The organism is Thermoanaerobaculum aquaticum, assembly GCF_000687145.1.
Lineage (GTDB): Bacteria > Acidobacteriota > Thermoanaerobaculia > Thermoanaerobaculales > Thermoanaerobaculaceae > Thermoanaerobaculum > Thermoanaerobaculum aquaticum.
In genome coordinates this window covers 113,744-169,937 of sequence record NZ_JMFG01000002.1, presented here as the reverse complement: position 1 = coordinate 169,937, position 56,194 = coordinate 113,744, and the positions used below count along the sequence as shown (strand labels likewise).

Here is a 56,194-nt window from a genome sequence, read left to right as displayed (position 1 = left end):
GTCGAAGAACACCACCACCCGGGTTTGTGCTCCAGAAGCTTGCACCTGCAGCACCACGCCGCGGCCAAAGGTGGGGTGCTCCACCTTCATCCCCGGGCGAAAGCCGTTCCTCGCCTCTGGGGCGGGGGCTTCCTGGCGGGGCCGCACCAGAGGTTTGGGCTCCCAGTGCGGTAAGGGCGAGGGCGAGGTTAACCCTTCCCGACGCACCTCGGGCGGCAGCTCGGCGAGGAAACGGGAAGGTCGGGTGGTGCGGGTTTCCCCGTGAAGACGGCGGCTGCGGGCCCAGGTGAGCACCAGCTTCTTGCGGGCCCGGGTCATCCCCACGTACAAAAGGCGGCGTTCTTCCTCCTCGTCGGCAAGCTCCGGCTCCTCCCCCCGCATGAGCGGCAACAGCCCCTCCTCCAAGCCCACCAGGTACACCACGTCAAACTCCAGGCCCTTGGCGGCATGGAGCGTGGAAAGCAGCACCGACTGGGGGGCGGTTTCGGCATCGGCTTCGGAAAGCAGCGCCACCTCGTCCAAAAACGAAGGCAGCGTAAGACCGCGCTGCTCAGCTTCGGCGGCGGCGTTAACCAGCTGGTCGAGGTTGGCAAGGCGCGCCCGATCCTCCTCTTCGCGGGTGTCGTACTGGGCGGCCAGCCCCGATTGCTCCAAAAGCGCCGCCACCAGCTCCCGCAACGAGCCACCGGCCTGCTGGCGGAGGGAGTCCAGCAGCTCCCAAAACCGCGCTAAGGCTTCCCGGGCTCGGGGGGTCAAGGTTTCCGGAAGGCGCCGGGAGGCTTCACAAAGGGAGCACCCCCAGATCTGAGCGGCTTGCCGCAAGCGCTCCAGGGTCACCGCCCCCAGGCCCCGGGCGGGGACGTTCACCACCCGCAGGAAAGCCAGTTCGTCGTCGGGGTTGGCCAAAAGCCGCAGGTACGCCAGGGCGTCCCGCACCTCCGCCCGGTCCCAAAAGCGCACGCCCCCTACCACGCGGTAGGGAACCCCCCAGCGCACCAGCTCCGCTTCCAGCGGCCGGGATAGCGCGTTGATGCGGAAAAGGACGGCAATGGACGTGCGTCCCGCCGCCCTTTCCCGGCGGATATCCGCCACCACCAGACCCGCCTCGTCGCTTTCATCGGCAGCAGCCAGGACCCGCACCGGCTCCCCGTCGCCGGAGCAGGAACGCAGCAGCTTGGGCCGGCGGCGGGTGTTGTGGGCAATGACCGCCGCCGCCGCTTTGAGGATGGGCTCCGCCGAGCGGTAGTTGTTGCCCAAGGTGAGCACCTTGGCCCCGGGGTAGGTGTGCTCAAAGCGCAAGATGTGCTCTAACTCCGCGCCGCGGAAGCGGTAAATGCTCTGGTCCTCGTCGCCCACGGCGGTGAGGTTGGGCCTGGGCCCGGCCAGGTGCCATAAAAGCTCCATTTGCACGGGGTTGGTGTCCTGAAACTCGTCCACCAGGAGGTAGGTGAAGCGCTGGCGCAGAATCTGTCGCAAGCCCGCATCCTCGGCCAGGAGCTTCACCGCCAGCACCAGCATGTCGTCAAAGTCCACCGCTCCTGCGGCCTGCAGCCGCTCTTGGTAGCGCTCCACCACCGCGGACACCAGCTCCGAGGCGGAAACCGCCGAGGACGACCCGTTCTTCCAGCGAGAAATGGCCGCCCGGGCCGCCCGGGGGGAAAGCTGAGTGGAGGGGATCCCCAGCTCCTTGAGCACCTGCTCCACCAGGCGCCGCTGCTCGTCCTCATCGGCAATGGCAAAACGCGGGGGAAGCCCCACCTTTTCCGGGTACTGGCGCAAAAGCGTCAAGGCAAAGCGGTGGAAGGTGCCCACAAACCCACCGCGCAGGGGACCGTGCAGCAGCTTTTCCACCCGCTCGGCCATTTCCCTGGCTGCTTTGTTGGTGAAGGTCACGGCCAAAACGTTGTGGGGTTGGGCTCGCCCCGAGGCCAAAAGCCAGGCAATACGGTACGTCAGCACCCGGGTTTTGCCGGAGCCGGCCCCCGCCACCACCAAAAGCGGCCCTTCCCCATAGGTGACGGCTTCCCTCTGCTCGGGATCCAAGTCCTCCAAGAAACGCACGCCTTCCTCCCGTAGGCGGGCATTGTACCCGGGGAGGGGCTACTCCACGGTGACGCTCTTGGCCAGGTTGCGCGGCTGGTCCACGTCGCAACCCCGCAGCACCGCCACCCGGTAAGCCAAAAGCTGCAGCGGCACCACCGCCACGATGGGCAAGAGCGGCCAGGGGAGGCGGGGCAGGGGGACAAGCCTCTGGGCGATCTCCCGCAGCCGCGGGTGCTCACCATCCCCCACCACGTAGACGGGAGCCTTGCGGGCCCGCACTTCCTCAAGGTTGGAGAGGGTCTTTTCCGTAAGCTCAAAGGCTGGGCACAGGCCAATAACGGGGAAGTCTTCGTCCAAAAGGGCAATGGGCCCGTGTTTCATTTCCCCCGCCGGGTAGCCCTCGGCGTGCACGTAGGAGATTTCCTTGAGCTTCAAGGCCCCTTCCAGGGCGATGGGGTAAAGCACCCCCCGCCCCAGGTAAAGGGCGTTGCGGGCATGCTGGAGCTCTCCCGCCACGCCCTCCACGCTGGAGTCGGTGTGCAGCGCTTGCTGGAGGTCGTAGGGGAGGTGGAAAAGCCGCCGCTCCAGGGCTTCGTCGGCTTCCCCCCGGGCCCGCCGCCACGCCAGGGCCAAAACCAGAAGCGCCACCAGCTGCGAGGTAAAGGCCTTGGTGGAAGCCACGCCAATTTCCGGTCCGGCGCTGGTGGGGAGCTTCACCTCCGAAAGCCTTTCGGCCATGGCCCCCCGCACGTTGCAAATGCTTCCCACCAGCGCTTGCTTGTCCTTGGCCAGGCGCATGGCAGCCAGGGTGTCGGCGGTTTCCCCCGACTGGGTGATCCCCACCACCAGCGAAGAGGGGGGAACAAGCGGCTCTCGATAGCGAAACTCGCTGGCGTAGTCCACCCGGCACGGAACCCCCGCCAGGGTTTCCAGGTAAAACTTGCCCACCAGCGCCGCATGCCAGGAGGTCCCGCAGGCCACCAGGTGCACAGAGGAAAGGCTGCGCAGGAGTTCCGGGGGCAACCCCCAGGGCGTAAGGTCAAACCCCCTTTCACCCACCAGCACCTGCAGGGTTTGCGCGCAGGCCCCCGGCTGCTCGTGGATTTCCTTGAGCATGAAGTGCTTGTAGCCGCCCCGCTCCACCTGCCCGGGGTCCCAATCCAGCACCACTTCGGGCCGGCTTACCGGCCGGTCGGTAGCGTCAAAGATCTGCACCCCTTGCGGGGAAAGGAGCGCCACGTCCCCATCCTCCAGGTGCAGGCAGCGGCGGGTGAGGGAAACCACCGCCGCCGGATCGGAAGCCACCAGCGTTTCCCCCTCACCGAAGCCCACCACCAGCGGCGGGCCCTGACGGAAGGCCACCAGCACCCCGTTCTCCCGCCGGTCCATGGCCACCACCGCAAACTGCCCGGAAAGCCGGCGACGCACGGAAAGGGCCCGCTCCAGGAGGCTTCCCCGCTCCCGGGCCAAAAGGTGGGCGATCACCTCGCTGTCGGTATCGGAGGAAAATTGGGCCCCTTCCCGCTTGAGCTCCTCCTTGAGCTCTACGTAGTTTTCGATGATGCCGTTGTGCACCACCGCGCAGAGCTTTTGGTCGTCGGTGTGCGGGTGGGCGTTGCGCTCCACCGGTGGGCCATGGGTGGCCCACCGCGTGTGGCCAATGGCCACCTGCCCGGAAACCGGGGCGGCATAGGCCTTTTCCAGCAGGTTCACGAGCTTGCCCTCGGCCCGCAAAACCGCCAAGCCCGAGTCCGTGTGCACCGCAATCCCTGCTGAATCGTAACCGCGGTACTCCAAGCGGCGCAGGGCTTCCAGCACCAGGGGCACCGCTTGGCGAAAGCCCACGTAGCCCACGATCCCGCACATGCCTAGCTCCCCCTCATATACGTCAAGGGCGCCACCTGCGTGCCCGGAGCCAGCTGCACATCCTCCAGAACGCTATGGGCACCCACCCGGCACCGTTCGCCCAGCCGGCACTGTCCGCGCAGGTGCACCCCGGGTTCCAGAACGGTGTCCCGACCGATTTCGCAACCCACCTCGATCCAGGTGGTCTCGGGGTCAAAGACGGTCACCCCGTTTTCCTGCCAAAAGCGCACCACCCGGGCGTTGAGCTTTTTGCCCACTTCGGCAAGCTCCCCCCGGGTGTTGACCCCCAGCATTTCTTCGGGGTCCTGCAAGCTCATGGCCACCACCTTTTCACCCCGGGCCACCAGCCCCGCCACCACATCGGTGAGGTAGTACTCCCCCTGGCTGTTGGTGGGTGTGAGCTCCAAAAGCAAGGGGCGGATTTTGGCCACATTAAACACGTAAACCCCGGCGTTCACCTCGCGGATGGCTAGCTGCTCCGGAGTGGCGTCCCGCGCCTCTACGATGGCCATTACCTCTCCATCCCGGCGCACAATGCGGCCGTATGGCCCGCCCTCGTCCAGCACCGCCGAAAGCAAGGCGCAAGCTGCTTTTTCATGCTGGAACGCGGCCACCAGCCGGCGCAAGCTCTCGCTCTGCAAAAGCGGGGCATCCCCGGGGAGGACCAAGGCCAGCTCGCACCCTGCCAGGGCCGGCAGCGCTACCCGCACGGCATCGCCGGTGCCGGCCGGAGGATCCTGCACCACTATCTCCACCTTTTGCCCGGAAAGGAACGCCTCCACCTGCTCCCTACGGTGCCCCACCACCACCACGGTCTTGGCCGGGGCAAGCGGGGCCACCGCTTCCAGCACCCACTGCAAAAGGGGCCGGCCGTGGGCGGGGTGGAGCACCTTGGCCAGCCCGGTTTTGAGGCGCTTGCCCTGCCCCGCCGCCAGAACCACCGCGCCCAGCTTCAAGCCCGTGCCTCCCACAGCTCCCAGAGGGCTTGCGCCAGACGCTTCGGGTCGTGGCGCACCGTGCCCTCGGGCGTGACCTTCAAAAGCTTCCGCGCCTCCACTCTAACCCCGGAAACCCCTTCCAAAGCCACCGGCTCAGCCCCCGCCGCCCGGTAGCGGGCAGCCACCTCCGGAGGCAAAGGCTCGCTGTTGGCCAGCACCACATCCACCTGGAGGGAGGGTGCGTAGGTTTTCAAAGCCTGGAGGTGATCGCCCAGGGAAAACCCCGTGGTTTCGCCGGGTTGGGTCACGAGGTTGGCCACGTACACCTTGAGCGCCCGGCTTTCGGCCAGCGCCTGCACCACCCCCCGCACCAAGAGGTTGGGGATGATGCTGGTAAAAAGCGAACCCGGTCCCAAAACCACCAGCTGGGCCTGCCGCAGGGCTGCCAACACCTCGGGAAGGGCGGGAGCATCCGCGGGCGAAAGCGCCACCCGGCGGGGAGGGCCGGAGGTGGAAATGGCGGTTTCCCCCACCACCATGCGGCCATCGGCGGATTCCCCCACCAGGTGAACGTTGGCGTGCGTGGTGGGAAGCACCATGCCCCGCACCCGCAGCACCTCCCCGGCCAGCCGCACCGCTTGCGAAAAATCCCCGGTGAGGTGGGTGAGGGCAATCATGAACAGGTTGCCCAGGGAATGGCCTCCGGTGGGGCCTTCCCCCGGAAAGCGAAAGGCAAAAAGCCGGGTTAAAAGCTCCTCGTCTTCGGCCAGCGCCACCAGGCAGTTGCGCACGTCCCCCGGGGCCGGCACCCCAAACTCCTGGCGCAGGCGACCGGAAGAGCCGCCATCGTCGGTGACCGTCACCACCGCCGTGAGCGAAGCGAGGGGCAAGGTCTTGGCACCCTTAAGGAGGGTTGCCAGACCCGTACCACCCCCCAGGGCCACCATGCTCACCTCTCCAGCCGTCACGGGGGGAGTATACAAAAAGGACAGCTCTTACTTCTTGGAAAGCTCCTGAAGCACCAGCTTGGCCACCGCTTTCAGGGTCTCGAAGACGCCGGTCCCTTGGGTGGCCACCGCCTCAAAGGTGGGTTCGCCCTTGACGTTCAACAGGCGGTACATCTCGTCGTAAGGCACCGCTGAAGGCAAATCGCGCTTGTTGAACTGCAAAACGTAAGGGATGGTCATGAGGTCGAAGCCGTTCTCCCGCAAATTCACCTTGAGGTTTTCCAGGGATTCCAGGTTGGCGTCCATGCGGGCCTCTTGCGAGTCGGCCACGAACACCACCCCGTCCACACCCTTGAGGATGAGCTTCCGGGAGGCATCGTAAAACACCTGACCGGGCACCGTGTACAGGTGAAAGCGCGTACGGAAGCCCCGTACCGTCCCCAAATCCAAGGGGAGAAAATCAAAAAACAACGTACGATCGGTTTCGGTGGCCAGGGAAATGAGCTGCCCTTTGGCCTGGGGGTTGGTCTTTTCGTAAATGTACTGCAAGTTGGTGGTCTTGCCGCCCAGACCTGGCCCGTAGTACACGATCTTGCAGTTAATTTCCCGGGAAGCGTAGTTGATGAAGCTCATTCGGAGAACAGGTTGTCAATGTCTTCGTCGGTAATTTCGGCAAAGGGAGAAACCGGCGCCTGCCCTTGCTGCGCCGCTTTGTTAGCCATGGCGTTGAGCACTTCCTCCAGCTCTTGCGCCGCTTTCCGCACCCGCAGCCGCACCAAACCCAGCGACGACCGCTCGTCAAAGATCACCACCAGGATCAAGCGCTGCGCCACGATGGAGATGTGGATGTTGTCCCGCTCCCCCTCGTGAAACAGGATGGAAAACTCCTTCTCGCCAATGAGCCTCGCCAAGCCATCGGTAGCCGCCACGTTGCCGGCGGTGAGCGAAGCCAACGACGTGGTGTCCACCTTTTCCAGATCGCCCTTAGCGGCAATTTGCTGGCCGTTCTTGTCAACCAAGAAAACGATCTTGGCGTTAGCGTCTACCCATAGCCGCGAGAGGATGCTGTTAATCCGCTCGAACTCCTCCTCGTACATCACCAAATTGGGCCCCAGCATGCTCATTACCTCTGCCCTCCGCGCCGCCAGTTGCAGTATACCCCGACACCAAGCCTCATTCCATCCCCCGGCGCGCCACCAGGGCACGAGCCAAGGTGACGGTATCAGCGTACGAGATTTCCCCTCCCGCTGGCAAGCCAAAGGCAATGCGGGAGGTTTTCACGCCTTTGGGCCGCAAAAGCTGCACCAAAAAATGAGCGGTGGCTTCCCCTTCCACCGTGAGGTTGGTGGCCAGGATGACCTCCTGCACACCCCCGGCAGCCACCCGGTCCACAAGCTTTGCCACCGTGAGCTCTTCGGGGCCAATGCCCCGCAGAGGGTCAAGGGTTCCCAGAAGCACGTGGTACAACCCTTTAAACTCGCCGGTGGCTTCGATGGCCCAGGCGTTCACCGGTTCTTCCACCACGCAAATCACCGTGCGATCCCGCCCGGGATCGTCGCACACCGGGCAGCTGCCCTCGGCCAAAAGGAAGCAGGTGGAGCAAAAGCCCACGCGCTCATGGGCTTGCACCAGCGTTTGGGAAAGCCTTAAGGCTTCCTCCCGCTCTTTGAGCAGGTACTGGGCCATGCGCACCGCCGAGCGCGGACCTACCCCGGGGAGCTTTTGCAGTTCCTCCATCAAGGCCCGCACGCTGGGTGGACGCAAATCCACCTAAAAAAGCCCTCCCGGCAAACCCATGCTGGCCAGCAAGCCCTTGGCCTTAGCGTCGGCCTCCCGTGCCGCTTCCTCCCAGGCCACCTTCACCATTTCCGCCAAGAGCTCGGCGTCGGCCTCGGTCAAAGCGCTGGGCTCAAAGCTCACGCCTTTGAGCTCTTTGAGGCCGTTGAGCCTCACCACCACCAAACCGCCTCCCGCCCGCCCCTCCACTTCCAGCTGGGAGAGCTGCTGCTGCAGGGATTCCTGGGCCTTTTGCGCTTGCCTTAAGAGCTCTTGAATCTTCACGACTGTTCCTCCACCTTGGTGATCTTGCCGCCAAAAACCTCAAGCACCGCCTGCACCCGGGGATCGGCAGCCACCTTTTGCTCCAGCGACGGCTCGGCCTCGGTGACCACCAACCGCACCTTCTGGGCCAGGTCCAGCTCCCGGGCCAGGCTTTCCAGGCTGGCAAGCGCCTCCTGCAGCGCCTTGGCGGTGGCGTTGGGCCCCCCCGAGCGCAGGCGAATCAACAGCTCCCCCTCCCCCAGCGAAAGCTCGCAGAAGCTCCGCAACCTGGCAGCCAGCGCCACCCCCAGCTTGTGACCCACCTGGTCCAAAAACCCCTCCAGAGGTGAAGCCCCCAGGGGCAACGACCCTTCGGAAAAACCGGCCGGACTTGCACTTGGGGCCACCGCTTGGTTTCCGGCCAAGAGCGCCTCCACGCGCACCAGCCGCGGCCAAAGCGCCAGCTTGCCCACGGCCACCATCACCCCTAACCCGGGGCTTGGAGCCGCGCTCACCAGCTCCCGCCCGGAAATGGCCAGGCTCAGGATCCGCAGCAGGGAGGCAAGCCCCACCTGAGCGGCGGAATCAGCCAAAGCCTCACGAAAAGGCGGCGGGTAGGGCAGCGGGGCTTCGCGGTTGGCCGCCACCAGCACCAAGCTGCGCAACAGCTCCAAAAGCTCCTGGTACAGCAAAAGGGGGTCGCCCCCCTGGGCCTCCCGCTGGGCCACCAGCTCCAGCGCTCGCCCCGGGTTGCCGGAAGCCAGCGCCTGCCAGAGCTCCACCAGGAACTCCAGGGGGGGCAAACCCAGGACCTGACTCACCGCCGCAGCATCCACGGCGGCTTCGCCCACAAAGGAACGCACTTGGTCCAGGATCGAAAGGCCATCCCGCAGGCTGCCCTGGGCGGCGCGGGCAATGAGGTGCGCGGCGGCGTCCTCGAGGGCGAACTTCTCCCGCGCGGCCACTTCCTTCAGCCTTTGGGCGATGGTTTCCGTGGGCAACGGGCGGAAGTCCAACTGCTGGCAGCGGGAAAGGATCGTGGGGGGGAACTTGTGCTTTTCTGTGGAGGCCAAAATGAACACCACGTGGGGCGGCGGCTCCTCCAGGATCTTGAGCAAGGCGTTAAAGGCCTCACCGGTGAGCTGGTGGGCCTCGTCCAAGATAAAAACCCGGTAGCGATCGCGCACCGGCAGGATTCGCGCCACCTCCCGCAGCTCCCGCACGTTATCAATGCCGCGGTTGGAAGCGGCATCAATTTCCAGCACGTCCATGGAGGTGCCTTCGGCAATTTCCCGGCACGGCACGCACTGGCCACAGGGGTCCGGGGTGGGACCGCGCTCGCAGTTAAGGGCCTTGGCGAGAATCCTGGCCGCCGTGGTCTTCCCCACACCCCGCAGGCCCGAAAACACGTAGGCATGGGAAACCTTGCCGGTGGCCAGGGCGTTGCGCAGGGTGCGCACCACCGTTTCCTGACCCACCAAATCCTCAAAGGTTTGCGGTCGGTAGCGACGGGCCAGAACCTGATAGGCGCTCACCAGCGGCCCCTCTGGCTCTTTTCGGCAATCGCGAGCACGGAGGAACCCGGGGGGACCGCGGCGCCCGGTGGCCTTCCCTTATCGCTGCTCCCTTCCGGGCCTGACGAGGTTCGGGAAACACCGTCGCGCGGGACCCGAGTTCCTCCCTGCCCACGACACCCTTTTTGTTTCAACCGTGAAACGTCCCACCCACTCTGGCGGAACCCTCTGGCAGCACCGCGGGTCTCACCCGCCCCCTCCGCCAGAAGGCTCAAGCAAAAACTCGAGGCAAAGAAAAAACTGGCGGAGAGGGCGGGATGGCGGGAACGCCGCTCTGCCACGCCCCCCTTCGCCTGCACTCTCAAACCACGCTCCGCTGCCCTGCAGCCCGCGTCGCGCCCCACACCCCAACCACCCGCGCGGTCGAACCCTCTGGCAGCACCGCGGGTCTCACCCGCCCCCTCCGCCAGAAGGCTCAAGCAAAAACTCGAGGCAAAGAAAAAACTGGCGGAGAGGGCGGGATTCGAACCCGCGGTACGGTTGCCCGTACACACGCTTTCCAAGCGTGCTCCTTCAGCCACTCGGACACCTCTCCGCACGTTGCCTTCAACCACACACGGTCCTTTCAAACACCATCCCTGGCGGAGAGGGTGGGATTCGAACCCACGGTCCCCCGGCAGGGGGACAACGGTTTTCGAGACCGTCCCGTTCGACCGCTCCGGCACCTCTCCCGCCGTCGCCCCATGGGCGAGGGTAAAGTCTAGCGCCTACTCCGCTGGTTTGCAAAGAACCGGGAGAGCAAAGCCGAGGCCTCATCGGCCAAAAGCCCCGCCCGCCAGGCAACCTTGTGGTTGAGACGGGGGTCCTCCAAAAGGTTGGCCAGTGAACCCACAAAGCCTAGCTTGGGGTCGGGAGCTCCGTAAACCACCTGCGCCAGGCGCGCCAGCACGCACGCCGCCGCGCACATGGGGCAGGGCTCCACCGTGACGTACAAACGGCAACCCAAAAGCCGCCAGGAGCCAAGCCGTCGCGCCGCCTCCCGCAGGGCCAAAAGCTCCGCGTGGGCGGTGGGGTCCTGGTCCCGCTCCCGGCGGTTCCCCGCCGCGGCTACAACGTTCCCCGTGGCATCCACCACCACCGCCCCAATGGGCACATCGCCGCCCGCCGCCGCTTCCTCCGCTTGGGCTAATGCCTGGCGCATAAAAGAGCGGTCATCTTCGCTGAACACCCACTGGGGCGTCGTTTCCGCCGGCACCGCTCCATTGTAGGGCCTGCTAGCATGAGACATGCTTGGGCGGCCGCGACCCGCACTGTGGGGCATGGGTTTCGGGGCTCTGTACCTCCTGACCGCAGCCCGCACCCCGCAATGGGCTGACGCCAGCAAGCTCACGCTTTACGCCCTTCATGGCTACTTCCCCTCCTTGAACCCCGGCGACCACCCGGGCTGGACGGTTTTGGCCTGGCTCTGGCTGCAGCTGGTGCCACAAGACCCCATCCTCGCCTGCCACTGGTTTTCGGCCCTGGCCGGAGCGCTGTCGGTGGCTTTCCTGGTCAAGCTCCTGCTGCTGCAGGAAAAACCCCCGCAGGTGGTGCGGGGGGCTGCTGTGGTTTGGGGCGTGGCCCACAGCCTCTGGTGGGCCGCCGCTTCCACCGAAACCTACACCCTGGCTTCGGCATTGACGCTTGCTTGCCTGGTGGCCGGGCACAAAAAAAAGGGGTTCCTTGCCGGCCTCTTGGCTGGGTGGGCAGCGGCCACCCACGGTCTAACGCTGTTTCTCACGGCACCGGCGTTGGCGACCCGTACCGGTTTGGGCCAGCGGGCCACGGGTTTTATCGTGGGCTCAAGCCCCGTGTGGCTTGGGCTTTTCTTTAACCCCGGAAGGGATCCCCTCACCGGTCACAGCTCCGCAGGGCTTCCCAGCCTGGCCTGGCACGTGGCGAGCTTTCTTTCGCCTTCCCGCTTTCTCTTGGGGTTGGCCCTTCTGGTGGCCCTCTTGCTTTGGAACTTGGGGCCCTTGGGCCTCTGGGCCTGGTGGCAGGCTTCCCCCGGCAGGCGTCCCGCCCTCTGGCGTCTGGCCGTGCTGGCGCTTTTCCTTGCCCTTTACGCCCCTTTCCGCCTCCACCTCATGGTGGGTTTCCTGCTGCTGGGCCTGCTTCTGTGGCGCCCCCCGTCCCTGACAAAAGCAGCAGCAGGGCTTCAACTGCTCACGCAAATGGCGCTCTACCTGGGCGTTCCTTGGGCTCTGACCCACTGGAACCTGGCCGGCCTTTACCTGCGGCCGCTGCCCTACCGCAACAACGCGACTTATTTTTTAAACCCGGTCAAGGCCAGCGATCGGAGTGCCCACCATTACGCCCTGGAGCTTTTTTCCACCGCTCCGCCCAACGCCGTGATCCTGGCCGATTTCAACCCCGGCGCGGTGTTGAAGCTGATGCAAGAAACCCGGAAGCTTCGCCCCGATATCACCGTGGAGCCCACCGTGGTGGACAACTGCGTGCGCAGTGCCAAGCCCGCCCAATGCCTCGCCCAACGCATCAAGGAAGTCCTTGAGCAGGGCCGCCCGGTGCTGCTGGCCGATGCCTACGAGCCTTACTACCGGCTCTCCGAGCTCGGGGATTTGGGCCTTGCTGTGTCCGTGGAGAAAAGCGGCCGACCGCCGAAAATCAGGTGGCGCGCCGACAGGGACTCGAACCCCGAACCTTCTGATCCGTAGTCAGATGCTCTATCCAATTGAGCTATCGGCGCGCCTGCGCCAGAAGGATTATAGCTCAAGGGATGACGCCCAAGGCAAGGGGCCGGGCTACCCGGGCTCGGTTAGGCCACGAAGGCTCCAGAAACGCTAGTTTTGGCCAGTCCCCACGTGCGAGAACCCTGGGGTAAGCGGTATCGTATAGTGCCCAGGAGGCCTCGCGAATGGCTCAGTTGCAGCTGGACAAGGTAAGCAAAGCGTTCGGAGCGGTGCAGGCGGTTCGGGAGCTGTCGTTTTTGGTGCCCCAGGGCAGCATTTACGGGCTTTTGGGCCCAAACGGCGCGGGGAAGACCACCACCATCCGCATGATCATGCGCATCGTGCTGCCCGACGCCGGCACCATCCTCCTGGACGGGGAAGCGGTGGACGACCTCAAGCGGGAGCGCATTGGCTACCTCCCGGAGGAACGCGGGCTTTACCGCAAGATGCAGGTGCTGGAGCACCTGGCGTTTTTGGGCGAGGTGCGCGGGCTATCCCGGGACGAAGCCCGAAAGCGGGCCAGGAACTGGCTTGAGCGCCTGGGCCTTGCCGATAAAGCCAGCGCCAAAGTGGAGGCGCTTTCCAAAGGCATGCAGCAAAAGGTGCAGTTCGCCGCAGCGGTGATTCACGATCCCCCTCTGGTAATTCTCGACGAGCCCTTTACCGGCCTGGACCCCATTGCCACCCGGCAGTTCAAAGACGAAATCCTGCAGATGGCCAAAGGCGGTGTTACCGTGCTGTTTTCCACCCACGTGCTCCCCCAGGCCGAGGAGCTGTGTACCCACTATTGCTTGATCAACCGGGGGCGGGCGTTGTTTGCCGGGACAGCGGAGGAAGTTCGCAAGCGCTACGCCAAGCCCCAGCTGAAGCTGGCCACCGCCGATGGTGCCCCACCCCCGGAAAACCTGCCCGGCGTCAATCAAGTGGAAAAACGCAACGGGTTTTACCTTCTGCATCTGGACGGTACGCTGCAAGCCCCGCAGGTGGTGCGGGAGGTGGCCAACCGCTGCCAGGTAGCAGCAGTGGAGCACTACCAGCCAACCCTTGAGGAGATCTTCCTGCGAGCCGTGGAGGAGGACCATGTTTCGGTGGCGTAAGGCGTTGATCGTGGCCCGCCGGGAGTACCTGGTGCGGGTTAAAACCAAGGCGTTTTGGATTTCCACCCTGGCGGTTCCGGCGTTGCTCTTGGCCTTCAGCCTGGGTCCGGCTTTTCTTTTGACCCGGTCTTCGGGCACCTACCACGTGGGGGTCCTCACCGCCGACCAGGACCTCTTCCACCGCATCGAGAAGGCCCTGGCCGACCGTCCCCACCGGGAGGGAGCCGGCAAGCTGGTGGTGACCGTGGAGCGCATCGAGCCGCAGCCCGATCGCGAGGGGCAAAGGGAAAAGCTCAAGGCGGCGGTGCTGGACAAGCGCTTCGCAGCCGTGGTGGTGGTCCCTGATGCACTTCCCACCGGCGCTGAAGAAGTCAAGGTGGAGTACCTCTCCACCAACGTTTCCGCCATTCAGCTCCTGGTCACGGTGGAACGGGCCTTAGCCCAAGCGGTTCGGGAGAAAAAGCTCACCCAGGCGGGTGTGGCCCCGGAGGTGGCCAAGATCGCCCTTGCTGGCGTTGACCTGCTGCCCGTGAAGGTGAGCAAGGGCGGGGAGGAAAGCCGGGAAAGCGTGGCTTCTGCCTTTGCGGTGGGTTACGTGCTGGTGTTTGTGATGTTTTTTACCGCCGTGATGTACGGGATGATCGTCATGCGGGGGGTGCTGGAGGAAAAAAGCTCCCGCATCGTGGAGGTCATCGTTGCCAACCTCTCGCCGTTGGAGCTCATGTTCGGGAAGATCTTCGGGGTTGGCTTCGTAGGACTTACCCAGTACGCCCTGTGGTTGCTGTTGGCCGCTAACGTCATGGGCTTTTCTGCTGCCAGCGGAGTGGCGGGAGCCGCCAGCATCCTCACAAATCCGGTGCTCATGCTTTCGTTTGTGGCCTTTTTCGTGTTGGGCTACTTCCTCTACGGGTCGCTGTACGCCGCCCTCGGTGCGGCTTTTAACAGCGAAGAGGAAGCCCAGCAGGTGCAAAACGCCGCCGGATGGGTGATGGGCGTGCCCTTCTTGTTCATGGTGCCCATCATGAACAACCCGGATTCCCCAATTTCCGTGGTGGTGTCGCTGGTTCCCTTTTTTGCCCCGATGCTGTTCTTCCTCCGTATGGTGCTGCAGTTCCCGCCCACCTGGCAGGTGATCCTGTGCTTTGCGCTTTTGGTGGCCACCACTGCCGTAGTGGTGCGTTTGGCCGCTGCCGTGTACCGGGTGGGGATCCTCAGCTACGGCGCCCGGCCCACGGCTAAGCAGCTTTGGCGCTGGGCCTGGGGTAAAAGCTAACAGCGGGAACGCCGGCGGGGTTTACAGCTGCGCGCTTTTCTGCTAGGGTTTCTGCTTGCGGCGGGCCCGTTCGTCTAGAGGTTAGGACGCCGGCCTCTCACGCCGGAAACAGGGGTTCGATTCCCCTACGGGCCGCCAACACTTCATGCCCACCTACCGGCTCCTGGTTGAGTACGACGGCACAAAGTTTGCGGGTTGGCAGCTCCTCCCCCAAGGGCGCACGGTGCAGGGGGTGCTTTTGGACGCCCTGCGGGAGATCACCGGCGAGGAGGAACTTGCCCTTTACGGGGCAGGTCGCACCGATGCCGGCGTCCACGCTTTAGGGCAGGTAGCCTCCTTCCGCACCCGCAAGACCCTTTCGGTGGCCAAGGTCCTCCGGCAGTTGGAGGCGATGCTGCCCGCCGACGTGGCGGTGCGCGATTTGCGGTTGGCTGCCCCTAGCTTCCACGCCCGCCACGATGCCACCGGAAGGGCTTACCGCTATCAGCTGGCGTTAAGGCGTTCGGCCTTTGGCAAGCGCACCACCTGGTGGGTGGGGAGGCCGCTGGATGTGGAGGCCATGGCCAGAGCTGGCCAGTCTTTCGTGGGAAGGCACGATTTTGCTGCCTTCACCAGGAGGAGCAAGGAGCAAAAAAGCACCCTCGTGGAGGTGGAAGAGGTGCTGGTGGTGCCCAAGGGTCCGGTGGTGCTCATCCGGGTGATTGCCAGCCACTTCCTGTGGAACCAAATGCGCCGCATGGTGGCGGTGTTGGTGAGCGTGGGTCGTGGGGAGCTGCCCCCCGAGGCCATCCCCGAGCTGTTGGCTGGGCAAAAGCCCCTGCCACCCCTGGCGGCCCCCGCGGCGGGTCTCTTCCTGGAGGCGGTGCGTTACCCTGGGGAGCCGTTCGTGCTTCCCCCGCTTGAGCCGGTGGGGGTGCCAGCTTGGGAGTAAACCAGAGCCCTGGTAACCTTGGCCAGGAGGCAAAGCCATGGCCTTCGACCTTGTCAAGCTTTTAAGAGACGTTTTTGCACCCGAACGCGGTGAGGTGGTCACCGTGGCCTGCGATGTGCCCCGCAAGCCGGAGGAGGACCACCCCTCCTGGGCCGACCGCCGGGCCTGGGCCGAGGAGTGGCGCCAAGCTTTCCTCCAGCTCGGGGCACAGCTGGGGTTTGCCACCAACCCGCTGCTTGCCTTCCCCGCCACCGGGGCCAACGGGGCCCCGCTGCCGGAGCTTGGCCAAATGGGGGACAAGCCCGTCAAGCTGGAGGAGGTTCTCCTGGGTTCTACCCTGGCGGTGTTCCTCACCGAGTACTCGGCCACCGCCCCTCTTGACGCTTTCACCAAGAAAAAGCAGGACTTCCGGGCTGCCTCACTGCCCGGGGTAGAGCGGCGCATGGTGCACACGGCGCTGGCCGCTGACTACCGGGAGGTGGCCCGGCGTTGCAGGCTGCTTTTTGAGGCAATGTGCGGGGCGTCTGGCCTCGAAGTGGTGTTTTCCACTGGACATTCTTGCTTTTTCGATTTGCGCTTCCGAAAACCAGAGGTGGATGACGGGTTTTTGCCGCGGAACAAAGAAGGCGACCGCATTATCAACCTCCCCTCGGGGGAAACCTTTATCGTGCCTTACGAAGGCGAAAAGCCAGGCCAGCCCTCGCAAACGGAAGGGGAAATCCCCTGGGCGGAAGCGGGGGAGCTGGTGGTTTTCGTGGTGAAGGGCAACCGCATTGTCGAGGTGCGCGGCGAGGGATCCGTGGCTTCCCGCTTTCGCCAGGTTTTTGCCGCCGATCCCGCCCGCACCAACGTGGCCGAGGTGGCCTTTGGCTGCAACCCCAATGCAGCGGTGACGGGCAACGTGCTGGAGGACGAAAAAGCCGGCTTCCACTGGGCCTACGGGCGATCCGACCACCTGGGGGGCAGCGTGGGTGTGGCGGCCTTCCTTTCCCCGCAAACCGTGGTCCATCAGGACCTGGTGTACGCCCAGGGCAACCCCGTCACCGTGGCCGAAGCGCACGTCCTGCGCGGCAGCGAACGCCTCCTCGTCATGCGCAACGGCAACTACACGCTATTTTGAGAGCTGCTGTTGGCCTTCCGCAGCTGGGAAAAACGGCGCCCGTACACCACGTAAACCACCAGCCCCAAAGCCAGCCAGGCTAAAAACCGCAGCCAGGTAATGCGGGGCAAACCCAGGGCCAGGCCAAGACAGGCCACCACCGACAGCAAGGGCAGCCACGGAGAAAGGGGCACCCGGAAGGGACGGGGGGCTTGCGGGTTGGTGAAGCGCAGCACAATGACCCCAGCGGAAACCAAAGCAAAAGCGAAGAGCGTGCCGATGTTGGTGAGGTCCACCATTTCCTCAATGTTGGCAAAGCCGGCAAAGCCCGCCACCACCACGCCGGTAAGGATGGTGGTGACATACGGGGTGCGGTACTTGGGATGCACCCGGGCAAAGGCCTGCGGGAGCAAGCCATCCCGGGCCATGGCGTAAAAGATGCGGGGCTGCCCCAGCTGGAACACCAAAAGCACTGCGGTGTGGGCCGCCACCGAACCTACGGCCACGAGCCCGGCTGCCCATCCCAAGTTGTAGCGGTTCATGGCCACGGTGAGGGGCTCAGCGGTGGCCAGCTCCGTCCACGGCACCATGCCGGTAACCACCGCCGCCACCGCCACGTAAATGAGCGTGGAAATAACAAGCGAGCCGATGATCCCCCGGGGTAAGTCGCGGGCGGGGTTGCGGCACTCCTCGGCGGCCGTGGAAACCGCGTCAAAACCGATGTAAGCAAAAAACACGATGGCTGCCCCCGCCCACACCCCATGCCAGCCGTTGGGCAGGAACGGTTTGTAGTTTTCCGGCTGCACGTAAAAAAGCCCCACCACCACGAAAAAGGCCAACACCGCCAGCTTGATGAGCACCATCACCGCGTTGGTGCGGCTGGACTCGCGGATCCCCCGCACCAAAACCCAGGTGAGCAGCAGCACGATGCCCATGGCCGGCAGGTTCACCACGATGGGGATCCCCAAAACCCTGGGAGCGGCGGCCAGGATTTCCGGAGAGGCTAGAGCCGTGCGCAAATCGGTGGAAGCCCAAGCGGGGACGGTGATGCCAAGCCCCCGCAAAAGTTCGCAAAAATACCCCGACCAGGAAATGGCCACCGCCACGTTTCCCACGGCGTACTCGATGATGAGGTCCCAGCCAATGATCCAGGCGAAGATCTCCCCCAGCGTGGCGTAGGCGTAGGTGTAGGCGGAGCCGGCAATGGGCACCATGGCCGCCATTTCCGCGTAGCACAACGCCGCCAGGCCGCACACAGCAGCGGTCAGCACAAAGGAGAGGATGATCCCAGGGCCCGCCCCCGGCCGGGCAGCATCGCCGGCGGCGGCGGTGCCCACGGTGGCGAAGATGCCAGCACCAATGATGGCGCCGATACCGAGCCCAATGAGGTCCCACACCGACAGCACGCGTTTGAGCTGCGAGGTACTGTACTCAGCCTGCAACTCCGACAGCGGTTTCGTGGCAAACAGGGCCTTCCACGCTCCGAACATGGCCCTGAAGGGTACCCGCTTCACCGCCACGACACAAGCCGCTCGCCCTGCGTTTGACAAGCGTGGGGGCGCTCCATAAGCTTTCGGTGTTTTGGGCGCTTGGGGGGACATATGAGCCAAAGCAGGGAGAACTGGGGATCGCGCATTGGCCTGATCCTGGCCATGGCCGGTAACGCCGTAGGCCTGGGCAACTTCCTCCGCTTCCCACGGCAGGCCGCCCTCAACGGCGGCGGCGCCTTCATGATTCCGTACTTTGTGGCGCTCCTGCTTTTGGGCATCCCGCTCATGTGGGTGGAATGGGCCATCGGCCGCTTTGGGGGAGCCCACGGTCACGGCACAACGCCTGGCATGTTTGCCCGCATGTGGCGTCACCCGCTGGCCAAGTACCTGGGCGCTTTGGGCATCGCCATCCCCCTTTCGTTCGTGATGTACTACACCTACGTGGAGGGCTGGACCCTCGCCTACGCTTGTTTTTCAGCGATCAAGCACTACTGGGGCGTGGACACCTTTGCGGAAATGAGCCGCTTCCTTGCGGAGTTTCAGGGCAAAGCGGACCTTTCCCAGGGCGCTCAGTACTTTTCCGGCATTGGCGTGGCCTTGCTCTTTTACTGCGTGACCTTGGGCCTTAACCTTTTCGTGCTCTCCCACGGCGTGGCCAAAGGCATCGAGCGCTTGGCCAAGATTGCCCTGCCCGCGCTTTTCCTCTTTGCCCTGGTGTTGGTGATCCGGGTCATTACCTTGGGAACGCCTGATCCCAGCCATCCCGAAAACTCGGTGGCTGCCGGTTTTGCCTACATTTGGAACCCGGACTTTTCCATGCTGAAAAACCCCACGGTTTGGCTAGCGGCAGCCGGGCAAATCTTCTTTACGCTTTCCATTGGCACCGGCTCCATCCAAACCTACGCTTCCTACGTGAAACGCAACGATGACATTGCCCTCACCGGGCTTTCAACGTCCGCCACCAACGAGTTTGCCGAGGTCATCCTCGGCGGCTCCATTGCCATCCCCGTGGCCGTGGCCTTTTTCGGTTTGGCGGAAACCCAGCAAATTGCCCGGGAGGGCTCCTTCGATTTGGGGTTCCAGGCCATGCCCATCATTTTCCAAAAAATGGGAGCGCTTGGTCCGCTTTACGGAACATTGTGGTTTGCTTTGCTTTTCTTTGCCGGAATTACCTCGTCGGTGGCCCTGGCCCAGCCGGTCATGGCGTTTATGCAGGATGAGTTTCGCTGGTCGAGGAAAAAGGCCATGTTTTTCACCGGCTCGCTGATGGCCATTGGTGGTTTGGCTTGTGTGTTTTTCCTCAAGCACGGTTTTTTGGACGAAATGGACTTCTGGGCCGGAACCTTTGGCTTGGTCATTTTTGCCTTAATTGAGGTGTTGATTTTTGCGTGGGCCTTTGGCATTGACAACGGGTGGAAGGAAATCACCCGTGGAGCTGACATTAAGGTACCGCGGGCGTTCAAGTTCATCATCAAGTACGTAACCCCGGTGTACCTGCTGCTCATGCTTATTGCCTGGACCTGGCAGGATGCCGTGCCCATTTTGCTTTTTGCCAAGCAGCCGGCGCAAGATGCCCCCTATCCCCCCGAAGATATCCCCTACGTGTTAGCGGCAAGGCTGTTGATGCTGGGAACCTTTGTGCTGTTTGCGGTGTTGGTGGGTGTGATTTGGCGGCGGCGCCACCGTCAGGAGGGATTGGTATGACGCTCACGTGGGCTGGATGGCTGTTTTTGATTTCGGCCTGGGGCTTTATTGCTGGCCTCACCGGTTACTGCATGTGGAAAGTGCTGGTAACCACCGAAAAGAAGAAGCGCCGGCCCGACGAAGAGCCGGTGGTAATTACGCCGTAGCGTTGTAAGGCGGCAAAGCCCCCGTTCGCGCCTGAAGCCCAGGCGCGAAGGCCGTTAGAACAGCGGTCTTTCGATGTGCTCTTCCACTTTCCAGTCGTACTTGTAAAGCGGGATATTGAGGGGCACCGTGAAGTTGTAATCCACGTAACAGGTACCCATGTCCCGGCGAACGCGGATGGCCTCCTTGTTCAGCGGCAAGCGAAGCGACCGGGCTTTGTTGAAGATTTGGTCCACGATGTACTCATCGGTGTGCTGGGGAAGCGAGGCCTGCTCCGCTTGCGTTTCCGCAAACCGCTTCAGCTCCATGACCTTGGTTTTCACCGGAATGACCCGGATTCCGGTCACGATGGCAAAGGCCATGATGGCCACTCCAAAAAGGCAACCAACCATGCCCCGACCTGCCTGCGAGCGCAACCGCATAGTGACCTCCTGAACCCAATTCTAGCGGATGAGCATGAAGGTGCGCTCCCAGCGGGTGCGGGTGAAGAAATGCACCACCACGTTGGCGAGGTTGCGAAGCCCTTCGCCAAAGCTTCCGGACACCACCTGATGGGGTTCAGCCGCGTAGGACCAGTAAATCATGAACGCCCGACCCTTGAAGTAGCTGCGGGGCACCGAGCCCCAAAAGCGAGAGTCGTAGGAGTTATCCCGGTTGTCCCCCATGCAAAAGACGTGACCCTGCGGAACCTCGTAGGGGCCGTAAAAGTCACGGAACCGGCGGTCGTCGGGGAGGTAGGGAGAGGGGGGCAAAATGGCGGGGTCTTTGAAAACCGCCCGGGGGTTGTTTTCCGGCTGGCCGTTGATGTAGAGCCTTTTGGCGCGGATTTCCACCCGATCACCACCCACGGCCACCGCCCTCTTGATGAAGTCCCGCTGGGGATCCTGGGGGAACTTGAAGACCACCACGTCCCCCCGTTGCACGTCCCGGTAAGGGAGCAAGCGGTGCAAAGGGGTGTCCCAGTGCGGCGCGTAAATGAACTTGTTGACGAACAGGTGGTCGCCAATGAGCAGGTTGTCCTCCATGGATCCGGAGGGGATCTTGAAGGCCTGCACCACAAAGGTGCGGGCAAAAAGCGTAAAGGCCACCGCCACCAGGATGGCCTCGTAGTACTCGCGGAAAACCCCGTGTTTCTTCACCCTTGCGCCTCCGCCCTTGCGGGCAAGGTATGGTAGCAGAGCTTCAGGACTCCACTTTGAGAACCGCCAGAAACGCTTCCTGGGGGATGTCCACCCGGCCCAGGCGCTTCATGCGCTTTTTGCCTTCCTTTTGGCGCTCCAGGAGCTTGCGCTTGCGGGTGATGTCGCCACCGTAGCACTTGGCCAGCACGTTCTTGCGCAAGGGCTTTACCACCTCCCGGGCAATCACCCGCGAGCCAATGGCCGCTTGGATCACCACCTCGAAGAGCTGGCGGGGGATCATTTCCTTAAGCTTTTCCGCCAGCGCCCTGCCCTTTTGGTACGCCTGCGACCGGTGCACGATGGTGGCCAGGGCGTCCACCGGCTCTCCGTTCACTAGGATGTCCAGCTTAACCAAATCCCCCTGACGGTAGCCGGCCAGCTGGTAGTCGAAGGACGCGTAACCCCGGGAGCAGGACTTGAGCTTGTCGTAAAAGTCCAAAACCACCTCGGCCAGCGGCAGACGGTATTCCACCAGCACCCGCCCTCCACCCAAAAACTCCAGCTTCACCTGCTCCCCCCGGCGTTCCTCGCAGAGCTTGAGGATGGCGCCCAGATGGGCCTCGGGGGTGAAGATCGTGGCCAGGATGATGGGTTCCTCGATGGCCTCGATGTTCCCCGGAGGTGGCAGTTGTGCCGGGTTTTCCACCTCCACCACTTCGCCGGCGGTGGTGAGCACGCGGTAGGCCACGTTGGGGGCGGTGGTGATGAGCTCCACCCCAAACTCCCGCTCCAGGCGTTCCTGCACGATTTCCATGTGCAGAAGGCCCAAAAAACCGCAGCGGAAGCCAAAACCTAGCGCCTGGGAGTTGTCCGGGGTGAAGGTGAAGGCAGCATCGTTGAGGGAGAGCTTTTCCAGGGCGTCCCGCAGCAACGGGTAGTCCCCGGAGTCCACGGGGTAAAGCCCCGCAAACACCATGGGCTTGATCTCCCGAAAACCGGGAAGGGCCGGGGCAGGGTTTGCGGCATCCAAAACCGTATCCCCCACCCGGACTTGCCGCAGCTCCTTCAGCCCGGCAAAGAGGTAGCCCACCTCGCCGGTGGCCAGGGTCTCTTTGGGCACCGGGCGGGGGGTGAGGATGCCCAAGCCTTCCACCTCGGCTTCCAGCCCCGAAGAGGCCAGGCGGATCTTTTGCCCCACCTTGAGCTCACCGTCCACCACACGCACCAGGCAGCGAACCCCGCGGTAGGGGTCGTAGGCGGCGTCAAAGATGAGGGCCCGCAGGGGCGCTTGGGGGTTGCCCCGGGGAGGGGGGATGCGGGACACGATGGCTTCCAGCACCGCGGGAACCCCGAGGCCCGTCTTTGCGGAAATGAGCAGCGCCTCGTCGGCTTCGATGCCAATCACCTGCTCGATTTGCTCCCGCACCCGCTCGGGTTCGGCTTGCGGCAGGTCCACCTTGTTGAGCACGGGAACAAGCTCCAGGCCCTGCTCGGCAGCCAGATAGGCGTTGGCCAGGGTTTGCGCTTCCACCCCTTGCGCCGCATCCACCACCAGCAAAGCCCCTTCGCACGCCGCCAGGGAGCGCGACACCTCGTAGGAAAAGTCCACGTGACCGGGGGTGTCAATGAGGTTGAGGGTGTAGGTTTTCCCGTCCTGGGCCCGGTAGCTCAAGGTGACGGTGTGGGCTTTGATGGTAATTCCCCGCTCCCGCTCCAGGTCCATGGAATCCAGCACCTGCTCCATCATCTCCCGCGCGGAAAGGGCGCCGGTGAGCTCTAAAAGCCTGTCCGCCAGCGTGGACTTCCCGTGGTCAATGTGGGCAATGATGCAAAAGTTGCGTATCAAATCCTGAGGCATGCTGCTGCTCCTTGTTCCCGAAAAAAGGGGTGTTTACACCGTCGCCAACGGCGGGAACACGCGCTTGCCGGTTCCCCGCTCACCGCTCCCTTTCCAGCTCACCCGGGCGTAGGGCTCCAAGCCCAAGGGATCCGCGAGAAGACCCGCGGCCGCCCGCAGCTGGCCGGCCCTGCCAATCATAGCGGCATTGTCGGTGGTGAGGGCCAGGGGTGGGATGCGGACGCGCACCCCGCTTGCCTCCCCCCACCGTTGCAGCTCGGAACGCAAAAGCCGGTTCGCCGCCACTCCCCCTGCCGCCGCCACCACCGGGGGCTGATAGCGCTGGCAGAAAACCTCCAGCGGGGCGAGAAGCCAGCTCACCACCGCGGCCCGGAAGGAAGCCAAAAGGTCCAGGGCTTCCCGGGGAGGGTTTTGGGGGTCCGAAAGGGGGGCAAGGCCCAGCTCCTGCGCCTTGCGGATCACGGCGCTTTTCAAGCCAGAAAAGGAAAAATCCAGCTCTCCGTGGGGATCCTTGATGCGGGGTGGGGAGAAGCGGAAGGCGGAAGGGTCGCCGTTTTCCGCTAAGCGGTCCACCACCGGCCCCCCCGGGTAACCCAAGCCCAAAGCTGCCGCCACCTTGTCAAAAACCTCCCCCGCCGCATCGTCCCGGGTACGGTTGAGGGGAACGCCTCTACCTTGGGAAAACAGGAAATAGCTGGAGTGCCCGCCGGAAACCACCAGCGTCAAAGCCCCGTCGGGTATGGCCTCGGCGGGCCGCCCTTCAAGGTTCATGAAGGGCGAAACCAAATGCCCCTCCAGGTGATCCACCGCAGAAAGCGGCAGGTTCCGGGCGTACGCAAAAGCGGAGGCGTAGCAGGTGCCCACCAGCAGGGAGCCAATGAGCCCCGGTCCTTGAGTCACCGCCACCAGCTCCAGATCCCCCAACAGCCCCTGCTGCTCCAGAGCGCCCATGAGCCGGGGGAGCACCTCCACGTGGTGGCGAGCAGCCAGCTCCGGTACCACACCCAGGTACGGGGCGTGCACCGCCACCTGGGAGGAAACCAGGTTGGCCAGCACCTCCCCCTGGGGGCCCAAAACCGCCACCGACGTTTCGTCGCAGGAGGTTTCGATGGCCAGCGTCTTCATGCCAGAACCCTCTGCAGGTTTTCGCCGGTAACCGGGGCAATGACCCCCCGCTCGCAAACGATGGCTGTGACCAGCTCGGGAGGTGTTACGTCAAAGGCGGGGTTGAACACCCCCACACCTTCCGCCGTCACCGCCCTTCCCGCACACTCCCTTACCTCTGCGGCAGGCCGGCTTTCAATGGGAATAGCCGCCCCTGAGGGACAGGCAAGATCAAAGGTGGTGGTGGGTGCCACCACCAGGAAGGGCACACGGTGGCGCTGGGCCAGCACCGCCAAGGGGTAGGTGCCCACCTTGTTGGCCACCGAACCATCGGCGGCAATGCGATCGGCCCCCACCACCACGGCGTGAACGGCACCGGAAGCCAGCAAGCTGCCCGCCGCCCCATCCGCCAGCAGCGTCACGGGCAGGCCATCTTGAACCGCTTCCCAGGCGGTCAAGCGTGCCCCCTGCAGTACCGGCCTGGCCTCGCACGCGTAAAGCCTGTGAAGGCGGCCGGAGGCGTGCAACGCCCGCACCACCCCCAGGGCCGTGCCCACCCCGCCGGTGGCTAAAGCGCCGGCGTTGCAGTGGGTCAGCACCGAAAGGGAAGGCCCCGAAAGAAAGGCCGCCCCAAGCTGAGCCATGCGCAGACAGGCCTCAGCATCGGCGCGATGGAGGGCTTCCGCGGCGGCGGCAAGCGCTTTTGCGCGCTCTGGCTCGGGGGTTTCCCGCGCCACTTGCAACAGCAACGACACCGCGTGGGGCAAGTTCACGGCGGTGGGTCGGGCCTGGGCTAAGGCTTGGCCCTGGGCTTCCAGGTAGGAAAGGTCGGGGTTTTTGTGCGCTTCCAGAGCCAAGGCGTAAGCGGCCACCAGCCCAATGACCGGTGCCCCCCGCACCGCCAAGCCGCGAATCAGCTCCACCGCCTGTTCCGCCGAGCTCACCTCCACCCAGCGCTCCTCCCAAGGGAGCAAACGCTGATCCAGGACGAAAAGCTTTCCGTCCCATCGCAAGGCCGCCACGCGGGTGGTGAGCGCACCCATGGCCGCCATGGTACCGTACCGGCCTGGGCTTTTGGGTACAATGCCGGCAGAAAGGGGGGAGCTCATGGCCCTAAAAGTGGCAATTAACGGTTTCGGCAGGATCGGACGGCTGATCTACCGGCAGGCTTTCCAGCTCCCGGAGCTGGAGTTTGTGGCCACTAACGACCTTACCGATGCCAAAACCCTGGCGCACCTTCTCAAGTACGATTCGGTGCACGGTACGTTCGCGAGCCAGGTGGAGGTGGATGGCGACTGCATCCTGGTGGATGGCAAACCCCTGCGGGTGCTGGCGCAACCGGATCCCAGCAAGCTCCCCTGGCAGGAGCTGGGGGTGGATCTGGTGCTGGAGGCTTCCGGCCGCTTCACCAAGGCCGAGCAAGCCCAGGCGCACCTGCAAGCGGGAGCGCGCTGGGTGCTGATTACCGCGCCGGCCAAAGGGGCGGATGTCACGCTGGTGTACGGCGTCAACCACCACCTCCTGGATCCTTCCCGCCACCGCATCGTTTCCAACGGCTCCTGCACCACCAACTGCCTTGCTCCGGTGGTGAAGGTGCTCCACGAGAGCTTCGGCATCGTCCACGGTTTGCTCAACACCGTGCACGCCATGACCAACGACCAACGCCTCTTGGATCTGCCCCACAGCGATTTACGCCGGGCGAGAGCCGCCGGGGTTTCCATGATCCCCACCTCCACCGGTGCCGCCCGGGCCATGGCCGAGGTTTTCCCCGAGCTCAAGGGCAAGCTGGACGGCCTGGCGGTGCGGGTCCCAACCCACGACGTTTCGCTGGTGGACTTCACGTTTTTGGCAGAAAAGCCGTTCACCCGCGAAGCCATGCTGGACGCCTTCCGGAAAGCTGCAGCGGGGCCGCTTTCGGGGGTGCTGGCGGTTTGTGAGGAGGAGCTGGTGTCCATTGACTTCCGGGGGAGCACGGTATCGGCCACCGTGGATGCCCCGGCCTGTCTCACCGTGGGTGACCGCATGGGCAAGGTCCTCGCCTGGTACGACAACGAGTGGGCCTACGCCGCCCGTTGCGTGGACGTGGCCAAGCTGTTCGCCCGGGGGTAACGATGCCCCGCACCATGGACGAGCTTGCGGTTTCCGGCCGCCGGGTGTTGTTGCGGCTGGATCTCAACGTGCCCCTCAAAGACGGCCAGGTGGCCGACGACACCCGCATCCGCGCCGCTGCCCCTACGGTGCGGGCGTTGGCGGAGCGCGGGGCGGTGGTGGTGGCCTGCTCCCATTTGGGTCGCCCCAAGGGCAAACCCGAGCCCAGGTACTCCCTGGCGCCGGTGGCCCCAGTTTTGGCCGAGCGGAGCGGCTGCCCGGTGCTTTTTGTGGAGGATGTGGTGGGGGAGAAGGCCAAGGCCGCGGTGGGGGAGGCCAAGCCCGGGCAGGTGGTGCTCTTGGAAAACCTGCGCTTTGACCCCCGGGAGGAAGCCAACGATCCGGAGTTTGCCAGGGCTTTAGCTTCGTTGGCGGACGTGTACGTCAACGACGCCTTTGGTGCCGCCCATCGCGCCCACGCCTCCACCGCCGGGGTAGCTCAGTTCTTTGCGGAAAAAGCCGCGGGGCCCTTGATGCTTGCCGAGCTTGCCGCGCTTTCAAAGGTGAAAGACAACCCCCAAAGGCCGCTGGTGGTGATAGCCGGAGGGGCCAAGATCTCCGGCAAGCTGGAAACCCTCCAGGCGCTTTCCCAAAAGGCCGACGTGCTGTGCTTGGTGGGCGGTTTGGCCAACACCTTCCTGCTGGCGCAAGGCGTGTCCGTGGGCCGCTCGCTGGTGGAGCCGGATCTTGTGGAGCTCGCCCGCCAAATTCTGGAGCAAGCCCACGCCCGGGGTACCCAGGTGGTGCTGCCGGTGGATGTGGTAGTGGCAGAAAACCTCGAGGCAGCAGAAGGGCAGGTGGTGCCCGTCAGTACGGTCCCGGCAAACGCCATGATTCTGGACGTGGGTCCGCAAACCGTAAAGCTCATTGCTTCCAAGGTTGGCAAGGGCACGGTCTTTTGGAACGGCCCGGCGGGGGTTTTCGAAAAGCCCGCTTTTGCCGCTGGCACCCTGGCCATTGCCCGGGCTTTAGGGGAAAGCCAGGCGTTTACCGTGGTGGGTGGCGGCGAAAGCGTGGAAGCGGTGCAGCTGGCCGGGGTAGCTGCGCGCATTTCCCACGTTTCCACCGGCGGCGGAGCGTCCCTGGAGTACTTGGCGGGGGCCACGCTCCCTGGCGTTGCCGCACTGGAGGCTTAAGGTGCTGTTGGCGGCCAACTGGAAGATGTACGGCTCACCCTCCCAGCTTGCGGCTTACTGCGAGGAGCTCCTCCCCCAGCTGGAGGGCTGCGCCCACCAGGTGGTTTTGTGCCCGCCGTTTCCGCTTTTGCCGCAAGCGGTGATGCTCTGCGCCGGTTCGGAGCTTGCGGTGGGGGCGCAAAACTGCCACTGGGCGCGGGAAGGGGCTTTTACCGGTGAGGTTTCCCCGAACCTTTTGGCGGAAATGGGGGTGAGCTGGGTCATCATCGCCCACTCCGAGCGGCGCAAGCTCTTTGGAGAAACCGACGACACCGCTCTGGCCCGGGCCAAGGCCGCCCAGGAAGCGGGGCTTTCGGTGATCTTTTGCGTGGGTGAAACGCTGGCCGAGCGGGAGGGTGGCGAAACGCTTTCGGTTTTGCAAAGGCAAACCGCGGTGCTGGCGGGCCTTGACCCCCAAAAGCTGGTGATTGCCTACGAACCGGTGTGGGCCATTGGCACCGGTCACAACGCCACCCCAGCCCAGGTGGCCGAAGCCCACGCTTTTATACATGAGCGTTTGCAGGAGCTCACGGGCCAAGCGGTGCCGGTGCTTTACGGGGGCAGCGTGAAGCCGCAAAACGCCGGGGAGCTCCTGGCCACCCCAGGGGTGGCCGGGGCGTTGGTGGGCGGCGCCAGCCTTGACGCCGGTTCCTTTTTCGCTATTATTCAAGCTGCCCCGGTGGCCGGGGCAAAGGGGTGAGCTTGTGTACACGCTGCTACTGATCCTTTACGTGGTGGTTTGTCTCTTTCTGATCCTTGTGGTGTTGCTGCAGCAGGGCAAGGGCTCCGATGTGGCGGCGGCCTTCGGTGGTGCCGGCTCGCAGGTAGCCTTTGGTCCCCGCGGCTCCACAACCCTCCTTCACAAGCTCACCACCGGGTCGTTTGTGCTTTTCGTGGCTTTGTGCATTGGCTTGGCGGTGCTTTCCGGGCAGCGAGGCCGGTCGGTGGTGAAGGAGCTTGCGGGCGGCAAGGCACCGGCCGCTCAAACCACCCCCGCCCCTGCAGCGCCCGAGCCGAGCAAGTAAGATGCCTGCCCAGCGTGCCGAAGTGGCGGAACTGGTAGACGCGCACGTTTGAGGGGCGTGTGGCGCAAGCCGTGCCGGTTCGAGTCCGGCCTTCGGCACCAACCCTCTTTCCTCACCCGCAAAAAAAACAAAGCCTTGCGTGCTTGGGTCTTGGCCATAGCCCTGGGGAAGCGGCGTGAGCTCTTGCAGCCGTGAGCCCCGTCACTTGCAGCCTGTCCACCTTCGCTCGTAATATGCGTCTGTTAGAAGAGACGGAGGCATCCATGGGAAAGCGAATCGTAGGGTTTTTTTTGGCGGTTGCAGCAGCGGCAGTGGCTTGGGGTGTGAGCCCTGGCACCGATGTTTGGATCCCCTCGGTGGGGCATGGCCCTGGGCAGTTTGGTTCCCAGTGGCGCACCGATGTGTGGATCTCTCTGCCCTTGGGAAGCGCCGCAGCTACTGTTGACATTTATTTCCTTCCCCGCTCGGAGCAAGGCAACAGCTGGCCACCGGAATCCCGGAGGATCACGGTGAATCCGGGAGAAACCCGGGAGTTCGTGGACATCATCAAGGAGCTTTTTGGGAAGGACAGCGCCTTTGGGGCCTTGCGGATCGTTGCCGACCGGGAAGTGCTGGTCACCTCCAGGATTTACTCCGCGGGCCTTACCATCGTCACCAACGAGGGCAACAAGACCGGCAGTACCGGTCAGTTCTTTGCCGGGTTGCCCAGCACCGCGGCTATTGGTGCCAACCAAACCACCGATCTTCCGGGTGCCGAAGAAAGCTCCAGCTTCCGCACCAACGTGGGTTGGGTGGAGGTCACCGGCAACGAGTGCTCGCTGCGGGTGGAGGTGGTGGACGGTAACGGCACCGTGCTCAACAGCAGGACGTACACCGTCAAGCCTTACGCGGTGGTGCAAAAGGGCAGCATCCTCAACGAGCTGGGTGGCGGCGGAAACAACCGCCGCTTGCGCTTTACCGTGGTTTCCGGCAGCGGCAGGGTGTTGGTTTTTGGCTCCCGCCTGGACAACGGCAGCAACGATCCCTCCACCATTGAAATGCGCACCCCAGCGCTTGTGGATCGCGGCCAAGGGCTTTTTGCTGGGGCTTTTCTGGAGACCGGAACGACTACCGGCGGATTAAGGTTTTCTTTGGTCTCCCAAGGGGTGAGCGGCTTTTACGCCAACGGCCTGGTGGATTGCGGCGGTGTTCCCTACACGCTGGACTTTGGGCCTAATACCACGGCAGTTGAGCTCGACAGCAACGGCGCCTTTTCTCTCGCTTTCACCCAAGACTACAACGACAACAGCACGAAGGTCCTCACGGTGGTGTGGTCGGTGACCGGCCAAGTGGCCAGCAACGGCACCGCCAGCGGTTTGGTGCAGGGAAACGTGACGTTCGCCGCTCCCGGTTGGACCAACTGCACCGGCCTGACCCAGGCTTGGCGAGCTGGTTGGGTTTCGCCGTAAAGGCGCGAGGGCAACGGAAAAAAAGCGGGCCAGCTGGCCCGCTTTTTTATTCCGCCACCTCGATGACCTTGGTCCCCGCCAGCTTGTCGCCCATGCGTCGGCCTTCGGCGTCGGTAAGGACCAGCACCAGCTCGATGATTCCAATCACCAGACCCACCAGCCCAAAAAGAATGGCCACGATCCAACCCAAGAAGGGGATAATCCAAAAGATCGTGCCAACGGCGCCCACCGCCAGCGGCAGGTTCCGCTTGGCCGAGGTCACGGGATCCATGGGCTGGCCATCCAACCGTACCGGCCGCAGCTTGATGAGCTTCTTGCCGATGGACCTCCGGTCCATGAAATCCAACTCCAAGCCATCGCGAAGCAAGATGTAAAGCCCACCGATGATCCCACCGACGATGGGGATGAAGCTCACACCGGCCGCCAGGATGCCGTCAATGATGGCGGCAATGAATCTTTTTCCCAAATCAGCCTTGCTGGGCGCAGTTTGCGGAACGCTCGCCATATTCCCTCCTTGCCAGGGGCATACCCTTGTGGCTGGATTTAGTCTCCACCTCTAGTTAACGAAAGTCAAGGCAAAGAGAGGAGCTGCCGGTAAAGTGCCTCGTAGGCGTCCACCACCTTTTCCTGGGAAAACTGCTCCGCCCTTTCCCGCGCCAACCGCTTTTGTTTAAGTAGCTCCTGGGGGTCTTGCAAAAGCGCGGTGACCTGGGCCGCCATGCCCTCCACGTCACCCACCGGGAACAGGAAGCCGCCGCTTCCGGGGGTAACCAGCTCGGGAAGCCCCCCCACCCCGGTGGCCACCACCGGCACGCCGCAGGCCATGGCCTCCAGGGCAGCCAAACCGAAGGACTCCTGTTCGGAGGGGAGCAAGAACACATCGCCGGCGCCCAGGGCACCCTCCACCGGCGAAACGTTGCCCAAAAAGTCCACCCAGGGGGCCAGCCCCGCTTCGCGCACCGCCCGCTCGGCGGCAGGGCGATCGGGACCATCGCCAATCATCGCCAGGTGGCAGGGGAGCTTTTCATGCACCCTGCGGAAGACCTCCACCACATCCAGAACCCTCTTGACCGGTCGGAAGTTGGAGGCGTGCACCAAAACCGGCGCGCCGTCGGGGGAAAGGCGCCTTCGGTAGGCAGCCTGCAAGCTGGGATCGCAGCGGGAGAGGTCCACGAAATTGGGGATGACCTGAATTTCCCTGCGGGTGCCGATGACCTCTCGGGTTTCCTGGGCCAGGGCTTGGGAAACTGCGGTCACCGCATCGGCCTTGTCCAAAGCCCACCGCACCACCGGCAAAAAGGCCGGATCGGCGCCAACCACGGTAATGTCGGTCCCGTGCAAGGTGACCACCAGCTTGGGTCCGCCCCCCATGATTTCCTTGGCCAAAAGCGCGGAAACTGCGTGGGGGATGGCGTAGTGCACGTGCAGCAGCTCCAAACCGTGGTGGGCTGCCACATCTGCCATGTGGGAGGCTAAAGCCAGAGAGTAAGGGGGGTGCTGGAAAAGCGGGTAGGAAGGGAAGGTCACCTCATGGAACGTCACCCCCGCTGGCACCCGTCCCAGCCGGTAAGGCAGGGCGTAGCAGATGAAGTGCACCTGATGGCCGCGGCGGGCCATGGCCAAACCCAGCTCGGTGGCCACCACCCCGGAGCCACCCACGGTGGGGTAACAGGTCACGCCGATGCGCATAGCACTCCCTTCAGAAAAGCACCTAGAGCCTTGCCGGAAAGCGGGCCCAGGGCAAAAAAGCCCTCAGCCCAAGGCACACCGATGAGGTTGCCAAAGGCCCGATCCCGCCCTTCCATGGCCTCCAGGAAAAACCCGCTGGCTAGCTGCGTGGGGTGTCCTTCCCCGGGAGCAAACTGCGAGCGGTAGCAAGCCAGCGCTTTCCGCTTTTGCGGGTAGTGGGCGGTAACCTCCACCACCAGCGTGGGCTCCCCCGCCTGCCGCGGGCCGGGGTAGGCCAGGAGAAGCTGGGTCCGGTGGGGCTCCCCAAGCTCGGGAAGAAACCCCCGCACCCCCGCCAGAAAAGCGGCAGCTTGCACCAACACGCTGGCCTCCCGGTGGTCGGGGTGGGGGTCGTGGGGGTGGGGCAAAAGCACGAAGGCGGGTTTGAGGGCACGCAAAGTTTTCACCACTGCTGCCCTTTGCTCACCCGAGCTGCCCGAAAGGCCCGCGTCCGGGAGCTCCAGACAAAGGCGCGAAGCCCCCAAAACCCGGGCGGCGGCTTCCGCCTCCTGGCGGCGCAGTTCCACGGTGCCCCGGGAGGCTCGCTCACCGGCGGTCAAATCCACGATGGCTGCTCTACCCCCGCCGTGGACAAAAGCCGCCAGCGTCCCGGCGCAGGCCAGCTCCGCATCGTCCGGGTGGGCGGCAAAAACCACCAGCTCCGCGTGTCCTTCCACCACCGGGAAAGACTAGCAGACACCCGCTGTTGCTCTTCTGGGCAAGCAAGATCGGCCGGGATGGTGTAAACTTCGCACTCATGAGACGAATCGCCTTCTGCTTTGTAGTTTCGTCACTCCTGGCAGCGGCTATGGCGGCGCAAGGGCCAACGTTTGTGGGGGTGGAAAAGTGCAAGCCCTGCCATCGCCCGGAGTTTGAAACCTGGAGCCAATCGGCCCATGCCGAGGCCACCAAAACTGCAAAAGGAGCGCCGGGGTTTGCGGCCAGCTGCCTTTCTTGTCACGCCACCACCCCCGACGGCTCGCTGGAAGGCGTGCAGTGCGAGGCCTGCCACGGACCGGGATCGCAGTACTGGCCCATTCCGGTGATGATGCACCGGGAAAAGTCGGTGGCTGCCGGTTTGGTTTTGCCCGCCCCGGGGATGTGCAACCGCTGCCACGACGGACAGGACCACCACAAAGCCGTGGAGTGGGGAGCCTTTAAGCACGACCACCGGGAGAAAAGGCAAGCGGTGGAGCTTCCCTGACGGGTTTGTCTGCTTTTTCGCTGTCTTGTGAAAGCTTTCCGGCAACCAGCGCGCCCGTGACGGCCTCCCGTCCGGCAATCACCAGGGGCCACCGGGGTTCCAAAACAAAAGGTGCATGGGGCTGGGGTCCGGGGGCAGGGCCTTGAGGGCCTCTACCAGCCTGATCGGGAAGTCCATACCCAAAGCAAGCAGCGGGGAAAGTACCGAAAGGGCGCGTTCTTGCGGGTGACCCGCAGGCCGCAGGGACTGGCGCAGGCGGAAAAACCGCTGGTGCTCCAGTTGGAGCCTTTCCTCCGCTCGGGTTTCCAGACGGTGGGCCAGCCAGGAGAAGCTTCCCATGAGCTTCTTCTGCGTGGCCTCCAAATCGCCGGTGAGGTTCGGCTGCTCGGCGCGCGCTTTTTCGGCAAAGCGCTGGAGGTCGGCTAGCCACTTGTGGGTAAGCCGCTCCCAATCCCTCACCAGCCCGGAAGCCCGTAAGAGCCTCCGGGGCAAGCGAGGGGAAAGCAGCTCCTCAGGGGCAACCCCAAGCTTTTCCGCCCACCGGCGTTCCGCCGGACCCACCACCGTGATATGCGGACGCAGCTGCCAGCGCGGTTGGGGAACGCCCGCAAGCTCCCAGAGGTCCTGGGCTTGCCAGTGGTAGGCCAGCTCGGAGCTTCCGAGGATGGCGGTGGTGGTGCCCAGGGCGGCGTCCTGCAAAAGCGGGCGGAGCCAAACGTTGGGGGCGAGCCCTTCGGGGTGATGGGCCAGCTCCGAAAGCCGCCGGAAAGCGCTTTTTGCCGCAAGCCTTCGGCGCCGACCCTGCTCCAGCCGGAAAAAGGGCAAAAGGTCCTGGCGCAGCCGCAGGGGAAGGGGAAGCCCTTGGCCGGCAAGCTCCCGGGCGCGGTGCTCCAGGCAACCCCAGGCCTCTTCGAGCTTTTCCAGGATTTTCTGGGCCGCCCAGGCGGACGCCTGGGCAAGCTCCGGCAAGCTGGCATCCACAAGCACGAGCCCCAGGCCCCGCAAAAGGCGGGCAAAAAAGAGGCCGCAGGCCTCCCCCAGGCGCTGCCCCGGGGCAAAGCACTCCCGGGCCACGGTGAAAGCCTCAAGGCCGCCAGGGGGAAGCGCATCTTGGGGGATCTCCTGTAGCCGCTCCGAAGAAAGCGGGGAAAGCACGGCGGCAAAGCCGCAGGCCTCCCCCCGGGTCCAGCTCTCCCGGGCTTCCAGAAGCTGGCCGCCCACCACCACCCGACCCCAGCCCATTTCCGGCAGGTCGTCGTCCCGGGTTTCCAACCAAAAAAAGCCCACCGCCGGCTGGCCGGCCTCCCGCAAGCGGGCCACCTCCGCCGCCACCGCGCAGGCTTTCACCAGGCTCAAAAGCGGTCCACCCCAAAGCCCCGGCTGCTGCCCCGCCACCACCACCGAAGCCCCGGAAAGCCAAGATTTCAGCTCTTCGTCCACCGGGTTGCCCCAGCGGCGGTTGAGCTGGGCCAAGGCCGAGGCCAGCTCCGGAGAGCGGGGCAAAGCCTTTTCGGTTTCTGGTTTGGGGGTGGTGAGCTGGCCCGCTAGAAGCGCGGCGGTGACCGGGTGGGGGGGCTCCCAGCGGTTTAAGGGAACGGTGACCCAGGGCTCAGTGGATGCGCAGGCGGGTGGCATCGTCGTGGGGAGCGAAGCCGTGGCTCAGAACAAACACGTACGCGGCAAACCGCTCCCTTTCCGTTTCCGAGATGAGCTCAAAGACGAACTCCTCCTCGTTTTCGCCGGTGGTGCCCTGGACGTAGCTCACCTGCTCCGGGGTCACCCAGATTTCAGCCACCGGTCGCTTACCCCGGAGCACCTGCACCAGGTACATCCCTTCCTGCGGGTCCTCGGCAAAGTGCCAGTGCAGGTCCTCATCGTCGTACACCGCCACCTCTGGGGTTCCGGCCCGCAAGATGCAGTTGGGATGACCGACCAACCAGCGCCAGAAAACCTCAAAGCTCCACGGGCCTTCCACCGGCACCTCCGCCGCGCCCAAAAACGCTAGCGGCGCGCGGCTACCGCCAGCCGTGTGACTGCGGCATCCAACACCGTCTTGTGGTGGGCAAACTCCTCGGGAGGGGCCAAGCGCAGCGCTTCTTCCGCTTCCCGACGGGCCTTCTTGGCGGCTTCCACGTCAATTTCCTCGGGTTTTTCCGCGACTTCCGCCAGCACCGTCACCGCTTCGCCGCTCACCTCGGCAAAACCCCACTGGATGGCCAGGAAGTAGTCCCGCACCCCCTTGCGGTAGGAAAGCTCACCGATGGAAAGGGAAGCCAAAAGCGGGGCGTGTCCTGGAAGAATGCCCAAAACCCCCAGCATCCCGGGGAGCTGCACCTCGTCCACCAGCTCGTCCACCACCACGCGGGTTGGGGTGACCACCTTTAGGTGCAGCTTTTCCGCCATTTACGCCACCTCAGCCTTGAGCCTTTCGGCGTGCTCCAGAACCTCATCAATGGTGCCTTTCATGTAAAAAGCTTGTTCGGGGATGTGGTCCAGTTCCCCTTCCACGATCATGCGAAAACCACGCACGGTTTCTGCAATAGGCACGTACTTCCCTTTGAGACCCGTGAACTGCTCGGCCACGTGGAAAGGCTGCGAGAGGAAGCGCTGGATCTTGCGGGCCCGCGCCACGATGAGCTTGTCCTCTTCGGAAAGCTCGTCAATCCCCAAAATGGCAATAATGTCCTGCAGCTCCTTGTACTTCTGCAGGATGCGCTGCACCTCCCGGGCCACCCGGTAGTGCTCCTCCCCCACCACGTGGGGGTCCAAAATGCGGGAGGTGGAGGCCAGGGGATCCACCGCCGGGTAAATACCCAGCTCGGCAATTTGCCGGGAAAGCACGGTGGTGGCGTCCAGGTGGGCAAAGGTGGTAGCGGGAGCCGGGTCGGTGAGGTCGTCGGCCGGCACGTAAATGGCCTGCACCGAGGTGATGGACCCCTTCTTGGTGGAGGTGATGCGCTCCTGCAGCTCGCCCATTTCCGTGGCCAGGTTGGGTTGGTACCCCACCGCCGAAGGCATGCGGCCCAGAAGCGCGGAAACCTCCGAGCCCGCCTGCGTGAAGCGGAAGATGTTGTCAATAAACAGCAGCACGTCTTGCTCTTCTACGTCGCGGAAGTACTCGGCTACGGTCAGACCGGAAAGTCCCACCCGCAAACGGGCACCCGGCGGCTCGGTCATTTGCCCGTAAATGAGCGCGGCCTTGGACTTGCGCCAATCGTTGGGGTCAATAACCCCCGATTCCTGCATTTCCAGCCACAGGTCGTTGCCTTCACGGGTGCGCTCGCCAACGCCGGCAAACACCGAGTAGCCACCGTGCTGCAGGGCCACGTTGTTGATGAGCTCCATGATGAGCACGGTCTTGCCCACACCGGCCCCACCGAAAAGGCCGGTTTTGCCACCCTTCGAGTAAGGCTCCAAAAGGTCAATGACCTTGATGCCGGTTTCAAACATCTCGATGGTGGTGGACTGCTCCTCAAAGGAAGGGGCCTCCCGGTGGATGGGCCACCGCTCTTTGGTAACGATGGGCCCCCGCTCGTCCACAGGCTCGCCCACCACGTTGAGCACCCGGCCCAGGGTTTCCTTCCCCACCGGCATGGAAATGGGGCCCCCGAGGTCGTAGGCTTTCATGCCCCGCACCAAGCCGTCGGTGGGGTGCATGGACACGCAACGCACCCGGTTTTCCCCCAGGTGCTGGGCCACCTCGGCAATGACGCGAACCTCGCCGGCATCGCTTTTATCCCGCACCTCGATGGCTTGGTAAATGGGGGGCAGGTGTTCCTCAGGGAACTCCACGTCCACCACCGGACCGATGACCTGCACCACACGTCCCACCACTTGTTCTGCCATAGCGTTCTCCTACCGCCCGCCCAGTGCTGCTGCACCGGACACGATTTCAATAAGCTCTTTGGTAATGGTTGCTTGCCGCACCCGGTTGTAGGTGAGGGTCAAGCGGTCAATCATTTCCGCGGCGTTCTTGGACGCCGAATCCATGGCCACCATGCGCGCGGCGTGCTCCGCCGCCACCGAGTCCAAAAGCATGCGCCACACCTGGAACTCCACATTACGGGGCAAGAGCGCGTGGAGGATGGCTTGCGGGGTGGGCTCAAACAGCATGGGCACCTCGCCATCCCCGTCGCCCAGCTGCTCCCGCTCAATGGGCAAGAGCTTCTCCACCTTCACCTGCTGCTGGATCAGGCTCTTGAAGTGGTTGTACACCACGTACACCGCGTCCACCTGCCCTGACTCAAACTTGCCCCGCAGCTCCCGGGCCAGGGCGTAGGCCCCTTCCGGGGTGAGCCGCCCCATGAGGTCCAGGTGCACAGAGGCCAGAGGGATGCCCTTGTGGCGGAAGTACTCGGCTCCTTTGCGCCCCACCAGGGTGATCTCCACCTCCGGGAAACGCTTGCTTTCGAGAATGGCGGCCACCTCCCGCAAGACGTTGGCGTTAAAGGCGCCGCAGAGCCCCTTGTCGCCGGTGACCACCACCAGCGCCACGCGGTTTTCCGGGCGCACCTGCAGCAGGGGGTGCTTCCGCTCGGAAACCTTGGCCGCCACCCGGCGGAGCACCAGGGAGAGCTCTTCGGCGTAGGGCCTTGCCTCCAGGATGCGGTTTTGCCACCGGCGCAGACGGGCCGCCGCCACCATCTTCATGGCCTTGGTAATTTGCTCGGTGGCCTTCACCGAGCGAATGCGGCGGCGGAGGTCCAGCCGGCTAGGCAAGGGCCGCCTCCGGGTGCTCCCTCAGGAACGCCGCCACCGCGTCCTTGCAGGCCTGTTGCAGCTCCTCCTCCACCGCTCCCTCCAGCTTTCCGGTGGCCACGATGGTTTCCAGAACCTGCGGGTGGTGGAGCTTCACGAAGTCGTGGAGGTAACGCTCAAAGGGGCGAACCGCCGAAACCTTGAGGCCATCCAAAAAGCCGCGGGTTCCCGCAAACACCGAAACCACCTGCAGCTCCACCGGCATGGTGTCGTGGAGGTCCTGCTTCAAAAGCTCCACCAGGCGCTCACCGCGGGCCAGCTGCCTCTGGGTGGCCTTGTCCAGGTCCGAGCCGAACTGGGCAAAGGCCGCCAGCTCCCGGTACTGGGCCAGCTCCAGGCGCAGGGTACCGGCCACCTTCTTCATGGCCTTGATTTGCGCGTTGCCGCCCACCCGGGACACGGAAATGCCCACGTTCACCGCTGGCCGCACGCCAGCGTAAAAGAGGTCGGTTTCCAGGAAGATTTGGCCGTCGGTAATGGAAATGACGTTGGTGGGGATGTAAGCGGAAACGTCTCCAGCCTGGGTTTCGATGATGGGCAGCGCGGTGAGCGAACCCCCACCCAGGTCATCCCGCAGCTTGGCGGCCCGCTCCAAGAGCCGCGAGTGGAGGTAAAACACATCGCCGGGGTACGCCTCGCGACCCGGGGGCCGGCGCAGCAAAAGCGAAATCTCCCGGTAGGCGGCGGCGTGTTTGGAGAGGTCGTCGTACACGCACAGGGCGTGCTGGCCGTTGTAGAGGAAGTACTCACCCATGGCGCAGCCGGCGTACGGGGCCAGGTACTGCAGGGGTGCCGGCTCCGAAGCGGTGGCCGCCACCACGATGGTGTGCTCCATGGCCCCGTAGTCTTCTAGGGTCTTCACCACATGGGCCACGGTGGAGCGCTTTTGGCCAATGGCCACGTAAATGCAAATCACCCCTTTGCCCTTCTGGTTGATGATGGTGTCCACCGCCAGAGAGGTCTTGCCGGTTTGCCGGTCGCCAATGATGAGCTCCCGTTGCCCGCGGCCAATGGGGATCATGGCGTCCACGGCCTTGATGCCGGTTTGCATGGGCTCCTTCACCGGCTGCCGGCGCACCACACCGGGAGCAATGCGCTCCACGGGGTAGTACTCGGCGGCGGTGATGGGTCCCTTGCCGTCCAACGGCTCGCCCAGGGGGTTGACCACCCGGCCCACAAGAGCGGGGCCCACCGGCACGGAAAGGATCTTGCCGGTGCGCCGTACCTCGTCCCCTTCCTTGATGGCGCTGGACTCGCCCAGCAACACGCAACCCACCGAGTCTTCTTCCAGGTTCAGGGCCAAGCCGTAAACCCCGTGGGGGAACTGGACCATCTCCCCAGCCATGACCCGATCCAAGCCAAAGACCCGGGCAATGCCGTCACCCACCGACACCACCGTCCCCACCTCGGCCATTTCCACCGAGGTAGCCACCCCTTCCAAGTGCCGGCGCAAGATATCGGTAATCTCACCCAACTTAACCTGCATAGCGCCCTCCTCCGGGCAGGCTTTTTTCCACGAAAAGCTCCAGTTGCCGCTTCAAAGACCCATCAAACACGAGGCTTCCAAGGCGCACCACAAACCCCGCCAAAAGCTCCGGCTTTTCCTCCTGCTCCAGCGCCACCTGGCTTGCCACCACCTGCACCAGCGCTTGCTCCAGCGCTGAAAGCTGTTCGGGGCGGAGAACCGTGGGCACCAGCACCTTGCCCCGCACTACGCCGAAGAAGCGGTCGCACAAAAGCCCAAACTCCTCGGCCACCAACGACAGGTAGCGCAACCGGTAGTGGGTTTGCATGGCGACCAGAAGGCGTTGGACCTTGGGGGGAAGCGCCAGCTCCCGGGACACCGCGTGTAAAAGCTCGGACTTCTGCCGGCGGGAGAGGGTGGGAACCTCAAAGGCCCGCACCAGATCCGGCAGCGAGGCGAAGGCCGCTGCTGCCCGGGCCAAAGCTTCGTTGGCCACCTTCAGAGCTTCCGCCCCTTCCGGCTTGACCACCGAAAAGAGCGCTTGGGCGTAGGGACGGGCCAGACGCCGGCTCATGCGCGCACCTCCCGGGAAAGGCGGGCCAGAGTGGTTTCAAAGATGCGGTCCCGATCTTGGGGGGTGAGCTCCTTGCCCAGGATTTCCCAGGCCACCGCTGCCGCCGCTTCCGCCGCTTCCCGGGCCAGCTGCTGGCGGGCCGCCAAAAGCCGCCGGGTGGCCTCATCCTCCACCTGCCGCAGGAACTTGGCGGCCTCTTGTTCCCCCTCTGCGATCAAACGGTCCCGCTCCGCCTCACCTTCCCGCCGCAGCCGATCCCGCAGGGCCACCATTTCCCCTTCCAGGGCAGCAAGCTTGGCGCTCATCTGCTGCTGCATGGCCGCCGCTTCCGCCCGCAGCCGCTCAGCTTCCCGCAGATCGCGGGCAATTTCCTCCCGACGGGTGTGGAAAAAGCGGGACAGGGGACGGGCCAAAAGCCACGCCAGCAACCCCAAAAACACCACGAGGTTTGCGGTTTTCCAAAGGACCGTAGGGAGCCCCAGAAACGTTTCCGCCGCCCCCTCGGCCGCTTCCGCCGCCTGCGCGGTTAGCCAAACCCCGGCAACCCACCAAACCCTCATGACGCCAGCGCCCTCCCCAACAGCCGCTGGGCCAGCTCCCGCGCCAGCTCCCGCGTGTGTTTGGCCAGCTCCTGGCGAGCCCGCTGCGTTTCCTGCTCCAGCTCAGCTTGGAACTGCGCCAAGCGCTTCTGCCCTTCGGCCCGGGCCGCTTCCAGCTTTTCCCGCCGCTTTTGCTCCCCTTCCGCCCGCAAGCGGGCGCGTTCCTTTTGCGCTTCCGCCGCCACCTGCGCCAGCTCCCGTTCCCGCTCGGCCAGGGCTTGCTCAAGCTCGGCTCTAGCCTGTTCAAAAGCCTCCCGGCCAGAGTTCACCCGCTTTTCCCGCTCGTCGAGGATGGCGAGGATAGGGCGGACCAGCTGGCGGTTCACAACCCAAAACGCCAGCCAAAAACACGCCACCACCAAGAGGAACGATACGTTCGGTAGGTTCACGCTGCGGCCTCCACCCGCTTGACTGCCGCCCTATGCCCGCGGCGGCCGGCAAGTTTAGCAAGGCCTTGGAGAAAGGTCAAACAAAGGGCCTCGGCTTGAGCCGAGGCCCCGGTCTTTTAAGCCTTCTCTGCGCTTACTGGCGACCCAAAGCGAGGCCCACAAACACCCGGCGACCCGGGGCCGGGTAGCCCCGCACCTCCTGGTAGGAACGGTCGGCAAGGTTTTCCACCCGGACGGTGAGGGCCGAAAGCTCCGTCAACGGGAGCTGGGCGGCGAGGTTGGCGGTGAAAAAACCACCTTGCTGCACCCGGGCGAAGCTCACCGGGTCCAAATCTGGCCGCCTCCCTACGTACACCAGGCTGACCTCGCCTTGGCCCCAGGCAAAGTTTTCCCCCAGCGTGAAGGATCCAGACCACTGGGGGCGACGCAAGAGCCGCAAGCCGTCTTGGTCTTCCGCTTCCAGGTAGGTGCCGGAAAGGCGCAGAAGGCGATGTTGCAGGCGGCGCTCAAGGCTCAGCTCCACGCCCTTTTGCCGCGACTCGGCGATGTTGGCAAAGCGCCAGGTGGTGTAGTCGAAGTCCACCAAATTGGTGATGCGGTTGGCAAAGGGAACCAGCTGGAGCATGACGTTGCCCAGCATCTGGGTTACCCCTAATTCCACACTTTCGGAGCGCTCGGGTTGCAGGGTGGGGTTTCCGGAGTAGGGGTAGTACAGTTCGCCCAGGGAGGGAGCCCGGAAGCCCTTGCCCGCCGCCACCCACACCCGGCCGGAAGCCCACGGCAAGCTCCAGGTGACGCGGGGGGAAAGCTCCTCCCAAGCCCCGGCCCGATCCCAGCGCAGCCCGGCGGTCACCTCGCCGCCCCTGCCCAGGCTCCAGCGATCCTGCAGGAAAAGCGAGCGCACCGTTTGCTTGCGGTCGGTGAGGGCGGGGCCGAAGCTGGAGCCGGCCGTTACCTCGTCCTGCCGCCACTCCCCGCCCAGCTGCCAACGGTGGGGCCCAAGCTGGCCGCGCAGGGCCAACCGCCCCTGCCAGCTCTCCTTGTCGGTGTCAGCGGCGGTGTAACCCCAGGGGTCGTCGGGGTCACGGAAGGTGAGGTTCCCCTCCACCCGGGCCAGGTGCCCTTCCAGCTGCAGGGAGGGACCAAGGCGGAAGCGCCAGGGCAGCCCCACCAGCGTTTCTTCGGCGGCTGTAAAGCGGTGCGGGGTGGCCTGCGCTCCGGAAAAGGGGATTTCCGTGCGGCTGCGGCTGGCCCGCACCAGCACCCCCACGCGGGCACCGTCCCGGGGGCGGAAGCCGGCGGAAAAGGTCAAAGCCTTGCCCCAGAAGTCGTCGTTAACCAGCTCGCCGGTGCCCTGCCGCTCCACCGCCTGCACCGAAAGGTCCCAGGACTGGCTCCCCACGCTCACGCCCCCCTGGTACCGGCTCCAGCCGCCGCTGCCGGTTTCCCCCAAAATCTGCCATGAGGTCCCGCTTCTTTGCGGGGCAAAGAGCTGCACCACCCCACCCAGGGCGTCGGCACCGTAAAGGGCGGAGTACGGCCCCCGCACCAGCTCCAACTTGCCAACTCCGGCGGTGAGGGGCAAGCTCCAGTCGTACCCGCCAAAGTAAGGGTCGTTGAGGCGAATGCCCTCAAAGAGCACCAGGGTATGGGTGGAGTTGGTCCCCCGGGAGAAAAGCGAGGTGACCCCACCATCCAGCCCCGAGCGCAAAAGCGTAACCCCGGAGCTCCGGCGCAGGAGAGCAGCTAGCGAGGTCTCCAAGCTCCGGGAGATCTCCCCCTCATCGAAAACCGTGACCGCCGCGGCCACCGATTCCAGGTTTTCTTCTTCGCCGGAAGCGGTAACCACCACGGTTTCGGTAAAGGTAGGTTGCTGCGCCGCCAGGGGCAAACAAAGGAAAACACCTAAGACGAGACAAGACCAGGCTTTCATCGTGCACCTCCCGTGCGTTTTTTTGGGGTGGCAGGTCTCCTGGCTCCGGATCACCCGGTAAGCTCGCCTTCCCAGGACGCCAGCTTCCACCGCACGCCCCAGTGGCTTTTCGAGCTTCCGTCCCCGGTTACAGTGGCGGGGGCCGCGCCGGACTTGCACCGGCTTCCCTCGAACCACCCCGGTTGCGGGCCGATGTTAGCAAACAAAAAGCGCGCCGCCAAGGCGCGCTTTTTTTGATGCGAAGGTTGGGGCTTACTGCACCGTCACGCTCACCGGCACTTCCAGCCGCGGCCTGCTGGGGTCGTTGGTTTCCACCACCAGGGTGGTTTTGTGGGTGCCCTTGGGCGCCCCGGCCTTCAAGGTCACGGCCACCTGGTACCTCTGACCCGGCTGAAGGGGGGTGACTTCCACGGTAAACAGCTCGCTGGCCACCTTGGCGTTGGCGATCTGCAGGTCGTGGTTTTGGCGGTTGTTGACCAACAAGAGCGCCCGGCCCACCGGAGCGTCGTTGGGCACCGTTCCCAAATCCACGGTAGGCGGCACCACCTGGATGATAGGCCGCACCACACCGGTAAGGGTTACCGTGACGTTTGGCGCCTTTTCGGCGGTGGTCTTCACCGTCACCTTTTGGTTGAAGGGGCCCTCGGGAGCGTTGGCGGGTACCTTGAAGCTCACCTCCCACTGGGGCTGGTTGCGGCCCTGGATGAGCTCAGAGCCCTCCAGCTTGCGGAAGGAAGCGGTCACAGGAGCCGTACCGGTCTCCACCCCCAGCACCTTAAAGTCCACCGGTTGGGACGGTACCAACACCACCTTCTCCTCCGCCGCTTCCCCTTGCAAGACGTTGAAGCGCACGAAGCTGCGGGGCACCACGTCAATGAAAGCCTGAACATCGGCTTTCACCACCAGGGTCATGCTGGGCATGGCCGGGTCGTTGGTGTACACCAGCACCGCCTTTGAAATGGGGCCGGTGAAGTCGGTGGTGTCCACCTCGGCCACGATCTTGCCCTTGCCTCCCGGAGGCACGGTGCGGTCAAAATCGGCCACCGTGCAGCCACAGGTGGGTCGTACCTGGGTGATCTCCAGGGGGGCGGTGCCGGTGTTGCGCACCTCAAAGGTGGCGCGGATCTTCTCGCCCTTCACCACCACCCCGAAATCCTTGATCTTTTCCGGGAAATCGACCACCGGCTTGGCTTCCGAGGCTGCTTTGGCCTCAGACCCAGCGGGGGTTGGGGCCTGCGCCCAGGCCGGCAATACGCAAGCCAACATCAACACGCCTTCCAAGATCCTCTTCATGTTCATCCTCCTTGGGCCAATGCTGCCCTTTCTCGGCCAGCGGGTGCTAGAGTACTCCAGCCCGCCGGCGCGGGCAACTTCTATGCGAGATTCGTGCCACTACTACCTGTTGCCCATTGGGGGGATGGCCACCGCAGCCCTGGCCGGCCTGCTTTCGGAAAGCGGCTTTCGCGTGTGCGGGGTAGATTCGGCGCTCTACCCGCCGGCCTCGGAGCTTTTAGCGGAGCTTGCAGTTCCGGTTCGCTTGGGCTTTGATCCGGCGCACATCCCTGAGGTGGAAAAAGCGGTGGTCATCGGCAACGCCGTGCCCATTTCCAACCCCGAAGTTCAAGCCGTGCTCGCCCGGGGGCTTCCCTACACCTCGCAAGCGGCGCTTTTTGGGGAGCTTTTTTGCCAGAACAGGAAAACCGTGGTGGTGGCCGGCACCCACGGGAAAACCACCACAACAGCTCTGGTGGCCCATGTGCTCACCCACGCCGGCCTTGACCCTACCGCCTTCATTGGCGGTGTTCCCCGGGGCGGAAAGCCCTGGCGGCTGGGGCACTCGCCGTGGACGGTGGTGGAAGGGGACGAGTACAACACCGCGTTTTTCGACAAGGGCCCAAAGTTTCTGCACTACTTCCCCCACATCTTCGTGGTCAACAACGTGGAGTATGACCACGCCGATCTCTACCCCTCCCTGGATGCCATTCTGGCCGCTTTCCGCGCAGGAGTGGCGCGGGTGACCGGTGACGGATGGGTGGTGGCCAACGCCGACGACCCTGGCGCTCGGGAGGTGGCGGCCCACGCCCGAAAGGTGCTGTGGTACGGACAAAGCGCCCAAGCCCAGGTGCGCTGCCGGCACTTTTCCCATCGCCAGGGTAACCTGGTGGCCGAGGTTGCCCTGGACGGTGACGTGTGGGAGCTGGAAGTTCCGCTGGTGGGGCGCCACAACCTGGCCAACCTCCTGGCGGTGGCGGCGGTGAGTCGCCTGGCCGGCATCCCCCCCGAAACCCTGCAGCGAGCCTTGGCCACCTTCCCCGGCGTGCGCCGAAGGCTGGAGGTGGTGGGGGAAGCCGGAGGTGTGACCGTGGTTGACGACTTTGCCCACCACCCCACCGCCGTGGGTCTCACCCTGGAGGGAGCCCGGGAGCGCTTTCCCGGCCGCCGGCTGGTGGTCGCCTTTGAACCCCGCTCCCTCACCGCCGGCCGCGCCGAGCTCTTCCCCCTGTACGAGCAAGCCTTCGCCCTGGCCGATGGGGTGGTGCTGGCGCCCATCTTCCACCGCCACCGGCTGCCACCGGAAGAGCAAATGGACCGCCACCGCCTGGCCGCACAACTGAAGGCCAAGGGTGTGGACGCGGTGGTGGTGGAAGACGGGGGCGATCCGCTTCCCACCGTGTTGGCCTTGCTGCGGCCGGGGGACGTTTTCATTGCCATGTCTTCCGGGGATTTTGGTGGCCTCCCCCGCCGGGTGCTGGCCGCTCTGGGAGCCTGAGCTGGTGGTGTGGCTTTTCCGGTTTTTGGCCACCGTGGGGTTTTTGGGGGAGCACCTCCCCGCCCCCGGTACCACCGTGGGTTCCCTCGTCGGCCTGGGTTTGTTCTTGCTGTTCCCCGACGCCGGGTTAAGGCTCGCCGTTGGTGTGGGCCTCACCCTCCTGGCCCCGCTGGTTTGCGGCCGGGAAGCGGTACGCCGGGGGGAGGTGGACCCCAGCCCCGTGGTGCTGGACGAGGTGGTGGGGCAGTGGTGGGCCCTGCAAATCATGGCGTGGGCCGGCGTGCCCTTTAGGACTCCGTGGCTGGTTGTGGGTTTTGGCCTTTTTCGGCTCTTCGACGTGCTCAAACCCCCGCCGGTGCGTCAGGCGGAGCTGTTGCCGGGCGGTTTGGGGATTGTGGCCGACGACCTGGTGGCGGGTTTGCTGGCAGGACTCTTAGGGGCGCTTGTCTTTCGCGTTTGGGGTTGACCCGGTTTTTTCCAGGAGCTTGCGGCGTAAAAGCTCGTTTTCAAAGGCCATACCTGCTTGCTCGGCGGCCAACTCCACGATTTCCCAATCGGCAATGGGGGCGTCCCGCTCGCCGTTGTCCGCCACCACCAGGGCAATGACCCGCTGCACCCCCCGCACCGGGAAAACCACCACCTCATCCCGGGCCGCCGGACCCAAAAGCTGCCGCAGCAGCTCCGGCAGCTGGGCATGGGGACCCCGCACCACCTCGCCGCTTTCCACCGCCCGGCGGAGCAAATCATCGCCGCCCCAGGGAAGGCGCAAACCGCGGGTGGACTGGGCCAGCAGCTGACCCCGGGCATCGCGGCCAAAAGCCCCCAGCACCGAAAGCTCCCGCTCCTTGGCTAACAGCAAAACTGCCCGTGCCACAGTTTCCGAAAGGATGCTCAAGAGGTTGAGGGCCAGGGAGGTGGCCACAAAACCGCTGCGCAGGTCCCCAAAAGCCTGCCGCAGACGGTGGAGCGTGAGCTCCGCAGCCCCCTCCCGGGGCGCCGGCAGCTCCTCTTTGCTGCTGGCCGCGGCGGTGACCGCCGCCACCACCGCCTCCAGTTCCGCCGGCACCACCAACGCCGCTCCGGCCCGCAGGTAGGGCGCCACCGGCTGACCTGGCTCGGCCACCACCACCACCCGCACCCCGGAACGAAGGTGCCGTACCCTGGTGACATCCGAAGGCCCCAAAATGCCCTGCCGAGCATCCGCCACCACCACGATGGGTCCTTGCCCATCCCCCGCTTCTTCCAGGCTCACCCGCCGCACCGTGCGGGCTTCCTCGCGCAACGCCGCGCAAAGCCGGGCGAGGAACGCATCGTCAGGGGTGAGCACGTGAACCAAGGGCCGGTGCTCGGCGCTTTGCGCATCCAGCTGCTCCAAGACCCTGGTAAGGTCCTCGGAGGTCAGTATTTCTGGGGCCTTGGGGGTAACCGGCGAAACCACCTCCTGCTGGTTTTTTTGCTGGAAGATCTCACTGGCCTGCTGCAAAAGCTTGGCGGTGTCCACCTCCACTTCGGGGATCACGTCGAAAGGGTAGAGGGTGACCTCGTCCGCAGGGGTTAGGTCGTCGGGCAAAAACTCAAACTCCCCGGTTTCCCACCCCAAAACCACCGCCACCGCCCGGCGGATTTGCTCCTCCACCACCGCTTTGAGCTGGGCCCCGTTGATCAGCCCGGCGTTCACCAGCAGTTGCCCCAGGGATCGGCGCCCCGGACCTTGCCTTTGGGAAGCCAACGCCGCCTCCAGCCGCTGGCGGTCCACCAATCCCCGCCGGATAAGCAGGTCGCCAATACGAGGAGCGCCGGTGGCTTGCGCAAAGACGATCTTGCCCTTGAAAAAGCCAATGGTGGCGCGGTCCTCCCCCCGCTCCAGGGCTAACACACCGGTCCGCTTTCCCAGGTGGATGAACTGCAGCACATCGGCCACCGCCACGTCCTGGAGGCTGCCGGAAATCCCCTGGGAGGCAGGCCCTTCGCCCATGCTGCGGTTACTCCCCCCGTGCCAGCTTGATGAGGCTTTCTAAGGTGCGCAGGCGCCGGTCCTTGGTGGCAAAGATGCGGGCCGCAAAGAGGGCGGAGGCGGCGTGGGCGGAAAGCAAATCCAAAAGCTCCCGATCCTCCGGGCGGAGGGAAGGCTTGTGGGGCAGAAGCTTGAGCACCACCAAAGCCCCGACGATTTCGCCCTGCACCTTTAAAGGCACCACCGCCACCACGCTGGAGTTGGGAATGGGCGCCAGGCGCAGGGTGCCATCGGCCAGTGTGGCATCCACCGCGGCCTCCCCGCCCAGGTACTCGTCGCCGGCAAAGAGCGGATAAGCCCCGGTGTCGAACCCCTGAGCCAGGGCCACCTCAAAGCCCTGACCGCCGTCCCGGCGCAGGAGCACCGCAAAGGCCTCGGCTCCCAAGAGGTTCACAGCAATTTCGGCGATGGTTTGCAGCACCTCCGCAGGGGTGAGGGTGGCGTGGAGCTGGTAGGTGGCCACGTAAAGGTTCATGAGGCGGGAAATTTGCCGCTCGGAAGCCGCCAGCTGCGCAGCCAGCTCCTTGACGTCCGCCTCGGTCCGCGCCAGCCGTTGGGCCAAATCGTCCTCCCCCTTTCCGGCGGTGGCCACCCCTGCCGACTGCAGCTTGTGCTCCAGCTCCCGCACCAGCTCGCGGGCCTTTTCCAGGGTGGTCTTCAGCTCGGCCACCAGCTCCTTCCCCGAGCCCTCGGGCAGCTTCAAACCTCCCGACGAGGTTTCCTTCATGGGGCCTCCAGGGCAGCAATGGCTGCCCGCAACCTTTCGGCGTCGAAAGGCTTGGTAAGGTAAGCCACGGCACCCGCCGCCAGCCCTTTTTCAATTTGCGCTTCTTCTCCGTCGGTGGACACCACGATCACCGGCAGCCCCGGAAGCCGGCCCTGCTGGCCCAGGGCTGCCAGAAACTCCAGCCCGTTCATCACCGGCATGTTGATGTCCAGAAGCACCAGATCCACGTCCGGATTCTGCTCAAGAAGCTGCAAGGCCTGTTGCCCGTTTTCCGCCAGCAAAAGCGGCGTGCCGCGCAGCATCACCTCGTACATGCGCAGCATGAGCTTGGAATCGTCCACCGCCAGCACTTTCTTCGGTTGCACCGACACCCCCTATCGGCGCTACTCCCGCCCTTCAACAGCATAGAAGGCTTACCCCTTGGCTGCAAGAACCGGGGTTTTTAAAATGGGCCGAAGTTTACGGGAGGTGACGCATGGTCTTTGGGGTGGCGTTGCTCTCGCTTATGGCAGCTTCGGTACAGGCGCACCAGCTTTCGGGAACTGTTTACTGCGAGGCCAACTGCCCGCAAGCCACGGTGCGGCTTTTCCCGCTGGGGGAAAAGAACATGGCTTCCCCCCACCAACCCGGAAAGCCCCTGCGCACGGTGGAAGTGATGCCGGCCACGGCGTTCACGCTGGAGGTGGAATCCCTTCCGGTGCGAGTGGAGGTCTCGGCCCCGGGGCACGCTGCCGGGGTCATTGAGGTTTGGTTCCCCGAGCATGCGACGCTCCCGCCCCTGTGGCTGCCCAAAGCCATGACCCGCAGCGTGCAGATCACAAGCGCTGGGAGCAAAGGCAAGCTGCTGGTGATGGACCAGGAGGAGGGCGACCGCGTGGGGAGGTGGCGGTGGAGCACACCCACCGCCTTTGCGGAAGCCGGAAAAGCCGTGAACGTGCCTGTCGCACCGGGGGTCTTCACCAGTTTGACGGTGGTTGATGAATCGGGGTGCTTCGCCTTTGTCAACGTGACCGAGGGCAAGGGAGCCCCGGTAAGCCTGCGCTGCCGCACCGTAACGGTTACGGTACAGGACCCCCAGGGCAAACCCCAGGCCAACGTGCGGGTGGCGGCGGAAGCCATGCCGGTGGGGACGGCCGCCCTCACAGGGCCGGACGGCAAGGCCAGGCTTTCCCTCCCCGACTGGTGGAAGGGGCGGGTGGTGGCCTGGACCGGAGAGCAGGGGGGCTCGGCCCGGGTGAGCAACGAGACAGCCAAAATCGTGCTACGCCCGGTGGCCTACTTGCCGCTGGTCACCGCCCAGCCTTACCCCACCCTTTTGGTGTTTCCCCGCTATATCCCCTCCGCCCTCACCGGCGGTCCGTTGCTGCTCAGCGGCACCGGCGGCCGCGTCCCCTTCATCCCCCCCGGCGGCGAGATGGAAATCCTGGCCTACGGGTACGACGCCACCAGCCTGTCCGTGGAATCCCCCACCCAAACCCTGGGGGTTAGGCTTTCGCCGCAAGCGTGGATTGAGGGCAAGGTGGTGGACCCGCGGGGGCTTCCCGCCCCTGGCGTGCCGGTTTGGAGCGAGGAAAGCGAGGTAGCCACGTTTCGTTTCACACGTTTTCGCACCGTCACGCGGCTTTTGCCAGAACCCGCCTGGGTGAGCGGCCAGGACGGCAGCTTCGGGCCTTTCGCTGTGAGCGCCGGGGAGCTGCGGCTTCTGGCCAGCCATCCGGTCCTGGGCCGGGCCGACTCCGGAAAGCTTGGCCCCAAGCCCAAAGAAAGGCTGCCGGTCACCCTCACCCTCGCCCCCGGTACCCGTTTGAGCTTGCGGGTGGTGGACGAGCGGGGGACGCCCATCCCCGGTGCCGATGTGCAGGTTCACCCCGGCCGGGAAGAGGGGCCCCGGCTTACCATCCGCCTGGGAGCAACGGACAAACCGGCCCTGGCCCGGGGGGAAAGCGACCGGGAAGGCCGGGTCATCCTGGGCAATTTGCCTGCGGGTCCCCTGGAGCTGGTGGTGAAGAAAGCCGGCTTCGTGACGGCAGTGCAAGAGGTGAAGCTGCCGCCGGAGGGCAAAGACCTGGGGGATGTGACGCTGCAGTCGGGCACGACAATTATGGGGCGGGTGGTGGACGAGCAGGGACGGGGGCTGCCGGATGTCACGGTGGTGGCAGGCAGCAACGCCGATTTCTTGTACGATTATTTAACCCGCACCGAAGCCGACGGCGGTTTTGAGCTCGCTGACGTACCCAGAGAAGGGAGCCTTTACCTTCAAGCCCGCTCCCGGGAGTACTCGAGCTTGCCGGTGAAGGTCAGCCTGCCCCCCGCTGGACCCGTGGAGCTCAAGGTAAAGGCCGGCAAGCTTCTCAAGGGCCGGGTGGTGGACAAGGAAACCGGGGAAGCGGTGCCCAACGCCGAAATTTCCGGTGGGCGCCTGTTAACCCGCAGGATCGGTGGGTTCACGGTGCAATCCGCCGTTCCCGTCCCCCCCACCAGCTCCGATCAGGACGGCTACTTTGAGCTGGCCATCAATGAGCCTGGGGAGGTGCGGCTGGAGGTGCGGGCCGCGGGGTTTGCCCCCGCCCAAAAAACCGTACCCATCAAGCAGGACGAACCCCCCGGCTTCATCCTTGTTCAGCTGGAACGGGGGTTTACCTTGCGCGGGCGGGTGTGGGAGGCCGATGGCAGCCCCGCGGTAGGGGTCACGGTCACCGCCAACGAAGCTGGGGAGCGGATCGCCGGCACCATGCTGGCGATGTTCCGCAGGCCCCTGGGCACCACCACCGATGGCCAGGGGCAGTTCGTCCTCACCGGGTTGAAGCCCGCCAAATTTACCGTGGAAGCGCGAAGCCCGGAGGGCGCCCAGGACCGGGTCACCCTGGACATCAGCGGGGATACGGAAGCCGAGCTGCACCTGGCGGCCCCGGGGAGCCTGGAGGTGCACGTGGTGGGGCCACAAGGGGAACCGCTGGCCGGTGCCCGGGTTGCGGCTTCAGGAATTGGCGATGACCTCCCCGAGCGCCAAACCGATGCCGCCGGCGTGGCCCGCTTTGAGGACGTTGCCCCGGGAACCTACTTCGTGGTCGCTTCCCTGGAAGGCTATGCCGCTGACAGTGAGCAAGTCAACGTGGGTGCCCAGGGGCCCAAGACGGTAACGCTGAAGCTGGCCCGGGGCGGGGAAGTGCTTGGGGTAGTGCGGGGCCTTTCCCCCCAGGAGCTGGCCCGTTGCCAAGCGTGGGTGGGGATGAGCCGGACGAAGGTTGCTGGTGACGGCAGCTTCCACCTTAAGGGCGTGCCCTTGGGCAAACAGGAACTGGTGGTTTCGGTTTTCCCACTGGGTAGGACCCGAAGGCTCACGGTGGAGGTGCCGGAGGGATCCCCCGCCCAGGTGGAGGTGGACTTTGGTCAGGGTGTGACGATCTCCGGAACCGTGCGACGGGGGAGCCAGCCGGTGGTGGGGTATGCGGTGATGGCCAGCGGGCCCTCCCCCATGGACCGGGCTTCCGACACCACCGATGAAGGGGGCAGCTTCACGCTTTCCGGCCTTTCCCCCGGCAAATGGACGCTGGTGGTCAGCGACCCCAACGGCCAGGGGCTGCTCACCCGGGAGGTGGAGGCGGAAAAGGACGTGCAGGTTTCCCTGCTGCTCCCCAACGGCACCCTTTCCGGGTGGGTGCGCAACCGCACCAACCGCGAGCCCGTTGCGGAGGCGCAAATTACCCTGGAAATGCCAGGGCAAACCGCCTTCATCCGTCGCACCTCCGGCGATGAGACGGGGCGCTTCACCTTCCGCGAGCTGCCCACCGGCCAAGAGTTCCGGGTGCGGGCCAGCGCACCCGGCTTTGCGCCGGCGGAAACCAGCGTTACGGTTCGGGAGTCCACCCCCGAGGTGGAGCTTTTGCTGGAACCCCAGCAAACCCTGGAGCTTGTGGTGCGCGACGCAGACGGCAGCATCCCCACCGAGGTCTTTGCCAACGTCCAGGGTCCCTCGGGGGAACCCCAGCCGGTGTTCGTGAGTCTCGATCGGGAAGGGCGGGGCATCGTCACCCAGCTGCCACCGGGGGACTACGTGGCTTTGATCCAGGGGCAGGGGGCGGCGGTGGTGCGCTTTGCCGTGCCTTCCAAAGTTCAGCTCCAGCTCAAGCCGCGGGGCACCCTCGTTCTGGAATCCGGCAGCCCGGTGGAGGTGCAGGTATTGACCGCTGAAGGGTTGCCGGTGCCCTGGGGTTGGCGGGGGATGGGCATCAGCGGCGGCTGGCGTCGGGTGGAAACGAGCTGGAGGCTTGCCCTTCCCGCCGGTGACTACCGCCTCCTGGTGCGGCGGGATGGGCAGGTACAGGAAAAGCTCGCCACCGTGATACCCGGACAGGAAACGGTGCTGGACCTGGCTCCGTAAATGGCGTAGGGAGGTTCCAATGGTGAGCGCATGCCTGGTCCTGGCATTGACTGTCCCCGGCTCGGTGGTTTCCGGCACGGTCTTCTGCGAACAGCCCGGAAAGACGGTGGAGGTGAGGGTCTTTGCGGGCTCCCCTGCCCCTTGGGGGCTTACGCCCCAAGGTTTACCCTTAGCCACCACCCAAACCCCCTGCGGAACGCCCTTCCGCCTGGACGTGCCGGCATCTTCCCCGTGGCGGGTGGAGGTGCACGCACCCGGCCATACGGCGGCCGCCTTCCACCTCACCGAGGCGGGCGAACTTCCGCCGGTTTGGCTGCCCAAGGGCCTTTTGCGCCGGGTGGAGGTGGCCGGCTCCTGGCAGGGCAGCCTGAGGCTCTGGGGGTACCTGGCCGAGCCCCGCCCCTGGGGCCGTTGGCAGCCAGCTATCCCCGCGGGCCAGCTGCCCCGCCACGGAAAGCTGGAGTTTTACGCTCCCAAAGGGGCCCGGGTGGTGCTCTGGGGGCAGGATGAATCAGGTGCTTTTGCCCGCTGGGAGCTAGTCGGTGAACGCGAGAGCGTGAGGTTTGCCCCCACCCGGGCCACCGTGCGGGTGGTGGATGCCCTCGGCAAGCCGGTCCCAGGGGCCTCCGTGGTGGCGGAAAGGGCCCCCTCCGGCGCCGAGGCGGTGAGCGATGCTCAGGGGATGGCCCGGGTGCCGGTGGGAAGCGGCCAATGGCAGCTGGTGGCCTGGAAGGAAGGGGTGGGCTTGGGAACCGCCCGGTGGCCGGCCCAGGAGCCGGTGAGCCTGCAGCTCCAGCCCAGCAAGGAGGTGAGCCTGGTGCCGGCCTACCCGTACCCGGGGCTCAAGGTGGTGCCGCGCCCCTGGTTGAGCTACCTTCACGGGAAGGCAAGAGCGGGCGCCAACCGCATCCCCTTGCTGGGAGAGGGGCTGCACCTTGCCTTCTGGGCTCCGGGGTTTGCCTACCAGCAAACCGACGTGGAAGGCGACGTGGATTCGGTGGGGATCCGGTTGCTCCCCGAAGGCCGTCTGCAGGTGAAGGTTGTGGACCCCGCCGGCAAACCGCAAGCCGGGGTGCCGGTTTTCGTGGACGAGCCCGAGCGGTGGAGCCTGTGGTCTCCGGGCTACACCACCCCCTCCCTGCTGGCCCGGGGGGTGACCGATAGTTTGGGAACGCTGGAGGTGGCCGCGGAACCGGGAACCGTGACGGTACGGGTGGCGGCGCCCCCTTGGGCGGAAGCCCGGGAGGAAGTGGAGGTGCCCCCCGGGCAAAGGGTAACCAAGACCATCACGCTGACCCCTGGGGCGCGGTGTCGCCTGCAGGTGACCGACCCCCATGGCCGACCTTTGGCCGGTGTGACTGCCCAGGTCACCCGCCGGGGGCAGGGCACGGTGTGGTATTCGGGGCAACCCCGCCCGGTGATTGCCGAAGGTTCCTCCGACCGGGACGGGATGATGGTCCTGGAGCCGCTGCTTCCCGGTCCGGTGGAAATCACGCTGGTAAAGGCTGGGTTTGTAAAGCGCACGGTGAACGTGGAGCTGCCCCCGGAAGGCAAGGACCTGGGCGCGGTGGTCATGGAACCGGGGGCCTCACTGCAGGGGCGGGTGGTGGACGAGAAGGGGGAGGGCATTGCCAGCGCCAAGGTGTACGTCAGCGCCGACAGCGACGTGCCTTTTGGCGAATCCACGGAAACCGATGAGGCAGGGTTCTTCCAGTTTCCGGATCTGCCGCGATCGGGGGTGGTGTTCCTGCGGGCGGAAAAGCAAAACCGGGTTTCCTCCCGTCCCCTCAAGGTGGAGCTGCCCTCCCCACCGGTGGAGCTGGTGGTCCCCGGCGGCCGGGTCATCGTGGGGCGGGTGGTGCGGGCCACCGACGGCAAGCCGATCGCAGCGGCCCGCGTGTATGCAACGGAAGTTCTGACCCGGGTCGTTGGGGGTTTTAGCGGCATGAGCGTGCGCTCCCTGGGGCCGGGGGTGGAAACCGACAACGATGGCATTTTCCGCCTGGAAGTGGGAGACAGCCCCAGCATCGAGCTCCACGTTCGGGCCAAAGGGTTTCGGGAAACCAGCCGGCAGGTCCGAATGGAACCCGGAGAAAAACCGCGACCCCTTTTGATCCAGCTGGAGGAAGGCCTGGTTTTGGCAGGCCGGGTCATCGAACCCTCGGGAAGGCCGGCCGTGGGGGTGGCGGTTCGTTTGGAAACCGAGCGCCAGCAGGCCCGAGGGTTAGCGGTTGGCTCCCGGATCAAGGTTTGGTCCTCGGTGACTGATGGCGAAGGCCGGTTCCGCGTTGCTGACTTGCCCCCAGGGCGATACGAGGTCATGGCACAAACACCTGAGGGGTGGCGAGCCCGGGAAGTGGCGGAAGCCGGCCGGGAGGATTTGGAGCTCGAGCTGGAACCCACCGGCACCCTCACCGTGACCGTGAAGGACAAGAGCGGGGCACCGGTGGCGGGGGCCAGCGTTGAGGGTTGGGCCAACAGCGGCCAAAGCTGGAAGCAAATCACCGACGCCCTGGGGGAGGTGCGCTTAGGGCAGGCCAGCCCCGGCACCCACTCCCTGCGCATCACCCACCCCAACTTTGCCCCCGCATGGCTCCGCTTTGACGTGAAAGCCGGGGAGGAGAGCAGGCGGGAAGTGACCCTGGAGGCGGGTGGGGTGGTGGAGGGGGTGGTGAAGGGGCTTTCGGCTAGCGAGCTTTCCCGCTGTTCGGTGAGCGTGGGGGTAAGCTCCGCTACCCCGCTTCCCGACGGCTCCTTCCGCATCACCAACGCCCCGCTGGGCAAGCAACGGGTGGAGGCGCGGGTGGGCTGGACCGGGCGCTTCCGCAACGCCCAGGTGGAGGTCAAGCCCGACGCCCCGGCCTGGGTGGAGTTGGATTTCGCGTTGGGATTTACCCTCACCGGCCAGGTTCACAAACAGGGCAAGCCGCTTTCGGGGCTTATGGTGGCGGCCAGCCGAGAGGGTGAAGGTGTGGCCGATAGCACCGACAGCCAGGGGCAGTTCCGCCTGCGGGGACTGGAGGCGGGCCTGTGGAAGCTATCGGTGGCTGATGCCAGCGGGCAAGTTCTCCTGCGCCAAGAGCTGGAGCTCACCGCCGACCGTCACCTGGAGCTGGCGCTTCCCAGCGGAGCGCTGGCCGGCAGCGTGGTGGCGGCGGAAAGCCGCGAACCAGTGGCTGAAGCCACCGTGATCGTTCACCAGAAAGGCGGCTTTTTGCGCCAGGAAACCACCGGGGATGACGGCCGCTTTGGGTTTTCCGACCTCCCCGATGGGGACTTTACCATCACCGCCCAGGCGCCCGGCTACGGTAGCGCCTCGAAAGAGGTGCACATAAGTGCGGGGCAGGCACCGGAGGTGGTGCTGGCGTTACCCAAGGAAGCGGTGCTGGAGCTCTTCGTTCAAGAGCTCGGGGGAAGCGTCGGGGAAAGGGTGTGGGTCAGGTTAAGCGATGCCAGCGGCCTCACCCGCCAGCTTGCCGTTCCCCTGAACCGTCGGGGGCGGGGGGTGATTTCCGGCCTTCCCCCCGGTCGCTACGGCTTGGTGGTGGATGGCCTGGGCCACGCCGGCTTGGTGGTAACTACCCCTGGCCAGGCTCAGGTGGTGCTCCAGGAGGGGGGAAGCCTCATCCTAAGCGCCCCTGCCCAGCGGAACCTCAAGGTGCGGGTGCTTTTCCCGGAAGGACTCCCGGTGCCCCTGGGTTGGCAAGCCAACGAGGCAGGTGAGGTGGAGGTAAAAGCCGGACAGCAGCGATCGCTTCTCCTCCCCGCCGGGCGCTACCAGCTCCTCACCGACTCCGGCGCCTCCATCTGGGTGGACATCCCCGCCGGTGGGGCACCCGTTACCGTGGAGCTGCCTTAACGGGAGGGCAGCCCCATGCCAGCGAAAGCTTTTGCCCTGGCGGCCTTGGTTTTGATCCTCGCGGCAACGCTGGTGCACGCCGCGCCTTTGCGCCTGGAA

General features: G+C 64.8%; 50 protein-coding genes, 5 tRNA genes, 1 other RNA gene and 1 riboswitch (2 of these 57 cut by a window edge). Of the genes, 19 read left to right on the top strand and 37 right to left on the bottom strand.

The features are described from left to right. The 14 genes from EG19_RS01000 to EG19_RS00925 form a co-directional block, all read right to left on the bottom strand. A protein-coding gene (locus tag EG19_RS01000) for an ATP-dependent helicase (protein ID WP_038046380.1) crosses the window boundary here: on the bottom strand, positions 1–2,061 show its 5' portion. Its footprint begins 69 nt before the window's first position; 2,061 of the gene's 2,130 nt are visible here — the first part of the coding sequence; the start codon lies at positions 2,059–2,061; its stop codon lies off the left edge, out of view. A gap of 39 nt (positions 2,062–2,100) precedes the next feature. Further along, entirely contained in the window at positions 2,101–3,909 is a 1,809-nt protein-coding gene (glmS, locus tag EG19_RS00995; protein ID WP_038046378.1) for a glutamine--fructose-6-phosphate transaminase (isomerizing), read from the bottom strand. Positions 3,910–3,911: 2 nt separating this feature from the next. Continuing rightward, positions 3,912–4,865 (bottom strand): NTP transferase domain-containing protein, encoded by a 954-nt coding sequence (locus tag EG19_RS00990; protein WP_038046376.1) that lies wholly within the window; start codon positions 4,863–4,865, stop codon positions 3,912–3,914. Further along, positions 4,862–5,815, bottom strand: coding sequence for a gluconeogenesis factor YvcK family protein (locus EG19_RS00985; protein WP_152543832.1), 954 nt, complete (start codon positions 5,813–5,815; stop codon positions 4,862–4,864). The genes EG19_RS00990 and EG19_RS00985 overlap by 4 nt, the downstream gene beginning before the upstream one ends. 27 nt (positions 5,816–5,842) lie before the next feature. Further along, positions 5,843–6,427, bottom strand: coding sequence for a GTP-binding protein (locus EG19_RS00980; RefSeq protein ID WP_038046375.1), 585 nt, complete (start codon positions 6,425–6,427; stop codon positions 5,843–5,845). Then, positions 6,424–6,912 carry a roadblock/LC7 domain-containing protein gene (locus tag EG19_RS00975; RefSeq protein WP_038046520.1) on the bottom strand — a complete coding sequence of 163 codons (489 nt, stop codon included), beginning with the start codon at positions 6,910–6,912 and terminating at the stop codon, positions 6,424–6,426. The genes EG19_RS00980 and EG19_RS00975 overlap by 4 nt, the downstream gene beginning before the upstream one ends. Positions 6,913–6,967: 55 nt before the next feature. Then, on the bottom strand, positions 6,968–7,558 hold the full coding sequence (gene recR / locus EG19_RS00970; RefSeq protein ID WP_152543839.1) for a recombination mediator RecR: 591 nt from the start codon (positions 7,556–7,558) through the stop codon (positions 6,968–6,970). 6 nt (positions 7,559–7,564) lie between these two features. Next, entirely contained in the window at positions 7,565–7,855 is a 291-nt protein-coding gene (locus EG19_RS00965; RefSeq protein WP_038046373.1) for a YbaB/EbfC family nucleoid-associated protein, read from the bottom strand. After that, positions 7,852–9,369, bottom strand: coding sequence for a DNA polymerase III subunit gamma/tau (gene dnaX, locus EG19_RS00960; RefSeq protein WP_053334716.1), 1,518 nt, complete (start codon positions 9,367–9,369; stop codon positions 7,852–7,854). The genes EG19_RS00965 and dnaX overlap by 4 nt, the downstream gene beginning before the upstream one ends. 41 nt (positions 9,370–9,410) lie before the next feature. Continuing rightward, positions 9,411–9,509, bottom strand: an RNA gene (gene ffs / locus EG19_RS13015) — signal recognition particle sRNA small type. Positions 9,510–9,853: 344 nt separating this feature from the next. Further along, positions 9,854–9,943, bottom strand: a tRNA-Ser gene (locus EG19_RS00955). 44 nt (positions 9,944–9,987) lie between these two features. Then, positions 9,988–10,079: transfer RNA gene (locus EG19_RS00950), tRNA-Ser, on the bottom strand. Between the two features lie 29 nt (positions 10,080–10,108). Further along, positions 10,109–10,603, bottom strand: a complete 495-nt coding sequence (gene tadA / locus EG19_RS00945; RefSeq protein WP_235208678.1) for a tRNA adenosine(34) deaminase TadA — start codon at positions 10,601–10,603, stop codon at positions 10,109–10,111. 1,414 nt (positions 10,604–12,017) lie between these two features. Further along, positions 12,018–12,094, bottom strand: a tRNA-Arg gene (locus EG19_RS00925). Between the two features lie 168 nt (positions 12,095–12,262). Here EG19_RS00925 and EG19_RS00920 point away from each other — a divergent pair. From EG19_RS00920 to EG19_RS00900, 5 genes are all read left to right on the top strand, one after another. Then, positions 12,263–13,174 carry an ABC transporter ATP-binding protein gene (locus EG19_RS00920; RefSeq protein WP_038046366.1) on the top strand — a complete coding sequence of 304 codons (912 nt, stop codon included), beginning with the start codon at positions 12,263–12,265 and terminating at the stop codon, positions 13,172–13,174. Beyond that, a complete protein-coding gene (locus EG19_RS00915; RefSeq protein ID WP_038046364.1) occupies positions 13,158–14,447 on the top strand; it encodes an ABC transporter permease in 1,290 nt (429 codons plus the stop codon). The genes EG19_RS00920 and EG19_RS00915 overlap by 17 nt, the downstream gene beginning before the upstream one ends. Positions 14,448–14,510: 63 nt before the next feature. Then, positions 14,511–14,585 (top strand) — tRNA-Glu (locus EG19_RS00910). Positions 14,586–14,592: 7 nt separating this feature from the next. Then, the gene (gene truA, locus EG19_RS13010; protein WP_038046512.1) at positions 14,593–15,378 is read left to right on the top strand and encodes a tRNA pseudouridine(38-40) synthase TruA; all 786 of its coding nucleotides are present in this window, start codon (positions 14,593–14,595) and stop codon (positions 15,376–15,378) included. A 37-nt stretch (positions 15,379–15,415) separates the two neighbouring features. Next, positions 15,416–16,498: a M29 family metallopeptidase gene (locus EG19_RS00900; RefSeq protein ID WP_038046360.1), complete on the top strand. Its 1,083-nt coding sequence runs from the start codon at positions 15,416–15,418 to the stop codon at positions 16,496–16,498. Here EG19_RS00900 and EG19_RS00895 read toward each other — a convergent pair. Then, positions 16,483–17,967, bottom strand: a complete 1,485-nt coding sequence (locus tag EG19_RS00895; RefSeq protein WP_038046511.1) for an amino acid permease — start codon at positions 17,965–17,967, stop codon at positions 16,483–16,485. The two genes, EG19_RS00900 and EG19_RS00895, sit on opposite strands and share 16 nt — an antisense overlap. Positions 17,968–18,078: 111 nt before the next feature. On the opposite strand from EG19_RS00895, the gene EG19_RS00890 reads away from it, so the two are divergent. Both EG19_RS00890 and EG19_RS13875 read left to right on the top strand, forming a co-directional pair. Continuing rightward, on the top strand, positions 18,079–19,671 hold the full coding sequence (locus tag EG19_RS00890; protein WP_038046359.1) for a sodium-dependent transporter: 1,593 nt from the start codon (positions 18,079–18,081) through the stop codon (positions 19,669–19,671). Then, the gene (locus EG19_RS13875; protein WP_200867090.1) at positions 19,668–19,817 is read left to right on the top strand and encodes a hypothetical protein; all 150 of its coding nucleotides are present in this window, start codon (positions 19,668–19,670) and stop codon (positions 19,815–19,817) included. The genes EG19_RS00890 and EG19_RS13875 overlap by 4 nt, the downstream gene beginning before the upstream one ends. Positions 19,818–19,871: 54 nt before the next feature. Here the strand turns inward: EG19_RS13875 and EG19_RS00885 are convergent, their stop codons facing one another. Genes EG19_RS00885 through mtnA form a run of 5 tightly spaced genes read right to left on the bottom strand, consistent with a single transcriptional unit; the run spans position 19,872 to position 24,941 of the window. Then, entirely contained in the window at positions 19,872–20,237 is a 366-nt protein-coding gene (locus EG19_RS00885) for a hypothetical protein (protein ID WP_038046358.1), read from the bottom strand. 21 nt (positions 20,238–20,258) lie between these two features. After that, positions 20,259–20,954, bottom strand: coding sequence for a signal peptidase I (lepB, locus tag EG19_RS00880; RefSeq protein ID WP_038046356.1), 696 nt, complete (start codon positions 20,952–20,954; stop codon positions 20,259–20,261). A 43-nt stretch (positions 20,955–20,997) separates the two neighbouring features. Continuing rightward, a complete protein-coding gene (gene lepA / locus EG19_RS00875) occupies positions 20,998–22,794 on the bottom strand; it encodes a translation elongation factor 4 (RefSeq protein ID WP_038046354.1) in 1,797 nt (598 codons plus the stop codon). Between the two features lie 33 nt (positions 22,795–22,827). Continuing rightward, positions 22,828–23,919 (bottom strand): tRNA (adenosine(37)-N6)-threonylcarbamoyltransferase complex transferase subunit TsaD, encoded by a 1,092-nt coding sequence (tsaD, locus tag EG19_RS00870; RefSeq protein ID WP_053334715.1) that lies wholly within the window; start codon positions 23,917–23,919, stop codon positions 22,828–22,830. Beyond that, positions 23,916–24,941, bottom strand: a complete 1,026-nt coding sequence (gene mtnA, locus EG19_RS00865; protein ID WP_038046509.1) for an S-methyl-5-thioribose-1-phosphate isomerase — start codon at positions 24,939–24,941, stop codon at positions 23,916–23,918. The genes tsaD and mtnA overlap by 4 nt, the downstream gene beginning before the upstream one ends. Positions 24,942–25,005: 64 nt before the next feature. Between mtnA and gap the strand changes: the two genes are divergently transcribed. From gap to EG19_RS00835, 6 genes are all read left to right on the top strand, one after another. After that, positions 25,006–26,007, top strand: coding sequence for a type I glyceraldehyde-3-phosphate dehydrogenase (gene gap, locus EG19_RS00860; RefSeq protein WP_038046508.1), 1,002 nt, complete (start codon positions 25,006–25,008; stop codon positions 26,005–26,007). Between the two features lie 2 nt (positions 26,008–26,009). Next, the gene (locus tag EG19_RS13965) at positions 26,010–27,182 is read left to right on the top strand and encodes a phosphoglycerate kinase (RefSeq protein ID WP_038046352.1); all 1,173 of its coding nucleotides are present in this window, start codon (positions 26,010–26,012) and stop codon (positions 27,180–27,182) included. A gap of 1 nt (position 27,183) precedes the next feature. Further along, positions 27,184–27,921 (top strand): triose-phosphate isomerase, encoded by a 738-nt coding sequence (tpiA, locus tag EG19_RS13960; RefSeq protein WP_235208676.1) that lies wholly within the window; start codon positions 27,184–27,186, stop codon positions 27,919–27,921. A gap of 4 nt (positions 27,922–27,925) precedes the next feature. Further along, positions 27,926–28,246 carry a preprotein translocase subunit SecG gene (gene secG, locus EG19_RS00845; protein ID WP_038046348.1) on the top strand — a complete coding sequence of 107 codons (321 nt, stop codon included), beginning with the start codon at positions 27,926–27,928 and terminating at the stop codon, positions 28,244–28,246. A 16-nt stretch (positions 28,247–28,262) separates the two neighbouring features. Further along, positions 28,263–28,347: transfer RNA gene (locus EG19_RS00840), tRNA-Leu, on the top strand. Between the two features lie 162 nt (positions 28,348–28,509). Next, a complete protein-coding gene (locus EG19_RS00835; RefSeq protein ID WP_038046346.1) occupies positions 28,510–29,694 on the top strand; it encodes a hypothetical protein in 1,185 nt (394 codons plus the stop codon). Between the two features lie 46 nt (positions 29,695–29,740). On the opposite strand, the gene EG19_RS00830 is transcribed toward EG19_RS00835, so the two are convergent. The 3 genes from EG19_RS00830 to bshB1 form a co-directional block, all read right to left on the bottom strand. After that, positions 29,741–30,199: an RDD family protein gene (locus tag EG19_RS00830; RefSeq protein ID WP_038046344.1), complete on the bottom strand. Its 459-nt coding sequence runs from the start codon at positions 30,197–30,199 to the stop codon at positions 29,741–29,743. Between the two features lie 65 nt (positions 30,200–30,264). After that, positions 30,265–31,383 carry an N-acetyl-alpha-D-glucosaminyl L-malate synthase BshA gene (bshA, locus tag EG19_RS00825; RefSeq protein ID WP_038046342.1) on the bottom strand — a complete coding sequence of 373 codons (1,119 nt, stop codon included), beginning with the start codon at positions 31,381–31,383 and terminating at the stop codon, positions 30,265–30,267. Further along, positions 31,368–32,102: a bacillithiol biosynthesis deacetylase BshB1 gene (gene bshB1, locus EG19_RS00820; RefSeq protein ID WP_053334713.1), complete on the bottom strand. Its 735-nt coding sequence runs from the start codon at positions 32,100–32,102 to the stop codon at positions 31,368–31,370. The genes bshA and bshB1 overlap by 16 nt, the downstream gene beginning before the upstream one ends. 77 nt (positions 32,103–32,179) lie before the next feature. On the opposite strand from bshB1, the gene EG19_RS00815 reads away from it, so the two are divergent. Continuing rightward, positions 32,180–32,626: a multiheme c-type cytochrome gene (locus EG19_RS00815; RefSeq protein WP_152543830.1), complete on the top strand. Its 447-nt coding sequence runs from the start codon at positions 32,180–32,182 to the stop codon at positions 32,624–32,626. Between the two features lie 78 nt (positions 32,627–32,704). Here the strand turns inward: EG19_RS00815 and bshC are convergent, their stop codons facing one another. The 11 genes from bshC to EG19_RS12135 all read right to left on the bottom strand — a co-directional run bounded on the left by bshC (position 32,705) and on the right by EG19_RS12135 (position 43,637). Next, positions 32,705–34,261, bottom strand: a complete 1,557-nt coding sequence (bshC, locus tag EG19_RS00810; RefSeq protein ID WP_038046340.1) for a bacillithiol biosynthesis protein BshC — start codon at positions 34,259–34,261, stop codon at positions 32,705–32,707. Further along, the gene (locus tag EG19_RS00805; RefSeq protein WP_200867089.1) at positions 34,236–34,601 is read right to left on the bottom strand and encodes a hypothetical protein; all 366 of its coding nucleotides are present in this window, start codon (positions 34,599–34,601) and stop codon (positions 34,236–34,238) included. The genes bshC and EG19_RS00805 overlap by 26 nt, the downstream gene beginning before the upstream one ends. A 26-nt stretch (positions 34,602–34,627) precedes the next feature. After that, the gene (locus EG19_RS00800) at positions 34,628–35,029 is read right to left on the bottom strand and encodes a F0F1 ATP synthase subunit epsilon (RefSeq protein WP_038046338.1); all 402 of its coding nucleotides are present in this window, start codon (positions 35,027–35,029) and stop codon (positions 34,628–34,630) included. After that, a complete protein-coding gene (gene atpD, locus EG19_RS00795) occupies positions 35,030–36,472 on the bottom strand; it encodes a F0F1 ATP synthase subunit beta (RefSeq protein ID WP_038046336.1) in 1,443 nt (480 codons plus the stop codon). Positions 36,473–36,481: 9 nt separating this feature from the next. Beyond that, positions 36,482–37,345 carry an ATP synthase F1 subunit gamma gene (gene atpG, locus EG19_RS00790; protein ID WP_038046334.1) on the bottom strand — a complete coding sequence of 288 codons (864 nt, stop codon included), beginning with the start codon at positions 37,343–37,345 and terminating at the stop codon, positions 36,482–36,484. After that, the gene (gene atpA / locus EG19_RS00785) at positions 37,338–38,870 is read right to left on the bottom strand and encodes a F0F1 ATP synthase subunit alpha (RefSeq protein ID WP_038046332.1); all 1,533 of its coding nucleotides are present in this window, start codon (positions 38,868–38,870) and stop codon (positions 37,338–37,340) included. Before atpA ends, atpG begins: the two co-directional genes overlap by 8 nt. After that, positions 38,860–39,423, bottom strand: coding sequence for an ATP synthase F1 subunit delta (gene atpH, locus EG19_RS00780; RefSeq protein WP_038046330.1), 564 nt, complete (start codon positions 39,421–39,423; stop codon positions 38,860–38,862). The genes atpA and atpH overlap by 11 nt, the downstream gene beginning before the upstream one ends. After that, complete coding sequence (locus EG19_RS00775) at positions 39,420–39,983, bottom strand: F0F1 ATP synthase subunit B family protein (protein ID WP_038046328.1); 564 nt, start codon at positions 39,981–39,983, stop codon at positions 39,420–39,422. Before EG19_RS00775 ends, atpH begins: the two co-directional genes overlap by 4 nt. Continuing rightward, the gene (locus EG19_RS00770; protein ID WP_081799802.1) at positions 39,980–40,411 is read right to left on the bottom strand and encodes a F0F1 ATP synthase subunit B family protein; all 432 of its coding nucleotides are present in this window, start codon (positions 40,409–40,411) and stop codon (positions 39,980–39,982) included. Before EG19_RS00770 ends, EG19_RS00775 begins: the two co-directional genes overlap by 4 nt. 133 nt (positions 40,412–40,544) lie before the next feature. Then, on the bottom strand, positions 40,545–42,344 hold the full coding sequence (locus EG19_RS00765) for a TonB-dependent receptor plug domain-containing protein (protein ID WP_038046325.1): 1,800 nt from the start codon (positions 42,342–42,344) through the stop codon (positions 40,545–40,547). A gap of 12 nt (positions 42,345–42,356) precedes the next feature. Beyond that, positions 42,357–42,553: riboswitch (cobalamin riboswitch) on the bottom strand. Positions 42,554–42,596: 43 nt separating this feature from the next. After that, entirely contained in the window at positions 42,597–43,637 is a 1,041-nt protein-coding gene (locus tag EG19_RS12135) for a DUF1573 domain-containing protein (RefSeq protein ID WP_053334711.1), read from the bottom strand. Here EG19_RS12135 and EG19_RS00750 point away from each other — a divergent pair. Together EG19_RS00750 and EG19_RS00745 are read left to right on the top strand one after the other, a co-directional pair. Then, on the top strand, positions 43,636–45,114 hold the full coding sequence (locus EG19_RS00750) for a UDP-N-acetylmuramate--L-alanine ligase (protein ID WP_053334710.1): 1,479 nt from the start codon (positions 43,636–43,638) through the stop codon (positions 45,112–45,114). The genes EG19_RS12135 and EG19_RS00750 overlap by 2 nt on opposite strands. 4 nt (positions 45,115–45,118) lie before the next feature. Then, on the top strand, positions 45,119–45,580 hold the full coding sequence (locus tag EG19_RS00745) for a phosphatidylglycerophosphatase A family protein (RefSeq protein WP_161685243.1): 462 nt from the start codon (positions 45,119–45,121) through the stop codon (positions 45,578–45,580). Here EG19_RS00745 and EG19_RS14235 read toward each other — a convergent pair. Genes EG19_RS14235 through EG19_RS00730 form a run of 3 tightly spaced genes read right to left on the bottom strand, consistent with a single transcriptional unit; the run spans position 45,548 to position 48,220 of the window. Further along, on the bottom strand, positions 45,548–47,089 hold the full coding sequence (locus tag EG19_RS14235; RefSeq protein ID WP_038046321.1) for a DUF4388 domain-containing protein: 1,542 nt from the start codon (positions 47,087–47,089) through the stop codon (positions 45,548–45,550). The two genes, EG19_RS00745 and EG19_RS14235, sit on opposite strands and share 33 nt — an antisense overlap. Positions 47,090–47,096: 7 nt before the next feature. After that, the gene (locus EG19_RS00735; protein WP_038046318.1) at positions 47,097–47,855 is read right to left on the bottom strand and encodes a GAF domain-containing protein; all 759 of its coding nucleotides are present in this window, start codon (positions 47,853–47,855) and stop codon (positions 47,097–47,099) included. Next, positions 47,852–48,220: a response regulator gene (locus tag EG19_RS00730; RefSeq protein WP_038046497.1), complete on the bottom strand. Its 369-nt coding sequence runs from the start codon at positions 48,218–48,220 to the stop codon at positions 47,852–47,854. Before EG19_RS00730 ends, EG19_RS00735 begins: the two co-directional genes overlap by 4 nt. Before the next feature lie 110 nt (positions 48,221–48,330). Here EG19_RS00730 and EG19_RS00725 point away from each other — a divergent pair, with 110 nt between their 5' ends. The 3 genes in view from EG19_RS00725 to EG19_RS00715 are tightly spaced (at most 19 nt apart) and all read left to right on the top strand, a layout consistent with a single transcriptional unit that may run on beyond the window. After that, positions 48,331–52,236: a carboxypeptidase regulatory-like domain-containing protein gene (locus EG19_RS00725; RefSeq protein ID WP_038046314.1), complete on the top strand. Its 3,906-nt coding sequence runs from the start codon at positions 48,331–48,333 to the stop codon at positions 52,234–52,236. Between the two features lie 19 nt (positions 52,237–52,255). Continuing rightward, positions 52,256–56,095: a carboxypeptidase-like regulatory domain-containing protein gene (locus EG19_RS00720; RefSeq protein WP_038046313.1), complete on the top strand. Its 3,840-nt coding sequence runs from the start codon at positions 52,256–52,258 to the stop codon at positions 56,093–56,095. A gap of 15 nt (positions 56,096–56,110) precedes the next feature. After that, a protein-coding gene (locus EG19_RS00715; protein ID WP_038046312.1) for a carboxypeptidase-like regulatory domain-containing protein crosses the window boundary here: on the top strand, positions 56,111–56,194 show its 5' end (the start). Its footprint extends 3,840 nt past the window's final position; 84 of the gene's 3,924 nt are visible here — the first part of the coding sequence; its start codon is at positions 56,111–56,113; its stop codon lies off the right edge, out of view.

Excerpts from the sequence above, each read along its gene's own strand:
- EG19_RS00775 (WP_038046328.1), bottom strand. The coding sequence starts at position 39,983 with ATGAGGGTTTGGTGGGTTGCCGGGGTTTGGCTAACCGCGCAGGCGGCG.
- EG19_RS14235 (WP_038046321.1), bottom strand. The coding sequence starts at position 47,089 with ATGGGCGAAGGGCCTGCCTCCCAGGGGATTTCCGGCAGCCTCCAGGAC.
- EG19_RS00720 (WP_038046313.1), top strand. The coding sequence starts at position 52,256 with ATGGTGAGCGCATGCCTGGTCCTGGCATTGACTGTCCCCGGCTCGGTG.
- EG19_RS00735 (WP_038046318.1), bottom strand. The coding sequence starts at position 47,855 with ATGAAGGAAACCTCGTCGGGAGGTTTGAAGCTGCCCGAGGGCTCGGGG.
- EG19_RS00920 (WP_038046366.1), top strand. The coding sequence starts at position 12,263 with ATGGCTCAGTTGCAGCTGGACAAGGTAAGCAAAGCGTTCGGAGCGGTG.
- tsaD (WP_053334715.1), bottom strand. The coding sequence starts at position 23,919 with ATGAAGACGCTGGCCATCGAAACCTCCTGCGACGAAACGTCGGTGGCG.
- bshC (WP_038046340.1), bottom strand. The coding sequence starts at position 34,261 with ATGCCACCCGCCTGCGCATCCACTGAGCCCTGGGTCACCGTTCCCTTA.
- EG19_RS00750 (WP_053334710.1), top strand. The coding sequence starts at position 43,636 with ATGTTCATCCTCCTTGGGCCAATGCTGCCCTTTCTCGGCCAGCGGGTG.
- EG19_RS00975 (WP_038046520.1), bottom strand. The coding sequence starts at position 6,912 with ATGCTGGGGCCCAATTTGGTGATGTACGAGGAGGAGTTCGAGCGGATT.
- mtnA (WP_038046509.1), bottom strand. The coding sequence starts at position 24,941 with ATGGGTGCGCTCACCACCCGCGTGGCGGCCTTGCGATGGGACGGAAAG.
- EG19_RS00900 (WP_038046360.1), top strand. The coding sequence starts at position 15,416 with ATGGCCTTCGACCTTGTCAAGCTTTTAAGAGACGTTTTTGCACCCGAA.
- EG19_RS00980 (WP_038046375.1), bottom strand. The coding sequence starts at position 6,427 with ATGAGCTTCATCAACTACGCTTCCCGGGAAATTAACTGCAAGATCGTG.
- glmS (WP_038046378.1), bottom strand. The coding sequence starts at position 3,909 with ATGTGCGGGATCGTGGGCTACGTGGGCTTTCGCCAAGCGGTGCCCCTG.
- lepA (WP_038046354.1), bottom strand. The coding sequence starts at position 22,794 with ATGCCTCAGGATTTGATACGCAACTTTTGCATCATTGCCCACATTGAC.
- atpA (WP_038046332.1), bottom strand. The coding sequence starts at position 38,870 with ATGCAGGTTAAGTTGGGTGAGATTACCGATATCTTGCGCCGGCACTTG.
- EG19_RS00915 (WP_038046364.1), top strand. The coding sequence starts at position 13,158 with ATGTTTCGGTGGCGTAAGGCGTTGATCGTGGCCCGCCGGGAGTACCTG.
- EG19_RS12135 (WP_053334711.1), bottom strand. The coding sequence starts at position 43,637 with ATGAAGAGGATCTTGGAAGGCGTGTTGATGTTGGCTTGCGTATTGCCG.
- EG19_RS13965 (WP_038046352.1), top strand. The coding sequence starts at position 26,010 with ATGCCCCGCACCATGGACGAGCTTGCGGTTTCCGGCCGCCGGGTGTTG.
- gap (WP_038046508.1), top strand. The coding sequence starts at position 25,006 with ATGGCCCTAAAAGTGGCAATTAACGGTTTCGGCAGGATCGGACGGCTG.
- EG19_RS00800 (WP_038046338.1), bottom strand. The coding sequence starts at position 35,029 with ATGGCGGAAAAGCTGCACCTAAAGGTGGTCACCCCAACCCGCGTGGTG.
- bshA (WP_038046342.1), bottom strand. The coding sequence starts at position 31,383 with ATGCGCATCGGCGTGACCTGTTACCCCACCGTGGGTGGCTCCGGGGTG.
- EG19_RS00830 (WP_038046344.1), bottom strand. The coding sequence starts at position 30,199 with ATGGCGAGCGTTCCGCAAACTGCGCCCAGCAAGGCTGATTTGGGAAAA.
- EG19_RS00890 (WP_038046359.1), top strand. The coding sequence starts at position 18,079 with ATGAGCCAAAGCAGGGAGAACTGGGGATCGCGCATTGGCCTGATCCTG.
- EG19_RS00725 (WP_038046314.1), top strand. The coding sequence starts at position 48,331 with ATGGTCTTTGGGGTGGCGTTGCTCTCGCTTATGGCAGCTTCGGTACAG.
- EG19_RS00815 (WP_152543830.1), top strand. The coding sequence starts at position 32,180 with ATGAGACGAATCGCCTTCTGCTTTGTAGTTTCGTCACTCCTGGCAGCG.
- truA (WP_038046512.1), top strand. The coding sequence starts at position 14,593 with ATGCCCACCTACCGGCTCCTGGTTGAGTACGACGGCACAAAGTTTGCG.
- EG19_RS00895 (WP_038046511.1), bottom strand. The coding sequence starts at position 17,967 with ATGTTCGGAGCGTGGAAGGCCCTGTTTGCCACGAAACCGCTGTCGGAG.
- EG19_RS00835 (WP_038046346.1), top strand. The coding sequence starts at position 28,510 with ATGGGAAAGCGAATCGTAGGGTTTTTTTTGGCGGTTGCAGCAGCGGCA.
- EG19_RS00885 (WP_038046358.1), bottom strand. The coding sequence starts at position 20,237 with ATGCGGTTGCGCTCGCAGGCAGGTCGGGGCATGGTTGGTTGCCTTTTT.
- EG19_RS00765 (WP_038046325.1), bottom strand. The coding sequence starts at position 42,344 with ATGAAAGCCTGGTCTTGTCTCGTCTTAGGTGTTTTCCTTTGTTTGCCC.
- atpD (WP_038046336.1), bottom strand. The coding sequence starts at position 36,472 with ATGGCAGAACAAGTGGTGGGACGTGTGGTGCAGGTCATCGGTCCGGTG.
- atpH (WP_038046330.1), bottom strand. The coding sequence starts at position 39,423 with ATGAGCCGGCGTCTGGCCCGTCCCTACGCCCAAGCGCTCTTTTCGGTG.
- EG19_RS13875 (WP_200867090.1), top strand. The coding sequence starts at position 19,668 with ATGACGCTCACGTGGGCTGGATGGCTGTTTTTGATTTCGGCCTGGGGC.